44 protein-coding genes (1 of these 44 only partly in view) are annotated in these 57,671 nt (G+C 73.9%); 26 read left to right on the forward strand and 18 right to left on the reverse strand.

Annotated elements, in window-relative coordinates:
* Positions 1–14 precede the first annotated feature (14 nt).
* On the forward strand, positions 15–6,281 hold the full coding sequence (locus tag AB0Q96_RS26075) for a DNRLRE domain-containing protein (protein ID WP_365329477.1): 6,267 nt from the start codon (positions 15–17) through the stop codon (positions 6,279–6,281).
* Positions 6,282–6,552: 271 nt separating this feature from the next.
* Here the strand turns inward: AB0Q96_RS26075 and AB0Q96_RS26080 are convergent, their stop codons facing one another.
* The 3 genes from AB0Q96_RS26080 to AB0Q96_RS26090 are packed head-to-tail and all read right to left on the reverse strand — an operon-like array spanning position 6,553 to position 10,212.
* Positions 6,553–7,965 carry a cytochrome P450 gene (locus tag AB0Q96_RS26080; protein WP_365329479.1) on the reverse strand — a complete coding sequence of 471 codons (1,413 nt, stop codon included), beginning with the start codon at positions 7,963–7,965 and terminating at the stop codon, positions 6,553–6,555.
* On the reverse strand, positions 7,962–9,647 hold the full coding sequence (locus AB0Q96_RS26085) for a prenyltransferase/squalene oxidase repeat-containing protein (protein ID WP_365329481.1): 1,686 nt from the start codon (positions 9,645–9,647) through the stop codon (positions 7,962–7,964). Before AB0Q96_RS26085 ends, AB0Q96_RS26080 begins: the two co-directional genes overlap by 4 nt.
* Before the next feature lie 55 nt (positions 9,648–9,702).
* Positions 9,703–10,212 (reverse strand): NUDIX domain-containing protein, encoded by a 510-nt coding sequence (locus AB0Q96_RS26090; RefSeq protein WP_365329483.1) that lies wholly within the window; start codon positions 10,210–10,212, stop codon positions 9,703–9,705.
* Positions 10,213–10,355: 143 nt separating this feature from the next.
* On the opposite strand from AB0Q96_RS26090, the gene AB0Q96_RS26095 reads away from it, so the two are divergent.
* The 8 genes from AB0Q96_RS26095 (at position 10,356) to AB0Q96_RS26130 (ending at position 19,231) form a co-directional block, all read left to right on the forward strand.
* Positions 10,356–10,601, forward strand: a complete 246-nt coding sequence (locus tag AB0Q96_RS26095) for an acyl carrier protein (protein WP_365329485.1) — start codon at positions 10,356–10,358, stop codon at positions 10,599–10,601.
* Positions 10,598–11,800, forward strand: coding sequence for a beta-ketoacyl-[acyl-carrier-protein] synthase family protein (locus AB0Q96_RS26100; RefSeq protein ID WP_365329487.1), 1,203 nt, complete (start codon positions 10,598–10,600; stop codon positions 11,798–11,800). Before AB0Q96_RS26095 ends, AB0Q96_RS26100 begins: the two co-directional genes overlap by 4 nt.
* Complete coding sequence (locus AB0Q96_RS26105) at positions 11,797–13,029, forward strand: wax ester/triacylglycerol synthase domain-containing protein (protein WP_365329489.1); 1,233 nt, start codon at positions 11,797–11,799, stop codon at positions 13,027–13,029. The genes AB0Q96_RS26100 and AB0Q96_RS26105 overlap by 4 nt, the downstream gene beginning before the upstream one ends.
* Before the next feature lie 53 nt (positions 13,030–13,082).
* Positions 13,083–14,504, forward strand: coding sequence for a cytochrome P450 (locus AB0Q96_RS26110; protein ID WP_365329491.1), 1,422 nt, complete (start codon positions 13,083–13,085; stop codon positions 14,502–14,504).
* Between the two features lie 313 nt (positions 14,505–14,817).
* Entirely contained in the window at positions 14,818–16,587 is a 1,770-nt protein-coding gene (locus AB0Q96_RS26115; RefSeq protein WP_365329493.1) for an ABC transporter ATP-binding protein, read from the forward strand.
* 125 nt (positions 16,588–16,712) lie between these two features.
* Positions 16,713–17,756, forward strand: coding sequence for a Dyp-type peroxidase (locus AB0Q96_RS26120; protein ID WP_365329495.1), 1,044 nt, complete (start codon positions 16,713–16,715; stop codon positions 17,754–17,756).
* Positions 17,757–17,762: 6 nt separating this feature from the next.
* Positions 17,763–18,587, forward strand: coding sequence for a family 1 encapsulin nanocompartment shell protein (locus AB0Q96_RS26125; RefSeq protein WP_365329497.1), 825 nt, complete (start codon positions 17,763–17,765; stop codon positions 18,585–18,587).
* Between the two features lie 8 nt (positions 18,588–18,595).
* On the forward strand, positions 18,596–19,231 hold the full coding sequence (locus AB0Q96_RS26130; protein ID WP_365329499.1) for a DUF1345 domain-containing protein: 636 nt from the start codon (positions 18,596–18,598) through the stop codon (positions 19,229–19,231).
* A 9-nt stretch (positions 19,232–19,240) separates the two neighbouring features.
* Here AB0Q96_RS26130 and AB0Q96_RS26135 read toward each other — a convergent pair whose 3' ends face one another.
* The 6 genes from AB0Q96_RS26135 to AB0Q96_RS26160 form a co-directional block, all read right to left on the reverse strand.
* Positions 19,241–19,705 (reverse strand): GreA/GreB family elongation factor, encoded by a 465-nt coding sequence (locus tag AB0Q96_RS26135; protein ID WP_365329500.1) that lies wholly within the window; start codon positions 19,703–19,705, stop codon positions 19,241–19,243.
* Positions 19,706–19,951: 246 nt separating this feature from the next.
* Complete coding sequence (locus AB0Q96_RS26140; protein WP_365329502.1) at positions 19,952–20,947, reverse strand: LacI family DNA-binding transcriptional regulator; 996 nt, start codon at positions 20,945–20,947, stop codon at positions 19,952–19,954.
* Positions 20,944–22,734: a glycoside hydrolase family 36 protein gene (locus AB0Q96_RS26145; RefSeq protein ID WP_365329504.1), complete on the reverse strand. Its 1,791-nt coding sequence runs from the start codon at positions 22,732–22,734 to the stop codon at positions 20,944–20,946. The genes AB0Q96_RS26140 and AB0Q96_RS26145 overlap by 4 nt, the downstream gene beginning before the upstream one ends.
* A 14-nt stretch (positions 22,735–22,748) precedes the next feature.
* The gene (locus AB0Q96_RS26150) at positions 22,749–23,585 is read right to left on the reverse strand and encodes a carbohydrate ABC transporter permease (protein WP_365329506.1); all 837 of its coding nucleotides are present in this window, start codon (positions 23,583–23,585) and stop codon (positions 22,749–22,751) included.
* A complete protein-coding gene (locus AB0Q96_RS26155) occupies positions 23,582–24,511 on the reverse strand; it encodes a sugar ABC transporter permease (RefSeq protein WP_365329508.1) in 930 nt (309 codons plus the stop codon). Before AB0Q96_RS26155 ends, AB0Q96_RS26150 begins: the two co-directional genes overlap by 4 nt.
* Complete coding sequence (locus AB0Q96_RS26160) at positions 24,508–25,872, reverse strand: sugar ABC transporter substrate-binding protein (RefSeq protein ID WP_365329510.1); 1,365 nt, start codon at positions 25,870–25,872, stop codon at positions 24,508–24,510. The genes AB0Q96_RS26155 and AB0Q96_RS26160 overlap by 4 nt, the downstream gene beginning before the upstream one ends.
* A 158-nt stretch (positions 25,873–26,030) precedes the next feature.
* Here AB0Q96_RS26160 and AB0Q96_RS26165 point away from each other — a divergent pair, with 158 nt between their 5' ends.
* Both AB0Q96_RS26165 and AB0Q96_RS26170 read left to right on the forward strand, forming a co-directional pair.
* Positions 26,031–28,013, forward strand: a complete 1,983-nt coding sequence (locus tag AB0Q96_RS26165) for a hypothetical protein (protein ID WP_365329511.1) — start codon at positions 26,031–26,033, stop codon at positions 28,011–28,013.
* Positions 28,010–29,170, forward strand: coding sequence for an aminotransferase class V-fold PLP-dependent enzyme (locus AB0Q96_RS26170; RefSeq protein WP_365329513.1), 1,161 nt, complete (start codon positions 28,010–28,012; stop codon positions 29,168–29,170). Before AB0Q96_RS26165 ends, AB0Q96_RS26170 begins: the two co-directional genes overlap by 4 nt.
* Before the next feature lie 71 nt (positions 29,171–29,241).
* Here the strand turns inward: AB0Q96_RS26170 and AB0Q96_RS26175 are convergent, their stop codons facing one another.
* A complete protein-coding gene (locus AB0Q96_RS26175) occupies positions 29,242–30,057 on the reverse strand; it encodes an alpha/beta hydrolase (RefSeq protein ID WP_365329515.1) in 816 nt (271 codons plus the stop codon).
* 155 nt (positions 30,058–30,212) lie between these two features.
* Here AB0Q96_RS26175 and AB0Q96_RS26180 point away from each other — a divergent pair, with 155 nt between their 5' ends.
* Positions 30,213–30,830, forward strand: coding sequence for a LysE family translocator (locus tag AB0Q96_RS26180; RefSeq protein WP_365329517.1), 618 nt, complete (start codon positions 30,213–30,215; stop codon positions 30,828–30,830).
* A gap of 121 nt (positions 30,831–30,951) precedes the next feature.
* Here the strand turns inward: AB0Q96_RS26180 and AB0Q96_RS26185 are convergent, their stop codons facing one another.
* Both AB0Q96_RS26185 and AB0Q96_RS26190 read right to left on the reverse strand, forming a co-directional pair.
* On the reverse strand, positions 30,952–33,393 hold the full coding sequence (locus AB0Q96_RS26185) for a discoidin domain-containing protein (RefSeq protein ID WP_365329519.1): 2,442 nt from the start codon (positions 33,391–33,393) through the stop codon (positions 30,952–30,954).
* 128 nt (positions 33,394–33,521) lie between these two features.
* Complete coding sequence (locus tag AB0Q96_RS26190) at positions 33,522–34,577, reverse strand: LacI family DNA-binding transcriptional regulator (protein ID WP_365329520.1); 1,056 nt, start codon at positions 34,575–34,577, stop codon at positions 33,522–33,524.
* A 195-nt stretch (positions 34,578–34,772) separates the two neighbouring features.
* Between AB0Q96_RS26190 and AB0Q96_RS26195 the strand changes: the two genes are divergently transcribed.
* The 7 genes from AB0Q96_RS26195 (at position 34,773) to AB0Q96_RS26225 (ending at position 44,556) form a co-directional block, all read left to right on the forward strand.
* A complete protein-coding gene (locus tag AB0Q96_RS26195; protein WP_365329522.1) occupies positions 34,773–36,068 on the forward strand; it encodes a sugar ABC transporter substrate-binding protein in 1,296 nt (431 codons plus the stop codon).
* A gap of 8 nt (positions 36,069–36,076) precedes the next feature.
* Positions 36,077–36,955 carry a sugar ABC transporter permease gene (locus AB0Q96_RS26200; RefSeq protein WP_365329524.1) on the forward strand — a complete coding sequence of 293 codons (879 nt, stop codon included), beginning with the start codon at positions 36,077–36,079 and terminating at the stop codon, positions 36,953–36,955.
* Positions 36,956–36,958: 3 nt separating this feature from the next.
* On the forward strand, positions 36,959–37,798 hold the full coding sequence (locus tag AB0Q96_RS26205) for a carbohydrate ABC transporter permease (protein ID WP_365329526.1): 840 nt from the start codon (positions 36,959–36,961) through the stop codon (positions 37,796–37,798).
* A gap of 61 nt (positions 37,799–37,859) precedes the next feature.
* Positions 37,860–39,131, forward strand: a complete 1,272-nt coding sequence (locus AB0Q96_RS26210; RefSeq protein ID WP_365329528.1) for a glycosyl hydrolase — start codon at positions 37,860–37,862, stop codon at positions 39,129–39,131.
* Positions 39,132–39,221: 90 nt separating this feature from the next.
* On the forward strand, positions 39,222–42,275 hold the full coding sequence (locus tag AB0Q96_RS26215; RefSeq protein WP_365329530.1) for a glycoside hydrolase family 38 C-terminal domain-containing protein: 3,054 nt from the start codon (positions 39,222–39,224) through the stop codon (positions 42,273–42,275).
* A 98-nt stretch (positions 42,276–42,373) separates the two neighbouring features.
* Positions 42,374–43,168: a maleylpyruvate isomerase family mycothiol-dependent enzyme gene (locus AB0Q96_RS26220; protein WP_365329532.1), complete on the forward strand. Its 795-nt coding sequence runs from the start codon at positions 42,374–42,376 to the stop codon at positions 43,166–43,168.
* Between the two features lie 170 nt (positions 43,169–43,338).
* Positions 43,339–44,556, forward strand: coding sequence for an ROK family transcriptional regulator (locus tag AB0Q96_RS26225; protein ID WP_365329534.1), 1,218 nt, complete (start codon positions 43,339–43,341; stop codon positions 44,554–44,556).
* Between the two features lie 56 nt (positions 44,557–44,612).
* Here AB0Q96_RS26225 and AB0Q96_RS26230 read toward each other — a convergent pair whose 3' ends face one another.
* Both AB0Q96_RS26230 and AB0Q96_RS26235 read right to left on the reverse strand, forming a co-directional pair.
* A complete protein-coding gene (locus AB0Q96_RS26230) occupies positions 44,613–45,605 on the reverse strand; it encodes a M23 family metallopeptidase (protein WP_365329535.1) in 993 nt (330 codons plus the stop codon).
* Positions 45,602–46,771, reverse strand: a complete 1,170-nt coding sequence (locus AB0Q96_RS26235) for an SPFH domain-containing protein (RefSeq protein ID WP_365329823.1) — start codon at positions 46,769–46,771, stop codon at positions 45,602–45,604. The genes AB0Q96_RS26230 and AB0Q96_RS26235 overlap by 4 nt, the downstream gene beginning before the upstream one ends.
* Positions 46,772–46,897: 126 nt before the next feature.
* Between AB0Q96_RS26235 and AB0Q96_RS26240 the strand changes: the two genes are divergently transcribed.
* The 3 genes from AB0Q96_RS26240 to AB0Q96_RS26250 all read left to right on the forward strand — a co-directional run bounded on the left by AB0Q96_RS26240 (position 46,898) and on the right by AB0Q96_RS26250 (position 50,174).
* The gene (locus AB0Q96_RS26240; protein ID WP_365329537.1) at positions 46,898–48,334 is read left to right on the forward strand and encodes a WGR domain-containing protein; all 1,437 of its coding nucleotides are present in this window, start codon (positions 46,898–46,900) and stop codon (positions 48,332–48,334) included.
* On the forward strand, positions 48,331–48,798 hold the full coding sequence (locus AB0Q96_RS26245; protein ID WP_365329539.1) for a hypothetical protein: 468 nt from the start codon (positions 48,331–48,333) through the stop codon (positions 48,796–48,798). Before AB0Q96_RS26240 ends, AB0Q96_RS26245 begins: the two co-directional genes overlap by 4 nt.
* Before the next feature lie 152 nt (positions 48,799–48,950).
* Positions 48,951–50,174, forward strand: a complete 1,224-nt coding sequence (locus tag AB0Q96_RS26250; RefSeq protein WP_365329541.1) for a serine hydrolase domain-containing protein — start codon at positions 48,951–48,953, stop codon at positions 50,172–50,174.
* A gap of 34 nt (positions 50,175–50,208) precedes the next feature.
* Here the strand turns inward: AB0Q96_RS26250 and AB0Q96_RS26255 are convergent, their stop codons facing one another.
* The 3 genes from AB0Q96_RS26255 to AB0Q96_RS26265 form a co-directional block, all read right to left on the reverse strand.
* Entirely contained in the window at positions 50,209–50,631 is a 423-nt protein-coding gene (locus tag AB0Q96_RS26255; protein WP_365329543.1) for a DUF350 domain-containing protein, read from the reverse strand.
* Between the two features lie 246 nt (positions 50,632–50,877).
* A complete protein-coding gene (locus AB0Q96_RS26260) occupies positions 50,878–51,480 on the reverse strand; it encodes an HdeD family acid-resistance protein (RefSeq protein ID WP_365329545.1) in 603 nt (200 codons plus the stop codon).
* Positions 51,481–51,484: 4 nt separating this feature from the next.
* Positions 51,485–52,885, reverse strand: a complete 1,401-nt coding sequence (locus tag AB0Q96_RS26265; protein ID WP_365329547.1) for a dipeptidase — start codon at positions 52,883–52,885, stop codon at positions 51,485–51,487.
* A gap of 283 nt (positions 52,886–53,168) precedes the next feature.
* Between AB0Q96_RS26265 and AB0Q96_RS26270 the strand changes: the two genes are divergently transcribed.
* The 3 genes from AB0Q96_RS26270 to opcA all read left to right on the forward strand — a co-directional run bounded on the left by AB0Q96_RS26270 (position 53,169) and on the right by opcA (position 55,675).
* Positions 53,169–53,729, forward strand: a complete 561-nt coding sequence (locus AB0Q96_RS26270; RefSeq protein WP_365329549.1) for a DoxX family membrane protein — start codon at positions 53,169–53,171, stop codon at positions 53,727–53,729.
* 4 nt (positions 53,730–53,733) lie between these two features.
* Positions 53,734–54,663 carry an NADP-dependent oxidoreductase gene (locus tag AB0Q96_RS26275; protein WP_365329551.1) on the forward strand — a complete coding sequence of 310 codons (930 nt, stop codon included), beginning with the start codon at positions 53,734–53,736 and terminating at the stop codon, positions 54,661–54,663.
* A 100-nt stretch (positions 54,664–54,763) separates the two neighbouring features.
* Positions 54,764–55,675, forward strand: a complete 912-nt coding sequence (gene opcA / locus AB0Q96_RS26280) for a glucose-6-phosphate dehydrogenase assembly protein OpcA (RefSeq protein WP_365329553.1) — start codon at positions 54,764–54,766, stop codon at positions 55,673–55,675.
* A 51-nt stretch (positions 55,676–55,726) separates the two neighbouring features.
* Here the strand turns inward: opcA and AB0Q96_RS26285 are convergent, their stop codons facing one another.
* Positions 55,727–56,863 carry a winged helix DNA-binding domain-containing protein gene (locus AB0Q96_RS26285; protein WP_365329555.1) on the reverse strand — a complete coding sequence of 379 codons (1,137 nt, stop codon included), beginning with the start codon at positions 56,861–56,863 and terminating at the stop codon, positions 55,727–55,729.
* 321 nt (positions 56,864–57,184) lie between these two features.
* Here AB0Q96_RS26285 and AB0Q96_RS26290 point away from each other — a divergent pair, with 321 nt between their 5' ends.
* Positions 57,185–57,671 carry the 5' portion of a nucleotide disphospho-sugar-binding domain-containing protein gene (locus AB0Q96_RS26290; protein WP_365329557.1) on the forward strand. The gene runs 833 nt beyond the window's last position, so 487 of the gene's 1,320 nt are visible here — the first part of the coding sequence; its start codon is at positions 57,185–57,187; the stop codon falls past the right edge of the window.

Raw genomic sequence — 57,671 nt, forward strand, 5'->3', positions numbered from 1 at the left:
GGAGGGAACACGTAGTGAGTGATCGTGTGGATCTGCCGGACAGATGGGGCGGGGGATCGAGGTGGCTGCGCCGGGGCGCGCTGCCCCGGATAGCCCTGTCCGTGGCGGGCTTGATGGCCTTCGAGACCGCGGTCGTCGTCGGCACGACCGGACAGGCGGTGGCACTCGCCTCGCGGGAGACCGCGGCCGAGCGGCCCGCGTACGCGACGGAGGCGGCGGATCTTCCGTCCGCCCGGGTCGCGGCCCGGCTTTCGGGCAAGCGGGTGGAGGCGAAGTCGGAGCGCACGGAGTCGACGACGACCTGGGTGAACCCCGACGGCACGGTGACGACGGACACCGCGTCCGGCCCGGTCCGCTTCCGTGACGGGGCGAACGGCCCGTGGCGCGACATCGACGTCGAGCTGACGAAGCGGGACGGCGTGGTCGCGGCCAAGTCGCACCCGCTGGGCCTGCGGCTCGGCGGGAAGACGCCGGCCGCGCAGGCGGCGAAGGTGCGCGCGTCGGGCGCGGCCGGCGAGCCCGGCACGGCGGAGGTCCCGCTGGTGACGCTGGCCGCCGGCGAGGGCCGTGAGCTGGGCCTGTCGTGGCGGGGGGTGCTGCCGGAGCCGACCCTGTCGGGGACGACGGCACGCTACGCCGACGCGCTGACGGCGACGGACCTGATCATCGAGTCGACGCGGACCGGCTTCGAGCAGTTCCTGGAGCTGAAGAATCGTTCCGCCGTGGCGGCGAACGGCTCGGTGACGCTGACCCTGAACGCGAAGGGCGTCAAGGCGCGGGCGAACGCGGACCGTTCGGTCACGTTCCTCGACAAGAAGACGGGCAAGCAGGTCGGCCTGCTCCCGGCGCCGGTGATGTGGGACGCGACGGTCGACGCGAAGTCGGGCGAGCACACCCGCCGCGCGGACGTGGGCCTCAAGGTCACCCAGCGCGGCAACCGGGTGGACCTGACGCTGACGCCGGACGCGAAGTTCCTGGCCGACCCGGCGACGAAGTACCCGGTCACCGTCGACCCCGCCGTGAACATCGGCGCCAGCTTCGACACGTTCGTGCAGCAGGGCTACACGACCGACATGTCGACGTCGACGGAGCTCAAGCTGGGCAACAACGGCGCGGGCCAGATCGCCCGCTCCTTCCTGCACTTCCCGATGGCGGGCATCTCGGGCAAGCAGATCCTGGGTGCCAAGCTCAACCTGTTCAACTCCCACTCCTGGTCCTGCACGCCGTCCAGCTGGGAGGTGTGGGACACCCCGCACGCCACGACCGCGAGCCGCTGGACCAACCAGCCCGGCTTCACCACCAAGTGGGCCACCTCGACGGCGACGAAGGGCTTCTCGTCCGCCTGCGCCGACGGCTGGGTCAGCCAGGACATCAAGAACCTCGCCGTCGCCTGGGCCGCCAACGGCAACAGCACCAACTCCTTGGGCCTCAAGGCCACCGCCGAGTCCGACCCGTACTCGTGGAAGCGGTTCAACTCCGGCAACGCGGCGACGAACACGCCGTACATCTCGGTCACGTACAACGCCGTCCCGGTCGCCGGGAACCCGATGACCGCCAGTCCCGGACGAGCGAACGCGGGCAAGAACTGGGTCACCACGACCACGCCCGACCTCTCCTACGCGGCGAGCGACGCGGAGACGTACTTCCTGCGGCAGAAGTGGGAGGTGTGGGAGGGCACCACCAACCTGGAGGTGTACGACACCGGCACCGGCGACCCGGTCCTGGGCAAGACGGTCTCCCACCAGGTCCCGGCGGGCCTGTTGGTCAACGGCAAGACCTACTGGTACAAGGGCCGCATCAACGACGGCACCGCCTGGTCGAACTGGACGCCGTCGGTGTACTTCACCGTCGACACCACCAAGCCCGCGGTGAGCACGGTCGGTTCGACGGACTTCCCGGCCAACACCTGGTCCGGGTCCCCGGACGCCAACGGCAACTTCTCCGGCTCGTTCACCTTCACCCCGCCCGCCACGGATGTGGCGTCCGTGGAGTACCGGCTGGACTCGGGTGCCTGGACGGTGGCCACGACGACCGGCGCCGCGGTGTCCAAGACGCTGACCTTCCCCACCGGCAAGCACACGGTGACGGTCCGCACCAAGGACCCGGCGGGCAACGCCTCGGCCGAGGCGTCGCACACCTTCTACGCGGGCTCCGGCGCGGCGCTGCTGACACCCGGCCAGGGCGAGCGCCCTGCCCGGCGCGTCGGCCTGTCGGCCGAGGGCCTGACGACCTACACCGGCGTCACCTACCAGTACCGGCGCGGTGAGACCGACGCGTGGAAGGCCGTGCCGGTGGCCGACGTCCGCCAGGGCTCGAACACGGTCCCCGGCTGGCCGGTGGCCGTGACCAACGGCAAGCCCGCGGCACTGACCTGGAACATCACCGACACCCTCGCCCAGGACGGCCCGATCGAGGTCCGCGCCGCCTTCACGGCCGGTGCCACCCAGGTCTACTCCCCGGCGAACGAGATCACGGTCGACCGCAACGCGGGCACGGCGCCCTCCGAGGACGCCGGACCGGGCTCGGTCAACCTCCTGACCGGCGACTACACCCTCTCGGCGTCCGACGCCTCGGCATTCGGACTGTCCGTGTCGCGTACGGCCTCCTCGCGGCGCCCGGACGCCCGGGTCGAGCAGCCTGACCAGGCGCCGATCTTCGGTCCCCAATGGATGTCGGGAACGACCGCGGAAGCGGTGATGTCCGACTGGGACCACCTGAAGGCGACGTCCGACAGCTCGGTGGCCGTGGTCGACGCGAGCGGCACGGAGATGGGCTTCACGGCGACCAGCAAGGGAGACTGGGCGCCCGAGCCCGGTGCGGAGAAGTGGACGCTGACGGGCTCGCTGACGGGCACGTTCACCCTGCGGGACACGACGGGTGTGGTCACCGTCTTCACCAAGCCCGACCAGGCGGCCACCAGCTGGCAGGTCGCCACGGTGGGGAAGGAGGGCGGTGCGACGTCCGTCGCCACGGTCGTCTCGGAGACGGTCACGGTGAACGGCAAGCCGCTGGCGAGGCCCAAGCGCATCGTCGCGCCCAACTCCGCGGCGGCCGCGACCACCTGCACGGCCACGCCGTCGACGCCCGGCTGCCGCATGCTGGAGTTCGGCTACGCCACGACCTCCACGGCGACCGGTAGCGCACTCGGTGACATCGCCGGCCAGGTGAAGGAGATCCGTCTGTGGTCGACGGAGCCCGGAGCCACCGCCGCGACGTCCAAGGTGGTCGCTGCCTACCGCTACGACGCCCAGAGCCGACTGCGCGAGCAGTGGAACCCCGCCCTCCCGACGAGCATGACGACGCGGTACTCCTACGACACCGCCGGCCGGGTCTCCACCATCGAGCCGGGATCCGCACTGCCGTGGAGCTTCGTCTACGGCAAGGCCGGCAACACCGCCACCGCCGGTGAGGGGATGCTCCTCAAGGTGTCGCGGCAGGGCCTGAAGCCGGGCACGGCCGATGTCGTGGAGGGCACGGCGACCAGCACCGTGGTCTACGACGTGCCACTGACGGGAGCAGCCGCTCCTTACAAGATGGGGGCCGCGGACGTCGGCGCGTGGGGCCAGACCGACCTCCCGACCGATGCGACCGCGTTCTTCCCGGCCGACGCGACTCCTCCGGGGAACGCGGGGTCGGCCCTCACCGCCGCCGACTACCGGCGCGCCGCGATCACCTACACGGACGCCTCGGGCCGAGAGGTGAACAGCGCCGCTCCCGGTGGGCACATCACCGCCACGGAATACGACGTGTACGGCAACGCCGTACGAGAGCTGACGGCCGGCAACCGGTCCTTGGCACTGGGCCTGACCGAGGCCGACAAGGGCCGGCTCGCTGAGCTGGGCATCGCCGGGCTCACGAGCGCGGACCGCGCCGAACTGCTGGCCACCACCACGGTGTACCAGGCATCCGGGACCCGTGAGGCGGAGCTCTACGGCCCGCTTCACCGCGTCACGCTCGCCGCGGACCTCACGGCCGACGGTGCCTCGTTCGCCGCCGGCACCGAGGTCGCCGCCCGCACTCACACCGTCACCACCTACGACGAGGGCCGACCGGCCGACGCGAAGGTGAGCAACCTTCCGACCTCGACCGTCACGGGCGCCCGTGTGTCCGGACTCACGGTCGACGCGGAGACCCGCACGTCGAAGACGGGCTACGACTGGACGCGCGGCCTGCCGACCAGCACGACGGAGGACGCCACAGGCAAGAAGGCCACGAGGACGACGTCCTACGACACGCAGGGCCGGGCCACCAAGACGACGCTGCCGAAGTCGGACGGAGCCGACGCGGGTGCCACGGTGAGCACCTACTGGTCCGCCACGGGCACCGGTCCGTGCGACGGCCGCCCGGAGTGGGCCGATCTGCTGTGCTCCACGGGCCCCGCGGGTGCGGTGACCGGCGGTGGGGACAACCCCGGCCAGCTGCCCGTCAAGTCCTTCGAGTACGACTGGTGGGGAGAGGTCGGCGCGATCAAGGAGGTCGCCGGAGGCAAGGCCCGGACCACCAGGCTGACCCGTGACGAGGCCGGCCGGGTGACGAAGGTCTCGATGACCGGTGACACGGGTACCGCGGTTCCCGATGTCGTCACGACCTACGACGCGAACACCGGGCGGCCGGCCACGACCGCGAGCGGTGGCCGGACGATCTCCACGGCCTACGACAGGCTGGGCCGTGTGCTCACGTACGACGACGGCGCGGGCAACGTGACGACGACCTCGTACGACCTGCTCGACCGGCCGGTGCGGGTGGCGGACTCGGCACCGTCGACCACGGTGTTCGGCTACGACACGGACAAGGAGCCGCGTGGCCTCGCCACGTCCATGACCGACTCGGTGGCGGGCACCTTCACCGCCGCCTTCGGCCCCGAGGGCCAGTTCGTCCGCGGGGCCCTGCCCGGCGGCTACACCCTGACCGTGGACCGCGACGAGCTCGGACAGGAGACCTCCCGGGCCTACACCCGGGACAGCGACGGGCAGGTCGCCCTCTCGGACAGCGCGAACTACTCGATCCACGGCCAGATCCTCGACCGCACCAAGACCGCCGGCGAAACGACCACGCAGCGCTACGACTACGACGGACTGGGGCGACTGACGCGGGCCGACGACAGGGCGGGAGACGGTGCCTGCACCCGACGGGCGTACACCTTCGACGCCAACTCCAACCGCACGGGCCTCACGACCAGTGTGAGCGCGTCTGGCGATCCGTGCGCCGACACGGGCGCGAGCACCACGTCGTACGGCTACGACAGTGCCGACCGGCTCGTGGGCACCGGCGTCTCCTACGACGAGTTCGGCCGGACGACCCACCAGGCATCCGGCGCTTCGATCGAGTACCACGTCAACGACATGGTCCGCCGGCAGACCAGCGGGACCGAGCGCCAGACGTGGGACCTGGACGCGACGGGCCGCCTCGCGTCCTGGACCAAGGAGAGCCAGGGCACCGACGGGACCTGGAGCCAGTTCGAGCACAAGATCAACCACTACGGCACCGCGGGTGACAGTCCTTCCTGGATCGCCGACGGATCCGGCGGCGGCCTCGTCCGCTACGTCCGTGGCGCCACGGGCACCCTGCAGGCGTCGACCGGTGCCACCGACGGCACCGTCCTGCAGCTCAGCGACATCCACGGGGACGTGTCCGTCCAGCTGCCGCTGGATCCCGGCGAGAGCCCCACGGTGCTCCGGCAGGACGAGTACGGCAACACCGTCTCCGCCGCTACGGCTCGCTACGGCTGGCAGGGTGCCACGCAGCGCTCGTCGGAGTCGCTCACCGGCGCCGTGCTCATGGGCGTCCGGCTCTACGACCCCGCCCTCGGCCGGTTCCTCTCCGTCGACCCCGTGGCCGGCGGAAGCGCGAACGCGTACGACTACGCCTTCGCGGACCCGGTCAACCAGACCGACCCCGACGGACGGTGGAGCCGCTACCGCACCAAGTACTACTCCTGGGGGAAGGTGATCGGTCACTACTGGAAGTACTGGGACGGCTGGGGCTGGGACTTCGGCTGGCACGTGGGCGGATCGGCGAAGATCAAGTTCAACTGGTGGGCCACGAACAAGATCGCCAACGAGGGTCCGTACGTCCTGACCGTGTTCGGGTTCGTCGCAGGGGTGATCTCCGCCGTCGGTGGCACAGCGGGTGGGGTCATCACAGGGATCATCGGGGCGTACGCGGCCTGGATCGTCTGGTGGGCGTACCGGGCGAAGGAGCGCAGGAAGACGCTCAATCTCTACCTTCTGGTGGAGTGGCGCGGTACACACGGAGTGCAGAAGTTCTACCCGACCTACTGATCAGCCGATGAGATAGCACGAGGCATGTCCCTGGCCGTCCGCCCGTGGCGGACGGCCAGGGACGCGACGTCAGGAGTCACTCATACAGAAGGTCCCGCGCGCGGTTCCCGCGTCGTTCGTACTGGCGTTCCTGGGCATCATCATGGGCGCCGTCTATGTCGTGGAGCGCACGACGAGCGGAGGGCGGCCCGACGCCTTCCTCGAGTCCTCGGCGGCATTGCTGTTGGGCGCCTGGCTCGTGATGCTGTTCCCCTACGCCCGCACACGCCGTTCACGCCCCTGATACGGGACCGCCCTTCGGCGTCCGCGTGACGCCCACGCCACGCCCCTCCACCCGCATCCGCATCCGCCCACAGGCGAGCGAGAACGTCGGCGTCGGCGTGACGGCGGCGGCGGACAGCGGCCGGAGCCGCCATCGTCCGGCGAGGGTCGCCAGGGCGATGCTCATCTCCGTCCAGGCGAAGCCCTCGCCCAGGCAGCCGTGTTGGCCGAGACCGAAGGGGAGGTACGCGTCGGGGGTGACCTCCGAGGCGTGTTCCGGGAGCCAGCGGTCGGGGCGGAAGCGGTCCGGGGCCGGGAAGAGGCGGGGGTCGCGGTGGAGGGAGTACGGGGAGAACAGGACCGTGGTGCCGGCCGGGACCGGGTACGCGCCGAGCGCGGTGTCGCGGACGGACGCGCGGGAGAGCAGGTAGCCGGACGGGTAGAGGCGCAGGGTCTCCGTGAGGACGCGCCGGGTGTACGGGAGCTGCGGCAGGTCGTCGAAGCCGGCGGCCCGGCCGGCCAGCACCGCGTCCACCTCGGCGTGCAGGCGTTCCTCGGCCTCGGGATGGCGGGCCAGCAGGTACAGACACCAGGCGAGGGTGCGGGAGGTCGTCTCGGTGCCGGCGGTCAGGAGGGTCATCACCTCGTCGTGGACCTGCCGGTCGGACATCCGTTCGCCGGTCTCCGCGTCGGTCGTCCCCAGGAGCCAGGTCAGCACGTCGTCCGGGGCCTGTGCCCCCAGCCCGTGCCGGTGCGCGATGACGGCGTCCACCAGGGTGTGCAGGGTGTGCGAACCGCGCGCGAAGCGCCGGTTGACGCGGGTGGGCAGCTTCGCCAGGAACGGCAGCGGGTCCGAACCGCGCGCGCCGACCCACGCCATGACGTCCGCCGTGGCCTCGACCACCGACGCGGCGTCCTGCCCCGTGATCCCCTGGGTGAACAGGCTGCGGACGACGATGGCGGAGGCGAGGTTGCCGAACTCCTTCTCCAGCGAGACCACTTGGCCGTCACCCAGGCCCTCCGCCCAGGTGCGGGACAGGTCGGTCATGAGGTCCGCGTAGTGGCACACCCGGGCGTGCCGGAACGCCGGCCGGATGAGGCGGCGCTGGCGGCGGTGGAAGGCGCCCTCGGAGAGCAGCAGGCCCTGACCGGTGACCTGCTCCATCAGCCGGTACTGCGGGCTGGGGCCGAAGTCGTCCGCCCGCTGGACCAGGAGCTCGCGCACCAGGTGGTGGTCGGTCGCCATCAGCATCCGCTGCGGCCCCAGGCGCAGGGAGACCAGGCCGGCGTCCAGGCGCTGGACCTCCTCCAGCAGGTCCAGCCTGCGCCGCTGCATCGCCACGGCGTGGCCCAGCAGGGGGAGCCCGCCCGGCGCCTGGTGCGGGATCCGGGGGAGGGGAGGCGCCGCCGAGGGGGTGCTCACCGGTCACCTGCCCGCGGGCCCGGGAACCTGGTGGCGTGCGAGAGCGCCAGCAGGACGAAGACGTCCGCCAGGGCCGGCACGTCGTACAGCAGGGGCCGCGGTCCCGCCTGGTCGGGGCGGCTCCGGTAGCCGCCGTCGGGGCGCTGGCGGGCGATCAGGTAGGCGAGCGCCCGGGCGAGCGTCGTGCTGTGGTGGAGGGGGTCGGTGGCGTGTGCCCGGTCGGGTGTCGTGCCGGCGTGGAGGGGGTCGGTGGTGCGGGCCCGGGCCGGCGTCGTGCCGTTGCGGGAGGGGGCGGCGGAGGCCAGGGCGATGACGGCGTAGGCCGTGCTGATCGGGTCGCTCGGCTCCGTCTCGGCGTGGCCCCAGCCGCCGTCCGCGTGCTGGGTGGCCGCGAGGTGGCCGAGCGCCCGCTCCGCCGCGCGGGCCTGTGCCCCGCGCTCCCGCCCGTACGGGTCCTCCCCCCGCGCGTCGACGCCGTTGAGCGCGAGCACCGCGCGGAACACCGCGTTCGTCGCGTTGCGGCTCCAACTGCGCTCGAACGTCCCGTCGGGGCGCTGGTTGCGTACGACGTAGCGCACGGCCTGCGCCACCACGTCCCGCCGGTCGGGATTGGGGGCCAGCGCGCTCGCCGCGGCGGCGGTCATCGCGATCTCGGAGCTGGTGCCACGGGCGAAGGTGGGGAAACCGCCGTCGGGGTTGCGGACGTCGAGGAGATAGCGCTCCGCCTCGGCGATGGCCGCCCGGTGCCGCACGGGAGCGGCGCGGCGGAGGAACTCCAGGACGTAGCAGGTGTCGTCGACGTCGCTCTGCGCGACACCGGAGTGGAAGCCGTAACCGCCGTCCGGATTGCGGCGGAGCGCCAGGGCGTCGGCCATCGGCGTCACGCACGGCGGGGGCGCCGGAAGGAGCGACAGGGCCAGACCTGCGGCCGCGGTGGTGAAGACGGTCATCCCGTCGATGAACGGCACGCCGCCGTCCGGGCGCAGGCGGTCCGCGACGTGCTTGAGGACGTCGCCGAGCGCCGGGCGGTGGCGCGGGGAGTGCCGCAGCGCGAGCAGCGCGAGCAACTGGGCCAGGTTGTTGCGCTCCCAGGCGGGGCCGGGCGCGAGGGCGGGCAGCAGGGCGTCCCAGTCCTCGTCGCGCACGACCTCGGCGCGCCCGGTGCCGTGCGCGGCGAGCACCTTCAGCGCCTTCATCTCCATGTGCAGCCAGCTCTGTTGGGGCCGCGCCTCGTACGCCTCCCAGGGCACGTCCGGGAACGGGGCCGCGCCGAGCGCGGCGAGCACCGTCCCGAACATCAGCCGCTTGCGGCCCGCGGTGAAGTGGTCGAACCCGTCGAGTCCGGCGTCCAGCGCCGCGCCCGCGTCGCCGTCCCGGCCGAGCACCGCCCGCGCGACGGCGCGCTGGAAGGGGTCGGGCGGACTGGTCCGCAGCGTCGTGCGCAGGTACGCGGTGAGGCGGGCGGCCGCGTCCTCCTCGGCGCGCTCCGCCGTCAACAGGGCCAGGGCGAGGGCGGATTCCAGGACCCGGCTCTCGCACGGGGCGGGCAGCAGGCCCTCGGGGCCGACCCCGGCGGCGACCTTGCGGGCCAGCAGGGTCCGGCAGCGGAGGGCCGCGGGGATGACTTCCGCGGGCGCGGTGGCCTGGGGCGCGGTGGCCGTGGGCGTCGGTGTTGCGGTCACGGTGTCCTGCTCACGTCGGACGGGTGGTGGGGGTGGGGGAGTGGGGCGCCGGGGGTCACGGGGGTGGCAACGGAAGGCCCCGGGCCAGGAGTTGGGCCAGGACTCGGCGGCCTTCGGGGACGAACGGCGTCGGCGGACGGTCGGCGAGGTCGGCCGTTGGGACGAAGAAGTGGTCCGCGATCTCCCGCGGGTCGACGCGCGAGGGCGTCGGGACCTCCGCCACGTGCACGGCCAGCCAGCAGCGTCCGAGGGGCGACGGGCGCGGCTGGTGGAGCAGCAGTCGCGGGACCGCCACGACGCCCAGCTCCTCGTGCAGTTCACGGGCCGCCGCCTCCGCGTAACTCTCGCCGGCCCGGGGGCAGCCGCCGATCAGGATGTCGTGGTGGGCCGGATAGACCGCGGCCCAGTCCGGTCGCCGGTAGACCAGGAGGCGTCCGGCGGAGTCCGTGCAGACGGTGGCGGCCACCCGGTAGTACAGACCTCGGGCCGCGGCCCCGCCGCGTGGTCCGCGTGTCACGGGACGGTCGTCCGCGTCGACGTAGTCCACGGTTTCGTGCGCCGTCACGCCGCCCCTCCAGTGCCGGTGATCGTTCCGCGGGCGAACACTACCGTATGTGATCAAGTGCGTTCGCACGGTAATATCCGCCGGGTTCGAATCCGCGGTGCCGCGCGTGCGGCACCCGCCCGGCCGCACGATCCAGGAGCGCCATGACCTTCGACGAGCTCAAGAGCACCCTCATCGGCATGGGAATGCCACCGGAGCAGTTGAACCCGGACGCCCTGCGCGACGAGGCGGGCCTCGACTCGCTGTTCGCGGCCGAACTCGCCCTGATCCTGCGCCAGGAGAAGGGCATCAGGATCCCCGAGGAGGAGATCCTCGCCGCGGCGACGCTCGCCGACGTGGCCACGGCCGTGCGGCACCGCGCGGGCGCGGGAGCGGGGGCGGAGCGTTGACGGACGCCGCCATCACCGGTGTCGGACTGCTGACACCCGCGGGGGACGGCCGGGCGGAGAGCTGGCGCCGGGTGTGCGCGGGCGAGCCCGCGGCGGCCCTCCACCGCAGCGCCCACGGCACGTTCCTGGTGGGCCGGGTGCCGGAGTTCGACGCCGGGCGGCTGGGCGAGGCCCGCCGCTGGAAGCCCGACCGGGCCGGACAGTTCGCCCTGCTGGCGGCGCGGGAGGCACTGGACGACGCGGGCCTCGACCCGGCGGAGTGGGACGGCGACCGGGTCGCCGTCCTCGTCGGCTCCGGCACGGCCGGCGCGGAGACGTACGAGCACTATCGGCCGCTGCTGGACACCGCCCCCGAGGACATCCCCCCGCTGGCGCTGCCCAGCAGCCTCGCCAACTCGCCCGCCGCGCTGGTGTCGATGGCCTTCGGCGCGCGCGGCACCAGCGCCGTCGTCAACACGGCCTGCGCCTCCGGGGCGACCGCCCTGGCCGTCGCCTGCGACATGCTGGCCCTCGGCCGCTGCGACGTCGTCCTCGTCGGGGGCACCGAGGCCGGCCTCACCCCGTACCACCTGCGCGGTTTCGACCGGCTGGGCGCCCTGTCCCGCCGGTACGAGGACCCGTTGGGCGCCTCCCGCCCGTTCGACGCGCAGCGGGACGGCTTCCTCATCGCCGAGGGGGCCGGCTTCCTCGTCCTGGAGCGCCCGGAGCACGCCGCCGCCCGGGGGGCCCGGGTCCGGGCCCGGATCGTCGGGCACGGATCGGCCTCCGACGCGCACCACGCGGTCGCCCCGCACCCGCAGGGCACCGGCATCGCCGCCGCGGTCGACGACGCCCTGCGCGACGCCGGTCTCCAGCGGCGCGACATCCAGCACGTCAACGCGCACGGCACCAGTACACCCCGCGGTGATGCGATCGAAAGCGCCGCGCTGACCCGCGCGTTCACCCATCGGCCCTCCGTCACGTCCACCAAGGGCGTCACCGGGCATCTGATGGGGGCGGCCGGCGCGGTGGAGGCCGCGCTCACCACGCTCTCCCTCCAGAAAGGCGTCGTCCCCCCGACCGCCAACCTCACCACGCCCGGTCCGGGCATCGAGGTCGACGTGTCCGGCACGCGCCGCACCGCGCGCATCGACGCCGCGCTGTCGCTGTCCGTCGGATTCGGCGGCCACAACGTGGCCCTCGTCCTCGCCGCCGCGTGACCGCCCGCACGCGGGCGACGAGCGCCCGCATCCCCGCACCCCGCGGCGGTGTCCCCCCACTGCCCCCGGTCGCGCTGACCGACCGGGACCGCGTCACCCTCGAACTGGCCCGGCACGGCGGCGACATGATCCTCGGCGCCGTGCTGCGCCTGGACGGGCCGCCGCCCGGACCGGGCGAGCTGGCGGAGCACCTGCGCGCGCGGATCCGGGAGGTGCCGGAACTGACGTACCGCCCGTACGGGCTGACGGGCAAGCGCCCCTACTGGGCCCAGGACCCCGAGTTCGACATCGCCCGGCACGTGTACGAGGCGGCGCCGCCCGCGGGCCCCGCCGGGGCGGCCGACGCCGCCCTCGTGGCCGTCCTCGACCGGCCGCTCCCCGAGGACCGGCCGCTCTGGGGGGTGTGGCTGGTCCGGCCGCGCGAACCCGGGGCGGAGGGGTACGCGCTCTGCTACCGCGTCCATCACGCCTTCCAGGACGGCCTCGCCGCGATGGCCGCCGTCGAGGCGCTGTTCGGACCGGCCCCGGGAACCGCCCCCGCCCCGCTCACCACCGGCGGCCCCGAGGACGCCGCTCCCGGGGCGGCCCCCGTCCCGGGACGGGTCGTCACCACCCGCCTCGACAGCGGCGTCCTGTTCCACGCGGCCCGCGCCACCGGGGTCTCGCTGCACCAGCTGTGCCTCGCCCTGGCCACCGCCACGGCCCGGCAGTGGCCGGCGCTCGCCGGGACCGCACCGCTCCGGGCCAACCTCGGCATCAGCCTGCGACCGCCCGCGACACCGGTCCGCCCGATCGGCAACCAGGTCGGCGTACTGAGCGTCGAACTCCCCGTCGACGAGGCCGATCCGCTCGCACGTCTGCGGCGCCTGGTCCAGGGAGTGCCGGGGGAGCGGCTGGTCGGGCGCGCGCGCCGGGCGCACCGGCTCCGCGCGCGCTGGCCCGTCCTCGACCGGATCGCCCTGCGCCGCGCCATCGACCCGCGTACGGCGTCGCTGAGCGTCGCCGACGTCCGGCTGCGGCGCGCCCTGGAGTTCGCCGGAACGCCCGTGCGCCACGTGTACCCGATCCCGGTCCTCGTGCCGGGCCAGCGCCTCTTCATCGCCTGGACCTCGTACCGGGGGCAGTTGCACGTCACCTTCCGCACCGACCGGCCGACGCCGGAGCTCGACCTGCTGCCGCGGCTGTGGCGGTCCGCCGTCGACGACCTGCGGCGCGCCCTCGACAGCTGACCGCGCGGGGCGCCCGTGGGCCGCCGCCGCACCAGGAATCCCGTAAGGAAGTCATGTCCTCCTCCGTCCCCGCGTCCACGGACGCGCCCGCCGACGCGCCCGCCGACGCGCCCCCCGCAGCCGTATCCGTACCCGCAGCCGTCCCCGTCTCCGCCTCTGTCCCCGCCCCCGCCCCCGCCCCCGGTCCCGGTCCCACCTCACCCTCCACCCCACCCCCCTCCCCGGCCGGTGTCGTCGACCTTCTGCGGGAGGCCGCGCAGGCCGGGCCGCTCACCGCGCTCCGCGTCGGCGAGCGGCCCTTCGTCCTGGCGACGGGGCCCGACCAGACGCAGGAGATCCTGGCCAAGCGCCCGGAGGTCTACGTCAAGCACGGGCACCGGGCCCGCCCCCTTCTGGGTGACGGCCTCATCTCCGCCTCCGGTGACGCGTGGAAGCGCCAGCGCAAGCTGCTCCAGGCCCAGTTCACCGTGACCGGGACCCGGCGCTGGGCCCACCACATCACGGCGGCGGCCGAGCGGATCGCGGCCCGCTGGGAGACGGCCGCCGGTGCCGACGGGCAGGTCGACGTCGGGCGCGACATGCGCTTCTTCGCGCTCGACACCATCTGGCGCACCCTGACCGGCACCGCCCTCGACGAGGCGACGGAGCGCGAACTGGAGGCCGTGGACACCGTGGTGGCCTCGCTGCCCACGCTCGCCGGCGCCCGGCCCGACCCCGCGCTCGCCGTCGACGAGGCCCTGGCGCAGATCGACACCACCGCCCACCGGGTCATCGGCCTGGCCCGCGCCCGGCGCGCCGACGCGCGGCCCGACGGCCCGCCCCACCTCCTGGACCTCCTCCTGGACACCGCGGAGACCCGTCCCGAGTACACCGACGGGCTCATCCGCGACGAGCTCGTCACGCTGCTCGTCGCGGGGCACGAGACGACGGCCCAGACCCTGTGCTGGCTCTTCGTCCTCCTCGACCGGCACCCCGACGTCCACGACCGGTTCCTCGCCGCGTACGAGGCGGCCGACGGGCCCGCCGCGCGCGACGCCCTGCTGGGCGCCCTCGTCCAGGAGACGCTGCGGCTCTACCCGGCCGTCTGGCTCGTGCCCCGGCACGCGGCGCGCGACGACATCCTCGACGGCCTGCCGATCGCCGCCGGGACCAGCGTCCTGGCCTGCCCGTACCTCACCCACCGCATCCCGGAGCTGTGGCCCGACCCGGAGCGCTTCGACCCCGCCCGTTTCCTCCCGGGCGGGCACCGCCCCCACCACCCGGCCGCGTTCCAGCCCTTCGGCGTCGGGGCGCGCGCCTGCCTCGGGCAGCACTTCGCGCTCCAGGAGATGCTCACCCTGCTGCGCCTCCTGCTCCCCGCCCACCGGCCGCGGCTCACCACCCCGCCCCGGGGCGCCGTCTTCGGCGCCAACCTGCGGCCCGACGGGCCCGTACGGGGGACCCTCGGCGCGGCCCGGGCCCAGCTCCGGGCGTAGGCCCCTTACCGCTCCGGTGGCACCCTGCGTGTCCGCTACTCGCCACTCGGCCGGCGGGGACCCCTGCCCGCCGTGTTGACGGCGGTGGGGCCGCGGCGCCGACGTACGGCGGGAAAGACGCCCCGAGCATGGGTGATGCCCTGTCAAGTCCTTTTCCGTGCGAGGGAAAACCCTTGGACGGCGAGGGGGCCCGCGCGGAACACTCCCCCACCTGTCCAGTCAGGTCCGACAAAGCAGGGTTGGGATGGATACGTCTGCATCACCCGGAGGTGCGCCAGCGGAGGCGCCCGAGGGGCCGTCCGCCAGGGGCCCGGTGCTCCTCGCACTTCGCTACTACACGAAAGAGCTGGTCAGGCTCAGACGCCTGACCGTCCCCGCGCTGCTGCTCCCGGCGCTGGGCAACATCGGCATCTACTACGTCGCGCCGCTGCTGGTCGCGAAGCTGGTCGGCCGGCTCGCCGGGGGCTCCGGCGGCGGGCCGGGCCCCGCGCTGCCCTACGTCCTGGGCTTCGCCGGGGTGCTGCTGCTCGCCGAGACGCTGTGGCGGCTCGGCCTGCACTGTCTGAACCGCGTCGACGCCCTCGGCATCGAGCGGCTGTACGTCATCGCCATGGACGAGCTGTTCGCCAAGGACGCCGCCTTCTTCCACGACAACTTCGCCGGCTCGCTCACCAAGCGGGTGCTGAGCTTCGCCTCCCGCTTCGAGGAGTTCGTCGACACCCTCACGTTCTCCGTCTTCGGCAGCTTCGTGCCGCTGGTCTTCGCCTCGGTCGTGCTGTGGACGTACGAGCCGCTGCTCGTCGTCGGGCTGCTGGTGATGATCACCCTCACGGGTGTCTGCGTCCGGCCGCTGATCCGGCGCCGTCAGGCGCTGGTCCGGCACCGGGAGGAGGCGATCGCCCGGGTGTCGGGGCACGTCGCCGACAGCCTGATGAACATGGACACGGTACGGGCCTTCGGCGCCGAGCGGCGCGAGGCGGCCGAGCACCGGGCCCGCGTCGCCGCGTCGCGCCGGCTCACCCTGCGCTCCTGGGACTTCGGCAACCTGCGCATCGACACGCTCGTCGCCCCGCTGTCGGTGCTGACCAACGTGCTGGGCCTGGTGCTCGCCCTGTCGCTCGGGGCCGGCGACCACGGGGTGGAGGCGCTCGTCGTCGCCTTCACGTACTACTCCAACGCCACCCGGATCATGTTCGAGTTCAACCAGATCTACCGGCGCCTCGAAAGCTCGATGACGGAGGCCGCCCAGTTCACCGAGCTGCTCCTGGTCCCGTCGGCCGTGCGCGACCCGGAGGTCCCGGAGCCGCTCCGCTCCCGGGAGGCCGACGTGCGCTTCGAGCGGGTGACCTTCACCCACACGGGCGGCGACCCGCTCTTCCAGGAGCTCGACCTGGAGGTGCCCGGCGGGGCGAAGATCGGGCTCGTCGGGCGGTCCGGCGGCGGCAAGACCACCCTCACCCGGCTGCTGCTGCGGATGACCGACGTCGACGCCGGGCGGATCCTCGTCGGCGGCCAGGACATCAGCCGGATGCGCCAGTCCGACCTGCGCGGCCTGATGGCGTACGTGCCGCAGGACCCGGCGATGTTCCACCGCACCCTGCGGGACAACATCGCCTTCGCCCGGCCGGACGCCACCGAGGCCGAGATCCGGCGGGCCGCCGAGGCCGCGCACGTCACGGAGTTCGCCGACGCGCTGCCGGAGGGCTTCGACACCATGGTGGGCGAGCGCGGCGTGAAGCTCTCCGGCGGGCAGCGCCAGCGGGTCGCCCTCGCCCGCGCGATCCTGCGCGACGCGCCGATCCTGCTCCTCGACGAGGCGACCAGCGCGCTGGACTCGGAGAGCGAGGTCCTCGTCCAGGACGCCCTGTGGCGCCTGATGGAGGGGCGGACGGCCTTCGTGGTGGCCCACCGGCTCAGCACGGTCGCGCACATGGACCGGCTCCTCGTCCTGGACCGCGGTCGGATCGTCGAGCAGGGCTCGCACCACGAGCTCCTGGCGGCGGACGGCGCCTACGCCAAGCTGTGGCAGCACCAGTCGGGCGGCTTCCTCGACGAGCCGGCCGAGCGGGCGGGGGTGCGCTGAGGGCCGTCCCGGACTGCGCACGGGTCCGGGCCCGGCTACGCTGAGCCCGGATCTTGTGCCCGCTTTGCGTCCTTTGTCGCCTGCTCGTCCGTCCGTTTGCCGCTTCTCGTCCGTCCGGGAGTCACGTGGTCACCCCGCAGCCCGTCCTCGCCCCTCCCTCGAAGGCCGCCGTGTACCTGGTGGCCACCGTGAACCCCGGCGGCGAGGCCGTGGCGCGGGACGCGCTCGCCGGCCTCGCCGGGCTGGTCCGCACCGTGGGCTTCCGCGAGCCCGAGGGGGCGCTCAGCTGCGTGCTGGGGATCGGCGCCACGGTCTGGGGCCGCCTCTTCGACGGGCCCCTCCCGCGCGAGCTGCACCCCTTCGTCCCCCTGGAGGGGACCCGGCACCGGGCCCCCGCCACACCGGGGGACCTGCTCTTCCACGTACGCGCCCAGCGCATGGACCTCTGCTTCGAACTGGCCCGGCTGATCGCGCGGAGCCTCGCGGGCGCCGCGACCGTCGTCGACGAGGTGCACGGCTTCCGCTACTTCGACGACCGCGATCTCCTGGGTTTCGTCGACGGCAGCGAGAACCCCGAGGGCGGGGTGGCGGCCGAGGCCGTCCTCGTCGGCGACGAGGACCCCGGGTTCCGGGGCGGCAGTTACGTCGTCGTGCAGAAGTACCTGCACGACATGGCGGCCTGGCAGGGGCTCACCGTCGACGAGCAGGAACGCGTGATCGGCCGCCACAAGGCGGACAACGTGGAGCTCGCCGACGACGTCAAACCGCCGGACTCGCACGTCGCAGTCAACACGATCACCGACGAGGACGGCACCGAACGGCAGATCCTGCGCGCCAACCTGCCCTTCGGGAACGTCGGCGGCGGCGAGTTCGGCACGTACTTCATCGGCTACGCCCGCACCCCCGCCGTGACCGAGCTGATGCTCTCCCGCATGTTCCTCGGCGACCCGCCCGGCACCACCGACCGGATCCTCGACTTCTCCACGGCCGTGACCGGCTGTCTCTTCCACGTGCCGAGCGCCGACTTCCTCGACGACCTGCCGGACCCGCCCGCCACGAAGGCCACGACGGCCGTGAAGGCCGCCACGAGCGCGGCCGCCGCCACGGACGGCGCACCGGCCACCGCGACCGGCGCCGGCCTCGGCATCGGCAGCATGAAAGGAGCGTGACCCGGCATGACCCCTCCCGTCGACCCGGCCGGCACCACCAACCTGCACCGCGAACTCGCCCCCGTCACCCAGGCCGCCTGGGAGCAGATCGAGGAGGAGGCCCGCCGCACCTTCCGGCGTCATGTCGCCGGCCGTCGCGTCGTCGACGTGCCCGACCCCGCCGGCCCCTGCCTCGCCTCCGTCGGCACCGGACACCTCACCGAGATCGCCCCGCCCGCCCCCGGGGTGACGGCCCGGCTGCGCGAGGCCAAGCCGCTGGTCGAGCTGCGCGTGCCGTTCACCGTCAGCCGGGCCGCCGTGGACGACGTCGAGCGCGGCTCCAGCGACTCCGACTGGCAGCCGGTGAAGGACGCGGCCCGCGCCATGGCCTTCGCCGAGGACCGAGCCATCTTCGACGGCTACCCGGCGGCGGGCGTCGACGGCCTGCGCGACCGCAGCTCCAACCCGGTGCTCGCGCTGCCCGCCGAGCCGCGCGACTACCCGGACGCCGTCAGCCGCGCCCTGACCTCGCTGCGGCTCGCCGGAGTCGACGGCCCGTACGCGCTGCTGCTCGGCGCCGACGAGTACCGGGAGGTCAGCGAGACCTCCGACCACGGCTATCCGATCGCGGCGCACCTGGCCCGGATGCTGGACGGCCCGCCGCTGTGGGCGCCGGCGCTGAGCGGCGCGTTCGTCCTGTCCACCCGGGGCGGCGACTTCGAGCTGCGGCTCGGCCAGGACGTGGCCATCGGCTACACGTCCCACGACGCGCACGGCATCGAGCTGTACTTCCAGGAGACGCTCACGTTCCTGACCTACACGGACGAAGCCGTCGTCGTGCTCAGCCACTGAGCCGCGCCGTGCGTCAGCTGCTGCCGCTCGCCGCGGTGCCCCGCCTGGTCGGCTCGACCCTCATCGGCGTGGCGGCCGGCCTGACCGTCGCCCTGCTGACCGGGGTGGCGCTGGGCACGCTCTGCGGGATCGCCGCCGCCGAGACCGTCTTCGTCGTCAGCGGCTGGGCGGTGCTCTGGCCGATGGACGCCGCCGCCACCCGCTACAACGTGGGCCGCGAGGACTTCCGGCCGCTGCTTGCGGAGATCGCGGTCGTCGCGGCGGCGCTGAGCGGTCTCGTCGCCAACGTGCTGCTGCTCCTGGGCGCCGACCCCGGCACCGGACACGCCGCCGCGGCGGTCGCCCTCGGCGGCGTGTTCATGGCCTGGGCGGCATTGCACCTGATGTACGCGACCCGCTACGCGCATATGTACTACGGGGAGCCCGGCGGCGGGATCGACTTCCACTCCGAGGAGCCGCCGCGGTTCAGCGACTTCCTCTACTTCAGCTACAACCTGGGCATGACCTACCAGGTGTCCGACAACGACGTCGACAGCTCGGCGGTCCGCGCGGTCGTGCTGCGCCACTGCCTGCTGTCGTACGTGTTCGGCGCGAGCATCCTCGCGACGACGATCAACCTGGTGGCCACCCTCGTCGGCGGCTGAGGGGCGGGGCTAGGGCGTCCCGAGGGAGACGACCGTCGCCGTGGTGGTGCCGTCCGGCGTCCGGTACGTGACGGTGTCGCCCGCGCCGCGGCCCAGCAGGGCGCGGCCCAGCGGGCTGTCGGTGGTCACCAGGTTGAGATCGGGGGCCTCGGCCAGCTCGCCGACCGTGACGGTCGCCTCCGAACCGTCCGCGAAGCGCACGGTGACGGTGCTGCCCAGGGCGACGGCGTCCGACGGCGGCGGTCCGGCGACGGAGGCCGTGCGCAGCCGGGCCTGGATCTCCTCGACGCGCTGGTCGATCCGGGCGACGTCGGTGGCCCGGTCCAGCTCCTCGGCGGTGTCCGCCTGGTCGCCCACCATGTCGTCGTCCGGCAGTGTCGCCGCCACCTTCGCGCGCTCGGCGCGGAGCTCGGCGAGCTCCCGCTCCAGCTCGCGGACGTCGTCGGGGCTGAGGGGCTGGGGGGCGTCGGTCATGGCTGCTCCCGCGTCACTGGTGGGGCGGATGGGGATACGGCGTTCCCATTACCGCATCACCGGGTGAACCCGGCAAACCGGACCCGAGTGCCGGTGGCCGGGGGCCGAGCCCCCGCAACCGTGGACCCGCGCGCCGGCCACCGGGACCCGCGCACCGGCGGACCGGAAGCCCGCGCACCGGCGGACCGGGCCCGCAACCCGCAGCGGGGCCCGCACCAGCAGGTGCGGGCCCCGGTCCGTCCCCGGTCAGGCGGGGACGGGTCCTGTGGAGGCGCGGATCACGAGCTCCGGGTCGAAGAGGAGTTCGCCCGTGGGGACCTCGCGGTTGCTGACCAGGGCCAGCACGCTGCGCCCCACCTCCAGGGCGAGCCGGTCGGCGGGCTGGCGTACCGTGGTGAGGGCCGGGTCGGTGAACTCGGTGACCGTCGAGCCGTCGTAGCCCACCACCGACACGTCGCCCGGCACCGACAGGCCCTGCCGGCGGATCCCCCGGACGGCGCCGAGCGCCATGAAGTCGCTGGCCGCGACGATGCCGGTGGCGCCGAGGCCGACCAGCGAGGAGGCCGCCGACTGGCCGCCCTCCACGCTGTAGGACTGCCGGACCACCAGGCGCTCCGCGTCGTCGATGCCGCGCCGGGCCATGGCCGCCACGAAGCCCCGTACCCGCCGGTCCGCCGGACGGTTGCCCGCCGGGCCCGAGGCCATGCCGATCCGCCGGTGTCCGAGGCGGTGCAGGTGGTCCACGGCCAGTTCGGCGGCGAGGGCGTCGTCGGTGGAGAAGACCGGGGCGGGCACGCCGTCCGCGAACTCGCCGTTGATGCCGACGTACGGCACGCGCCGCTGGCGCAGCAGCTCGTAGCCGTCGGTCTCCGCGCCCTCCACGGTGTTGGACGCGGAAAGGAAGACGACGGCCGCGATGCCCTTGTCGACGAGCGAGCTGAGGAAGTCGAGCTCCTGCACGCCGCCAGGGAAGACCGGGCAGAGCACCGTCTTCAGGCCGTGCGGGGCGAGCGCCGACTCGATCCGCTCGGCGACGTCCGCGAAGAACGGGTTGGAGACGAACTCGGTGACCACAGCGACCAGTTGCCCTTGGGTCTGCCGCTCGTAGCCGAGCTCGGCCATGGCCTGTTCGACGGCTTCGCGGGTCTTCTTCGACACCCCTTGCCGCCGGTTGATCACCCGGCTGACGGTGGCCTCGCTGACCTGTGCCCGGGCTGCGACGTCGGTGATGCCGACCTTCATCGCGGTCCTTCCGTGAGTACGAGCGAAACCAGACCACCGCGCGGTACGGCCAGGGAGCGGGGCCCCTCCGGCGGGATCGGCAGCGGATCATTCATCATAAGGCCGTCCGGCCCGTGGACCAGGGCGGTCACCCCGCTCCCGCCGCCCCTAACCTCCACCATCAGCCGGTCCCGGTCCGAGCCGTTGACCAGGTGGAAGCCGCGGTACGCGGTGAAGTCGAGCTCCGTGACCCGGTCGCCGTGCACGCTCACCAGGCATTCGTCGCCCAGGGCGGCGGTGACCACCGGGTACAGCTCGTCCGGCCGGCCCGGTTCGACCCGCCCGTCCAGGAGCAGCTCGCGGTGGCGCAGCCAGCGCCCGAGCCAGAACCGTACGGCCGCCAGGTGGGCCTCGGGCAGTCCGTCCAGGCGTACGGAGATCTGCGGCACCGCGTGCAGGGCGCCGATCAGCTGGCGGGCGACGGTCTCGACCGGCGCGGTGCGCGCCCACATGACCATGTCGGAGTGGACCGCGCCGCCGACCGCGAGGAGCGCGGTGTCCAGCGTCCGCACCCGGTTGGCGGTGGCGTCCGCGGGGCAGTCGAAGGAGCGCAGCATGTTCCCGTACGGCGCCATGCCGGGACCGGCGTACGGCTGGCGCAGTTCGAGCAGGATCCCGGGCCGTACGGATTCCAGCGCGGCCCGCAGTTCGGCGAGGAGCGCGGTCATCGCCCGGCCCACGTCCTCGCCGCCGTCGCCCGCGTACACGGCGGCCTCGTCGAGGAAGTCCAGCTTGAGGCCGTCGAGTTCGTACTCCGTCACGAGGGAGACGCACAGGTCGACGACGTGCCGGCGCACCTCGGGCAGCCGGGGGTCGAGGACCCGGGCGCCCGGCACGGTGGCCGGGGCGGGCGCGGACTCGGCCCACCGCCCGAAGCAGTCCGCCTCGGGGCCGACCAGCAGCGGCGCGGCCCACAGCAGGTACCGCAGGCCCGCGGCGCGCACCCGGGCCACGTGCTCGCCCAGGTCGGGGAACTTCGCCGGGTCGGGGCGCCAGTCCCCGCAGCCGGCGTAGCCGCGCCCGTTGCCGTACGCCTGCCAGCCGTCGTCCAGGATCAGCACCCCGCAGCCGAGTTCGGCGGCGAGGGCGGCCTGGGTCTCGACGGCGGCGGCGGAGACGTCCTGGTTGAAGGCGTACCAGGTGGAGTAGACGGGCAGCCGCGCGGCGTCCGGTACGGGCATGGGCGGCCGGTCGGCGGCGAACCAGGCCCGCACCGGGCGCAGGGCGGCGGCGACCGAGGGGGCGCGGGGCACCAGGAGCAGCCGGTGCGGCGCGGCGGAGGCGGGCAGGACGAGGTGGACGACGTGGGTGTCGTTCTCCTCGGACACCCCGAAGCGGAGGGTGGCCTCGGGGACCGGGTCGGCGGCGGCGAAGGCGAGCAGGGTGGCGCCGGTGTGCTCGTACAGGCAGCCGACGGCGGCCCCGTCGACCAGGCTGACCCGGGACTGTCCCTCCCAGTCGGCGACCAGGGTGCGCCGCCAGGCGCCCTGGGGGTGCCAGTAGCCGGCGGCGTCGCCGAGCGGCACCGAGAGCCGGATCTCCACGGGACCGCCGTCGGCGGTCACTTCGAGGATCCGCAGGCCGTCGGTGAGCGGGCCGAGCGTCCAGCGGGGGCGCGGGCGGTCCCGGCCGGGGGCGAGGACGGCGATCGACACGGTGTCGAGCAGCGGCTCGGCGGGCGCGGGGGTCAGGTGGGCGGTGGTCACCGCCGGGGCGGGCGGGGGAGTGGTGGGGCTGAGCTGGCTCATGTCGCTTGTCCGGTTCATTCCTTCACGGCACCCGCGAGGAGGCCGGAGACGAAGTGCCGCTGGAGGGCGAGGAAGACCACCGCCATGGGGACGGCGGCGATGGAGGTGCCGGCCAGGATGGCGCCGTAGTCGGTCTCGTCCAGGCCCTGGAGCGAGGCGAGCGCGACCGGGATGGTGAAGGCGCTCTCGTCGCGGAGCACGATCAGCGGCCACACGAAGTCGTTCCACTGATAGAGGAAGAGGAACAGCGCCAGGGCGGCGAGTGCCGGGCGCATGGGCGGCAGGGCGACCCGCCAGAACAGGCGCAGTTCGCCGCAGCCGTCCATCCGGCCCGAGTCGAGGAGCTCCTGGGGCAGCGTGGCCATCGACTGGCGCATGAGGAAGATGCCGAAGGGCAGCGCCAGGTTGGGGGCGACGACGGCCTGGTAGGTGTTCAGCCAGTGGAGCTCGGCCATCATCTTGAACAGCGGCACGAGGGTGATCTGCGCGGGGACGACGAGCCCGAGCATCAGCAGCCCGAACAGGAGCTCGCGGCCGCGGAAGCGGTAGGCGGCGAAGCCGTATCCGGCGAGGGTGCAGACGGTGCCCGCGAGGAGCGTGTAGACCACGGCGATGCCGAGGGAGTTGAGCACCACCCGGCCGAAGTCGGCGGTGTCCTGGAGGGTGGCGAGGTTCTCCCCGAGGTGGCCGCCGGGCAGCAGCGGCGGCGGGCTGTCGAAGATCTCCGCCGAGCTGTGGGTGGCGCCGACGGCCAGCCAGTAGAAGGGGACCACGACGACGGCGAGCGCGAGGGCGAGCGCGGAGGTGAGCAGGATGCTCCGCCCGGGGTTGCGGGCGCGGCGGGCGGTCACGGCTTCTCCCCGAGGAGGCGGAACTGGATCAGGCCGAGCAGCCCGACGAGGACGGTGAGGGCGTACGCGATGGCGGAGGCGTAGCCGAAGTCGAAGTACTTGAAGGCGTTCTGGTACAGGTACACGCCGATGGTCAGGGTGGCGTTGTCCGGGCCGCCGCCGGTCAGCACGTACGGCTCGTCGAAGAGCTGGAGCGTGCCGATCGTGGACAGCACGGTGGTGAGCAGCAGGGCGGGGCGGATGCCCGGCAGGGTGACGTGCCGGAAGGCGGAGAACGCCCCGCCGCCGTCCACGGCGACCGCGTCGTAGAGCTCGCGCGGCACGGTCTGCAGCCTGGCCAGCAGGATGACGGCGTTGTAGCCGGTGTAGTGCCAGGTCAGCGCGAGGCCCAGGGAGATCCGCGCCCACAGCGGGTCGGTCAGCCACGGCACCGGGTCGGCGCCGAACTGCCCGAACACCCAGTTGACCAGGCCGTAGTCCTTGTTGAGCAGGACGGAGAAGACGATGCCGTACGCGACGAGGCCGGTGACCATCGGCAGGAAGAAGCCGAGCCGGAAGACGGGCCGGCCGCGCAGCAGCGTGGAGTCGAGGGCGACGGCGAGGCCGGTCGCGAGCGCCAGCATCAGCGGCACCTGGACGGCGAGGATCAGGAGGGTGTTGCGCAGCGCGGTCCACAGCAGCGGGTCCTCGGCCAGCCGCAGGTAGTTGTCGGCGCCGACGAAGGTCTCGACGCCGCCCACCGTGCGGTGCAGGCTGATCAGGAAGGACCAGGCGATGGGGTAGAGCTTGAACCCGGCGAACAGCAGCAGCGCCGGCAGCACGAAGAGGTACGGGGCGGCCCGGCCGCGCCGCCGGGGGCGGGGCGCGGCGGGCCGGGGTGCGGCGGCGGCCGGCGCGGTGCCGGCCGCCGTGGTGACCTGCGTCATCGGACGGCCTTCCGCCCCGTCTGACGGGCCAGTTCGGAGGCGGCCGAGGCGAGCACCTTCGCCGGGTCGGCGCCCTTGAGGAGCACCTGGGACTGGGCGTCGGTGACCAGCTTGAGGGCGCGGGCGTAGTCGCCGGTGTAGTTCACCGCGGGGCTGGGCGCCTTCAGGGCGGAGAGGAAGATCTCGCCCTTGCGCTGCCCGCTGAAGAACGCCGACGGCTCGTGGAAGACCGGGTCGTCGTACGCCTTGATCAGGGCGGGCGCGATGCCCTTGCCGCGGTAGATGCTCACCTGGGAGGCGGGCCGGGTCAGCGCGAACTCGATGAAGCTCCAGGCGGCGGCCTGCTGCTTGCTGCTGCCCGCGACGGCGAGGTGGGTGGAGTTCACCGTCGCCGCGGTGGGGCCGCCGCGGCGGACGGCCGGGGGCAGCCGCACCTTCCACTTGCCGGTCTCGGCGGGCACCTGCTCCTCGATGATCCCGCCGAACCAGGTGGGCCAGGGCAGCACGGCGGCGGTGCCCCGCTTCAGGGAGCTCATCAGGGCGTTCCAGCCGCCGGCGAGGTCGCTGACCAGACCGGCGTCGTTCATCGTCTTGATGAGCGTCATGGCCCGGACGGCCTCGGGGGACTCCAGGGTGATGCGGCCCTCCAGATCGAAGTAGAAGGCGCCCTGGAGCTGGAGGAGCATCTGGAAGAAGTTGGCGGCGTCCGGCTGCGAGGCGGGCTTGTCGATGCCGAGCAGATGGGCGCCGGTGCGGGCCTTGAGCCGCTTGCCGGCCTCGATGGTCTCGTCCCAGGTCTGCAGCGCGTCGACGTCGACGCCGGCCCGCTCGAAGAGGTCGGCCCGGTAGTAGAAGCCCGCCGAGTTGGCCTCCCAGGGGAGGGCGTCGACGCGCTTGGCGTCGGGGCTGACGGTCTGCCACAGCCCGGCGGCGAAGGCGTCCTTGTGGGCGGTGGCGCCCAGCGGGGCGAGGTCGGCGAGGCCGCCGGGGAAGCGCTCGACGTACCCGGGCAGGTAGTCCACGCCGATGTGCAGGACGTCGGCCAGGCCCTGGCCGCCGGCGGCCAGACCCGCCGTGATCTTGTCCCAGATCGCCGGGTTGCCGATGTCCTCGACGGTGACCTGGATGTCCGGGAACTCCTTGTTGAACTTCGGTATCAGGGCCTTGAGCTCGGCCGCCGGGCCCTGCCAGGACCAGACCGTGATCTTTCCCTTGCGCGGGTCGCCCTTGCCGCCCGAGCCGCCCGCGTCGGCTGCGCCGCTGCCGGTGCAGCCGGCGAGCGCGAGGGCCAGGGCCCCACCGCCGCCCATCTGCAGGAGGTGTCGCCGGGAGGGGAGTCTTGCCGAGTCTCTGTCTGTCATGGGGCGGGACGCTACAAGCCGACCTGCTTGAGTTGCAAGCCATCGATGAAAACTTTCAGTTTGATCCGGCAGTGAATGTTGCCTGATCCATTGCGATCCGTGCGGGCCGGTTGCTAGCGTGCCGCGCGCCGACCCGACCCGATCCGGGAGACCACCTCATGACGCGCACCCGCCTGACGCTGCTCTCAGCCGTCGCGCTGCTCACCACGCTCGCCCCGCTCAGCACCGCGCACGCCACCCCCGCCCGCCCCGCCCCGCCGACCGCCCCCGCCCTGCTCGCCGTCGCCGACCCCGGCTTCGAACAGGGCGGCAAGGGCTGGGAGTTCACCGCCGGAACCGGCGTCGCGAGCAACAACCCGCACGCCGGCGGACGCCTCGCCTACCTCGACGCCGGCAGCGGCATGAAGGTCTCCCAGACGGTGACCGCCACCGGCCACGGCGGCTACCTCGTCTCCGCCTGGGTCGCCACCGGCGGCCCCGGCGGCCGGTACGTGCTGCGCGTCAACGGCGCCACCGTCGCCGAACAGGCGCTGCCGGACGGCGCGAACTACCGCCGCCACACCCTCGGCAGGATCACCCTCGCCCCCGGCGACCGCCTGGAGATCGCCTTCGAATCCGGCCGGGGATGGATCAACGTCGACGACGTGATGGTCTCCCCGGCGGCCCCCGCCGACCCCCGGGTCGGCTCCAGCGACCCCCGGATCGTCGAGATGTTCGACTGGGCCAAGCACAAGGCCAACAGCTGGGTCCACCTCCCCGGCACCCAGGGCCCCCTCGACGCCGACGAGCGCCAGACCGGCGGCACCGGCAGCGGCGTCTACGCCCCCTCCTACTGGGCCGGCTACGCCAACCGCAGCGGCTACTACTCCCGCGACATGGCCCACCAGCTCGCCGGCGCCGGCGTCCTCGGCCTGCACGGCGAGAACAAGGAGATGCTCCGCGCCTTCGCCGCCACCGCCACCCCCGAGCACGCCTACTACCCGGTGTGGGCGCTCAACTTCGACAACCGCAGCCCCCTCTCCATCGACTACCGCGGCCCCAAGCTCTTCGTCCGCGAGGTGCCCGCCCCCTTCGAACTCGTCCAGAAGGCCGAGGAGGCCTACCGCTGGAGCGGCGACCCCGCCTACCTCGACGACCCCGCCCTGTGGGACTTCTACCGGCACACCACCGAGGAGTTCGTCACCCTCCACGACGGCACGAAGGACAACGGCCCGGTGCGCGTCGCCGAGGGCACCGGCCACGGCATCTTCCAGGGCACCGCCAGCTACAACGAGCAGAGCGACGAACCGCTCGCCGAGGCCGGCGACGCCATCGGCTCCCAGTACCAGGCCTACCGCGCGATGGCCTCCCTCGCCCGCGCCAAGGGCGACACCGCGACCGCCGTCCGCTTCGACCGGCGCGCCCGCGAGCTTCGGACCTACTTCAACACCACCTGGAGCGGCACCGGTTCGGGCGCCGACATGGTCCGCGGCTACACCACCGACGGACGCGCGCTGACCGGCTGGGGCAAGGAGAACAGCTGGTTCATGCCGATGAAGCGGATCATCGACCCCGGCGCCCGCCGCGAGGCCTACCTCGACTACATCGACGCCCAGGCCGAAGGCGAGGGACGCCCCGACAACATCGAGGCCCTCACCTACCTCCCCGACACCTTCCTCACCGACAACCGCGCCGACACCGCCTGGAAGTGGATGCGCCGCATCTACGCCGAGAAGGACGTCCAGCACGTCAACACCCGCCAGGGCACCAACGGCGACTACCCCGAGGTCTCCTTCACCCTCGTCGCCCAGACCGTCCAGGGCCTCATGGGCGTCACCCCCGACGCCCCCGCCCGCACCCTGACCACCCAGCCGCGCCTGCCCTCCGGCATGGACTGGCTGAGCGTCTCGGACCTGCGCGTCGGCGACTCCGCCTTCACCCTGCGGCACGACACGGCACCCGCGGCCCGCCGCTCCACCCTCACCCACACCTCCGGCACCCGCCCCTACACCTGGGTGGCACGCTTCCCCGGCGCCCACGCCTCCGTCCGGGTCGACGGCACGCCGCGCCCGGCCCGTACCGAGGTCGTCGACGGCGTGACGTACACGACGGTCCGCACCCGGGTGGCCCCCGGCCGCACGGTCACGGTGGAGGTCCGATGACCCGCGCGGGAGCGAAGCCCGACCCGGCCGGGGAATTCCCCGGCGGCGCCGACCTGTTCCGCCTCGACCCGGCGGTCGCCCACCTCAACCACGGCTCCTACGGGGCCGTCCCGCGCCCCGTCGCGCGCGTCCGCGCCGGCATCGAGGAGGAGGCCGCCGCCGACCCCGACCGCTTCTTCCGCGACGTCCCCGACCGGCTCGCCGAGGCGCGCGCCCGCATCGCCGGACACCTCGGCGCGGAACCCGAGGGCCTCGCCTTCGTCGCCAACGCCACCGAGGCGGCCAACCTCGCCCTCGACGCCCTGCGCCTGGACGGCGACGACGAGATCCTGGTCACCGACCACGGCTACGGCACGGTCGTCACGGCCGCCGCCCGGCGCGCCCCGCTCACCACCGTCGCCCTCGACCCCGCGCTGCCGGACGAGGACGCGCTCGTCGCGGCGGTGCTCGCCGGGATCACCCCGCGCACCCGGGTGGCGCTGCTCGACCAGATCAGCTCGCCCACCGCGCGACTCCTCGGCACGCCCCGGCTGCTCTCCGAGCTCCGCGCCCGCGGGATCACCACCGTCGTCGACGGCGCCCACGCGCCGGGCATGCTCGCCGACCCCCTCGCCGGGCGGCCCGACCTCTGGTTCGGCAACCTGCACAAGTGGGCCTACGCCCCCTCGGGCACCGCCGTCCTGGCGGTCGCCCCCGGCCTCCGGGAGCGGGTCCCCGCCCCGGTGCCCTCCTGGGAGTACGCCCGCGGCTTCCCCGGCGCGGTCGAGTTCCGGGCCACCGCCGACTACACCGGCTGGCTGGCCGCCCCCGAGGGCCTCGACCTGATCGAGCGCCTCGGCGCCGCGACCGTACGCGCCCACAACAGCGCCCTCGTCGCCCACGGCGCCGAACTGCTGGCCCGCCTCCCCGGCGTGACGCACCTCCCGTACGACGAGGGGCTCGCGATGCGGTCCCTGCGGCTGCCCCGGAGCCTGGCCCGGACCCAGCCCGAGGCCGCCGCCCTGCGCGAGGAGATCGCGTCCCGCCTCGGCTGCCGCACCCTCGTCTGGTCCTGGCCCGACGGCGGCGGCATCCGGATCAGCGGGCAGATCTACAACCGGCCCGAGGAGTACGAGCGGCTGGCCGCCGGACTGGGCGCGCTGCTGGACGGGCGCTAGGTCGTGTCCGGACACGCCCTAGGCGCGGGCCCGGCCACGACGGCCGGGCCCGGTCCGGACCCGGCGCCTGACTACCCGGCCGAGGCGAAGAAGGCCGTCAGCTCCGCCACGTACCGCTCGGGGTGGGTGACGTGCGGGACGTGCCCGGCGCCCTCGAAGACCTGGGTACGGGCCCCGGGGAGCGTCCCGGCGATCCGCTCGGACACCGCGCCGAACCAGCGCGGGCTCGTGGCGCCCCGGGTGAGCAGGGCGGGGGCCGCGCAGCCGCGCAGCCCTTCGAGGTCGAGGGCGGCCCAGTGCGGGTCGCCCTGCTCGTCGAGGAAGGTGGGGGCGTTGGCGACGAAGGTGTCCTTCAGCTCCCGCGGGAACCGCTCCCACGCGCCGGGCCCGAGGGCGACCGTGTCGACGAAGGTCCGGGCGCCGGCGAGGGCGTCGCCCGTCCGCAGCAGGTCGCTGACGCCGTCGATCCGGCCGCGCGTCGCGGCCACCTCCTCCCGGTACTCGGGCACGTCGGCCACCACGTCGAGCAGCGGCGGCTCGTGCACGGCGAGCGCCCGGAACAGTTCGGGGCGGCGGGCGGCGAGCCCGAGGGCGGTGGACGCGCCGAAGGAGTTGCCGACGACGAAGGCGGGCGCGAAGCCCAGCGCCTCCAGGAGGGCGGCCAGGTCCTCCTCGTCCTCGAAGCGCGAACCCGGCCCGGCCGGCCGGTCGCTCTCGCTGTGCCCGCGCCGGTCGTAGACGAGCACCCGGTGCCGCAGGGCGAAGGCGTGGACGACGGCGTCCCAGTCGTGGTGGTCGCCCCAGGAGCCGTGCACCAGGACCAGGGGGTCGCCGTCACCGCCGGTCTCGTAGAACAGTCCGACGCCGTCGACCTCGACCTTTGCCATGCGCGCTCCCTGCGACGATCCGGCACAGGGGCCCATTGTCCGGCCGCCGTGCGGCCCGGGGGCGGGAGAACACGCGGGCCGTGCGGGTGTCGGGGGCGCCGCTCACACCGATGGCCGCGGCTCGGGCCCGGCCGGACGGATGGCAGACTCGGCCCATGGTGTTCGAACTTCTCGCGGCGACGGGCGTGCTCGCGCTGCTGACGATGGTGCCGGGGCCGGACATGGCGGTCGTCACCCGCAGGGCCGTGGCCGCCGGGCGCCGGGACGGGCTGCTGACCGTCGGCGGGATCACCAGCGGGCTGCTGGTGTGGGGCGTGCTGTCGGTGGCCGGGCTCGCCGCCGTCCTGGCGGCGTCGGCCGTCGCGTACACCGTGGTGAAACTGGCCGGCGCCGCCTACCTGGTGTTCCTCGGGGCGCAGGCGCTGTGGCGGAACCGGCGCGGCGGGGCGGCGGCGCCCGTGGACGCGCCGCCGCCCGCCGGGAACCCGTGGCGGACCGGTCTGGTGGGCAACGTGCTCAACCCGAAGATCGCCGTCTTCTACACCGGCCTGCTGCCCACCCTCGCGCCGTCCGGGCTCTCCCCGCACACCGGGATGGCCCTGCTGGTGCTGATCCACGCGGCGCTCACGGTCGTGTGGCTCTCCGGCTACGTGCTGCTGCTCGCCGGGGCCCGCTCCTTCTTCGCCCGGCCCGCGGTGCGGGGGGCCATGGAGCGGGTCACCGGTGTGGTGCTCATCGGCTTCGGGGTGAAGGTCGCGACGGCGACCTCCTAGGCCGGGCCCGATCCGTCGGCCGCGTCCGATCCGTCGGCCGCGTCCGATCCGTCGGCAGGGCCCGATCCGTCGCCCGGGTCCGGCCCGGCGGCCCGGTCCGGCCCGTCCCGCCGTCCGGCGGTCAGGGGCCCCATGCCTCGAACTCGTAGATCCGGGCCGCCGGATCGGTCGTCTGGGTCGGCGCGGTGACCACCAGGCGGACGTACCGGGCGGTCAGCGCGACCGGGTGGGTCGTGGTCGCCGCCGTGTTGCCGGTGACGGTGACGGCGGTGGTCCAGGCAGCGGTGGTGCTGTCGCGGACCTCCACCCGGAAGTCCCGGGTGTTCCAGGTCGCGCTCTCGCCGCCCGCCGCCGCGTGCTTCACCACGAAGCGGCTCAGGGGGCGGGCCGAACCGAGGTCCACCTCCAGCCACTTGGCGGAGGTCGTCGCGCACCACTTGTCGGTGGTGCCGCCGGCGACGCTGCCGTTGACCGCCTTGGCGGGGGTCTCCGCGGTGTTGCACTGCCCGGAGGCGGTCGCGGGCCGGTTCAGCGCCAGGTTGCTCTCGGCCGTCCCGGACCAGGTGACCGTGGTGCTCGCGGCGGGGGAGCGGCCGAACTCGGTGGAGACGGCCTCGACGTCGAGCGTGGTCGAGGTCTCGGTGCCGGCCCGGTCCAGCTTCGGCACGAAGTAGGCGTCGTTGGGCGTGGCGCCCAGGAAGGTGCGGCTGCCGTCGGCGTTGCGGCGGTACACCTCGTAGTGGTGCACCTCGCCGGTGGCCGAAGCGGTCCAGCCGAGCCGGAGGGACTTGCTCGTCCCGGTGTCCGTCGTGCCGAGGACGGTCGGCGCGGTGGGCGCGGCCGGTGCGTCCACCGCGCCGTCGTACACGCCGAGTTGGCCCACCTTGATGTCGTACGAGGCGGCCGTCCCGGTGGTCTCCAGGCCGAGCTGCGCGATCGTCCGCCCGGCGTACGCGGAGAGGTCGAGCACCTTGCGCTCCCAGCCGGTGCCCGTGGTGGAGCCGAGGTCGAGGGTGGTGAAGGCGGTCGGGGCGTCGGTGAAGGAGACCGCGGCCTTCAGCCGGGTGGGCCCGGCCGCCGGCGTCCGCACCGCGACCGCCAGTTTGGTGTCGGCCGCCACCGGCAGCCGCGTCTGGTACAGACGTACGGAGTTGACGGCGTCCAGCGGGCCGGTCAGGCGCAGGGCGGAGCCGCCCTCGTAGGCGTCGGTGAAGTCGATCGACGGCTTGAGCCGCGTGCCGGTGGACCGCACCAGCCAGCGGTACGTGGGCGGCACGTCCTGGAGGGACAGGTTGTTCCAGCCCGCGCCGGACACCCGGGTCCCGCCGGAGTGGTAGAAGTCGCCCTGTCCGGCGTCGAAGTTCGTGACGAAGGGCTTCGTGGTGACGGGGGAGGACTCGGCGACGTACTGCGCGAGGCCCTTCCACGAGGAGCCGGTCGTGGTGTCGGACGGGTCGCCGTTGGCGCCGTCCCAGTAGCGCGCCTCCCGGGCGACGGAGTCGGCCCGGTCGGCGGCGGACTTCCAGGTCCACTCGGGGCGGTAGAGCCCGAGCGAGGTGGTGTGCGGCTGTCCGGCCGGGAAGAGCGCGTTCCAGTCGACGCCCGTGTCGTAGCCGTTGGACTCGGTGTCCACGCCGCTGAACAGGTCGTACTCGCCGCGCCCGAGGCCGCGGGCCAGTGAGCGGGACGAACTCAGGCCGCCCGAACTCCAGTTGAAGTTGAGGAACATGGAGTCACTGGTGCGCTGCGTGCCCTCCTGGAGGAAGGCGTCGTTGGCGGAGGTCAACGCGTTCTGCCAGCTCACCGAGCCGGACTCGGTCATCGCGTCGTACCACATGAACTCGACCGGGCCGAGCGAGCGGGCGTAGCGCATCGTGTTGCGCACCTCGCCCGCCAGCGCCGAGTCGCCGCCGGCGGTCTCCTGGTTGACGAACCAGCCGTCGAATCCGTAGTGCTGCGCGACCTGCGCCAGCTTGTCGGCGACCGGGTAGCGGCCGCCGGACTTCTGGGTGAAGTCGCGCACCCACTGGAGCTGCCCGCCGTAGGCGGTGGGCGGGAAGAACACCGTGCCATAGACCTTGACCCCGTTGCGGTGGGCCGCGTCGATCACCGTCGGGTTCGGTGCCAGGATCAGGCCCTCGCCGGCCGAACCGCCCCAGAACACCAGCTTGTCGAGGTACTGCCAGTGCCCGAACGCGTAGTAGTTCGGGTCGGCCGAGCCCTGGGAGGGGTTGTTCGAGGTGGGGGCGAAGGAGACCAGCGAAACGACCTTGCCCTCGCCCGCGCGGGCGTTGGCGTTGGCCTTGAGCGCCGGATCGGAGACGCGCGGCCGGAGCGGGACGCGGGAGCGGTTGAAGCGCGCGTCCGGGTCGGTGGCCGGGTCCCAGTTCAGGATCGAGTTCGGGTACCAGTACGAGGCGTACGGCTGGTCGCCCGAGGCGGTGGAGGCGGCGGGGGCGGTGGGCCGCTCGGCGGCGGCCGACGCGCTCGGCGCGGCGGCGCCGAGGCCGAGCGCGCCCGCGGAGAGCGCCGCGGCCAGGAGGAGGTGCAGGGGTCGTCTCATCGGAGCTCCGGTCCAGCGGAAGGGGTGGGGGGCTGGTGGTGCCGGTGGCGCGATGGTGCGGATGACAACGATGCCGGTCCGGCGTCGCCGAGGACGCCGGGCCGTTCGGTCCGGGAGGCTAAACGGCTTTAGTGACCGGGGTCAAGAGGGCCGTTCCGGTCGGCGCCGGGCGGGGCCGTGCTCTCGCGGACCGTCAGCCGGGGGGTCGGATTCCTGACGTCCTGGGCCGAACCGGGGGCGTCGACCTGCGCGAGCAGCGCCGTCGCGACCTGCTCGCCGAGCGCGAAGGTGTCCCGGGAGAGGGCGGTCAGGGAGGGGTGGACGATCCGGGTGAGCGCCGAGTCGTCGAAGGACACGACGGACAGCTCGCCCGGGACCGCGACCCCCATCTCGGTGGCGACCCCGAGGCCCGCGACGGCCATCACGTCGCTGTCGTAGACGATCGCCGTCGGGCGCTGCCGCCCCGGCCGGGCGAGCAGGGCCCGGGTGGCCGCCGCGCCCTCCGCGTCGCTGAAGTCGGTCGGCACCGAGACGGCGTCGGCGAGGCCGAGCCGCCGCGCCGCGTCCCGGACCGCCCGGATCCGGCGCTGGGTGTGCTGGAAGGAGGGCAGGCCGGCGAGATGGGCGATCCGGCGGTGCCCGAGGGCGGCCAGGTACTCGACGATCGAGGTCATCGCCTCGCGGTCGTCGGCCCAGACGGCGGGCAGCCGCCCGTGCCGGCCGGGGCCCCCGAGCACCACGGTGGGGACGCCGAGCTCCTCCAGGACCGGGATGCGAGGGTCGCGCACCTGGAGGTCGACGAGGACGAAGCCGTCCACCCGGTGCTCGGAGGTCCAGCGCCGGTAGACCTCGATCTCGGCGGCGGTGTCCTCGACGACGAGCAGCTGGAGGGCGGTGCCCCGGCCGGACAGCGCCGCCTGGAGCCCGGACAGCAGATGGCTGAAGAAGGGTTCGAGCCCGATCGTGCGCGCGGGGCGGGCGAGCACCAGGCCGACGGCGCCCGCGCGGGCCCCGCCGAGCGCGCGGGCGGCGCTGTGCGGGCGCCAGTTCATCCGCTCGGCCACCCCCAGGATCCGGTCCCGGGTCGCCTCGCTCACCCCCGGGCGCCCGTTGAGCGCGAAGGAGACGGCGCCCTTGGAGACGCCCGCCTCCCTGGCGATGTCGGCGATGGTCGGTCTGGCCACCGGACGCCCCCTCTGATCCGCCGTTCCCGCCGCGCCGCCACCCCCGCGAGGACGGCCGGTTTCCGCGGGCTCTCTTGACACCGGAGTTTAGCCGGGAGGATAGTCCCGCATCGCTAGAGCGGTTTAGTAAACAGGTGGCCGTGTCCCGACGCCCGCCGCACTCCCTGCACCAACGAGCAGCAAGGAGACACCCTCGTGCGAGTCATTCGAAGGAGCCGCTGGGCGCGGTGGACGGCGGTCGCGGTGGCGGCGGTGACCCTCGCCGGCTGCGGCCTCGGCGGCGCGGAGGACTCCGGCGCCCCCGGCCCGGTGGTCACCGGCGGCGAGGTGAAGGGCAAGGTCTCGCTCCAGACCTGGGCCCTGAAGCCCAAGTTCACCGCGTACATGGAGGGCGTGATCGCCGGCTTCGAGAAGAAGCACCCCGGCGTCGAGGTCGACTGGCTCGACCAGCCCGGCGAGGGCTACTCGGAGAAGGTGCTCAGCCAGTCGGCCGGCGGCACCCTGCCCGACGTCGTCAACCTGCCCCCGGACTTCGCCCTGCCGCTGGTGAAGCGGAACCTGCTGCTCGACATCGCCGGCTCCGACCCCTCCGCCTCGGCCGACTACGTCAAGGGCGGCCTGGACGCGTACCGCTTCCCCGGCCACGACGGCACCTACGGCTATCCCTGGTACCTCAACACCGACGTCAACTACTGGAACGCCGAACTGCTCACCCGGTACGGCCTCGACCCGAAGAAGCCGCCGGCCTCGCTCGACCAGCTGGTGGCGGCGGCCCGTACCGTCAAGGCGAAGTCCGGCGGCCGGACGTACCTCATGAGCCGCAAGCCCAACCTCATGGACCTGGCCAACGCCGGCGTGCCGGTCATGTCGGCGGACGGGCGCAGCTTCACCTTCAACACCCCCGAGGCCGCCGCCGTCCTCGACACCTACCGCGCGGCGTTCAAGGAGGGGCTGCTGCCCAAGGACGTCCTGACCGAGACCTACGCGGGCAACACCAAGCTGTTCGCCTCCGGGACCGCCGCCTGGACCACCGCGGGCGCCAACTACATCACCAGCCTCGCGGTCGACAACCCGACGCTGGCCCCCAAGGTGGTCTCCTCGCCCGCGATGGGCACCCCGCCGCTGTACGTCCAGGGCCTGTCCATCCCCCGGTCCACCAAGAACCCGACCGCGGCCCTGGCGCTCGCCCGCTGGGTGACCGACGCCGCCAACCAGGCCGCCTTCGCCCACGAGACCAGCATCTTCCCCTCCACCACCGCGTCCGCCGCGGACCCCTTCTTCAGCAGGAGCGACGGCACCAACGCGGCCGACGCCAAGGTGACCGCCTTCCGCTCGCTCGCCACCGCCCGCCTCCTCGAACCCGTCCAGGCCAACGACGCCGTCAAGACCGTCGTCAACCAGCAGATCTCCCTCGCCGTCAGCGGCCAGGCGAGCTCGAAGGAAGCCCTGGACACGGCCGTCGCCCGCGCCAACCTGCTGATCAAGGACTAAGCCCCGCGATGACGCTGACGCACCGGCGCCGGTTCACGCCCTGGCTGCTCGCCGGTCCCGCCCTGGTCTGGCTCGCCGTCTTCAACCTGTGGCCCGCGGTCAACACCGTGATCCTGTCCTTCACCAGCGCCCGGCCGCTCGGCGGCGGCCGCTTCACCGGACTGGAGAACTACGAACGGGCCCTGGACGACGCCCAGTTGACGGACGCCCTCGTCAACAGCGTCATCTACCTGCTGGTCTGCCTGCCCCTGCTCACCCTGCTGCCGCTGCTGCTCGCCCTCCTGGTCGAGCGGAAGGCACCCGGCATCACCTTCTTCCGCACCGCCTTCTACACCCCGGTCGTCGCCTCCGCCGTCGTCGTCGGCCTGGTCTGGGGCTGGCTGCTGGACGAGCGGGGCCTGCTCAACGGCCTGCTGCACCAACTGGGCCTCGCCGACCGCCCCGTCTCCTTCCTCACCGACCGCTGGCTGCTGCTGTTCAGCGCCATCGCCCTCACCGTGTGGAAGGGGCTCGGCTACTACATGGTCATCTACCTGTCCGCGCTCGGGAACGTCGGACGCGAGCTGCACGAGGCCGCCGCCGTCGACGGAGCGGGCGCCACCCGCAGGTTCTGGCACGTCACCCTGCCCGGCGTGCGCCCCGCGATGCTGCTGATCTCCGTACTCGTCTCGGTCTCCGCGCTACGGGTCTTCTCCGAGCTGTACGTGCTGTCCAACGGCACCGGCGGACCCGGCGGGCGCGACATGTCGGTGGTCATGCTCATCCAGATGTACAGCCGCGGTTTCACCGGGCACATCGGCTACGCCTCCGCCCTCAGCGTGCTGCTCTTCGTCTTCACCGTCGGCCCGATGCTGGTCCTGGCCCGGCTCAACCGGAAGGCGGCCTGACGGATGCCCCCGAGCCGTACGCACTCCACCGCCGGGAAGGCGGGCCGCTACCTCCTGCTCGTCCTCGTCCTGCTCCTCACCGTCGGCCCCTTCCTGTGGCAGCTGTCCACCTCGCTCAAGGGCCCCGCCGAGGACGTCTTCTCCCGCACGCCCCGCTTCCTGCCCGAGGACCTCACCCTCGACAACTACGCCAAGGTCGCCGACACCGTCCCGGTGTGGAACTACGCGGCGAACTCGCTGATCGTCGCGGGGATCGCCGTCCTCGGCAACGTCGTCGGCGCCACCCTCGCCGGCTACGCCCTGGCCCGGCTGCGGTTCCGGGGCGCCCGGTTCGCCCTCGGCCTGTTCGTCGCGACCCTCGTGCTGCCCGGCGAGGTCACCCTCGTCTCCCAGTACGTGACCGTCCGCAGCCTCGGCCTCACCGACACCCTGCTCGGCGTGGCGCTGCCCGGGGCGATCGGCATGCTCAACGTGCTGCTGATGTACACCGCCTTCCGCGCGGTCCCGCCCGAGCTCGACGCCGCCGCGCTCGTGGACGGCGCCGGCGTGTGGCAGCGGCTGTGGCACATCGGGCTGCCCAGCGTCCGCGGCATGCTCAGCGTCGTCGTGATCTTCACCTTCATCCAGGCCTGGGACGACTTCCTGTGGCCGCTGATCGTGCTCAGCGACCCCGGGCGCTACACCCTCACGGTCGGCCTCCAGTACCTCGACGGCACGTTCACCGCCAACCCCCGGCAGATCGCCGCCGGCACCATGATCGCCTTCCTGCCGGTCGTCGCCGTGTTCGCGGTGTTCCAGCGCTTCTTCTTCAAGGGGGTCGAGGAGGGCGCGATCAAGGGATGACCCGCAGGCCCCGCCACCCGACCCGTCGGCACCCCTCCTTCACGAAGGAACCGCACCCCGCATGACGAACCGTCACCACCGCACCGGTCCGCGCTTCGGCGTCAACTACACCCCCAGCCAGGGCTGGTTCCACCACTGGCTCGACTTCGACCTCGACGCCGTACGCGCCGACCTGGACTCCGTCGCCGCCCTCGGCCTCGACCACATCCGCGCCTTCCCGCTGTGGCCGCTGTTCCAGCCCAACCGCACCCTGATCCGCCCCCGCGCCGTCGAACAACTCGGCCTGCTCGTCGACGCGGCCGCGGAACGCGGCCTGGACGTCGCCGTCGACGGGCTCCAGGGCCACCTCTCCAGCTTCGACTTCCTGCCCGCCTGGACCCGCACCTGGCACCGGCGCGGCCTCTTCACCGACCCCGAGGTCGTCGACGGGCAGAGCACCTACCTGCGCACCCTCGCCGCCGCCCTCGCCGACCGGCCCAACTTCCTCGGCATGACCGTCGGCAACGAGATCAACCAGTTCTCCGGCGACCCCCACCCCGACCCCGACCGTGTCACCCCCGACGAGGCCGGGACCTGGCTGCGCCGGATGCTCGCCGCCTGCGAGGACGGCGCCCCCGGCCGGCTCCACCTGCACGCCGAGTACGACGCCGCCTGGTACCAGGACGACCACCCCTTCACCCCCGCCCAGGCCGCCCGGCTCGGCGCCGTCACGGCCGTCCACTCCTGGGTCTTCAACGGCACCGCCCAGCGCTACGGCCCCGACTCCGTGGCCGTCGCCCAGCACGCCGCCTACCTCGTCGAACTCTCCAAGGCCTGGGCCACCGACCCCCGGCGGCCCGTCTGGCTCCAGGAGGTCGGCGCCCCCGCCCCGCACATCGCCGCCGACCGCGCCGCCGAATTCACCCGGACGACCGTCGCCGCCGCGCTCGACTGCCCCGACCTGTGGGGTATCACGTGGTGGTGCTCCCACGACGTCGACCGCTCGCTCGCCGACTTCCCCGAACTGGAATACTCCCTCGGCCTGTTGACCACCGACCGCCGGGTCAAACCGGCGGGCCGGGCGCTCGCCGACGCCGTCGCCGAGGCCCGCGCCGCCGCCCCGGCCCCGGCACCCCGCCGCACCGCGCTCGTCCTCGACCTGCCCGAGGAGGGGCCGAAGCGCTCCTCCTGCGCCCCCGGCGGGTCCTTCTTCGAGGCGTTCATGCGGCTCGCCGAGGCCGGGGCCCGCCCCGCCGTGGTCCTCGCCGCGCGCGCCGACGACCCCGCCTACCTCGCCGCGCGCGGGATCACGGAACTCGTCACGCCCGACCGCCCCGGTCTCGGCGACGGGTGACCCCGAGCCCCGTACCGGAGCTCTCGCGCCCCTCCGCCCGTCCCGCCCAGCCGCTCCCTCCGCCCCTTCGCGATCCGGAGAGTCCCGCCCATGCATGACGACCGCAGCCTCGTCGAGAACCGCCTCAAGCGCGTCCTCGACGAACGCGTCCGCCCCGCCGTGTACCCCGTCTCCGTCCCCCTCCAGGTCGGCATCTGGACGGCCCCCGGCGAACCCGTGCCCGTCGCCGAGGGGCTCGCCGCGCCCCGGACCCCCATCGCCGTCGGCGACGCCTGGGGCGCGCCCTGGGACACCAGCTGGCTCACCGTCTCCGGCACCGTGCCCGAGGAGTGGGCCGGCCGCACCGTCGAGGCGCTGATCGACCTCGGCTTCGACGCCAACATGCCCGGCTTCCAGTGCGAGGGCCTGGTGTACCGCCCCGACGGCAGCCCGGTGAAGGGGCTCAACCCGCGCAACCAGTGGGTGCGGATCGCGGCACCGGCGCGCGGCGGCGAGGAGGTGCTGCTGCACGTCGAAGCCGCGTCCAACCCGGTGATCCTCGACTACCACCCCTTCCTGCCCACCGGGCTCGGCGACCGGGACACCGCCGGCGACACCCCGCAGTACAGGCTGGCCCGGATGGACCTCGCCGTGTTCGACGAGACGGTCTGGCAGCTCGTCGTCGACCTGGAGGTGCTGGGCGAGCTGATGGCCGAGCTCCCCGTCGAGGGCGCCCGCCGCTGGGACGTCCTGCGCGCCGTCGACCGCGCCCTGGACGCGCTCGACCTCCAGGACGTGGGCGGCACGGCCGCCGCCGCCCGGGCCGAGCTGGCCGAGGTCCTCGCCTCGCCCGCCGAGCCCTCCGCCCACCGGATCAGCGCCGTCGGCCACGCCCACATCGACTCGGCCTGGCTGTGGCCGCTGCGCGAGACCGTCCGCAAGGTGGCCCGCACCACCGCCAACATGACCGCCCTCCTGGAGGACGAGCCCGACTTCGTCTACACGATGTCCCAGGCCCAGCAGTACGCCTGGATCAAGGAGCACCGGCCCGAGGTGTACGCCCGGGTCAAGAAGGCCGTAGCCGAGGGACGCTTCGTCCCGGCCGGCGGCATGTGGGTCGAGTCCGACACCAACATGCCGTCCTCGGAGGCGATGGCCCGTCAGTTCGTGCACGGCAAGCGCTTCTTCCTGGAGGAGTTCGGCGTCGAGAACCAGGAGGCGTGGCTGCCGGACACCTTCGGCTTCGCCGGCGGGCTTCCGCAGATCATCAAGGAGGCCGGCTCGAAGTGGCTCCTGACCCAGAAGATCTCCTGGAGCCAGGTCAATTCCTTCCCGCACCACACCTTCTGGTGGGAGGGCGTCGACGGCACCCGGATCTTCACCCACTTCCCGCCCATCGACACGTACAACTGCTCCATGCAGGGCAAGGAGATCGCCCACGCCGTCCGCAACTTCAAGGACAAGGGCCGCGCCCGGCACTCCATCGCCCCCACCGGCTGGGGCGACGGCGGCGGCGGCACCACCCGCGAGATGATCGCCAAGGCGGCCCGACTGCGTGACCTGGAGGGCTCCGCCCGGGTGCGCTGGGAGCGGCCCGCCGAGTTCTTCGCCAAGGCGCAGGCCGAGTACCCCGACCCGCCGGTCTGGGTGGGGGAGCTGTACCTGGAGCTGCACCGCGCCACCCTCACCAGCCAGGCCCGGACCAAGCAGGGCAACCGGGCGAGCGAGAACCTGCTGCGCGAGGCCGAACTCTGGTGCGCCACCGCCGCCGTACGGACCGGACTGCCCTACCCGTACGCGGAGTTGGACCGGATCTGGAAGACGGTGCTGCTCCACCAGTTCCACGACATCCTGCCCGGCTCGTCCATCGCCTGGGTCCACCGGGAGGCCGAGCGCACCTACGCGGCCGTGGCCGAGGAACTGACCGCGCTCGTCGACCGGGCCCAGCGGGCCCTCGCCGGCGCACCCGGCGACCCGGCGGACCCGGACGCCGCCGACGTGGTCTTCAACGCCGCCCCGCACCCGCGCGGCGGCGTCCCCGCCGGCGCCGCCCGCCGCGTCGCCGCCCTGCCCGCGGCCCCCGGGCGCTGCACGGTCACGGCACGCCCCGAAGGCGGATTCGTCCTCGGCAACGGCCTGCTGCGGGTCACCGTCGACGCGCGCGGGCTCGTCGTCTCCGCCGTCGACCTCGACACCGGACGCGAGACGGTCGCCCCCGGCGCCGCCGCCAACCTGCTCCAACTCCACCCGGACTTCCCGAACATGTGGGACGCCTGGGACGTCGACCGCTTCTACCGCAACACCGTCACCGACCTCACCGGCGTCGACGAGCTGACCGTCGAAACCGACACGGCCACCGAGGTCACCGTCCGCGTCACCCGCTCCTTCGGCTCCTCCCGGGCCGCCCAGACCCTCACCCTCACCGCCGGATCCAAGCGGCTCGACCTCGGCACCGAGGTGGACTGGCACGAGACGGAGAAGTTCCTCAAAGCCGCCTTCCCCCTCGACCTGCACACCGACCGCTACGCCTCCGAGACCCAGTTCGGGCACCTGTACCGGCCGACCCACGCCAACACCAGCTGGGAGGCGGCCAAGTTCGAGGCGTGCAACCACAGGTTCGTCCACTTCGAGGAGCCCGGCTGGGGCGTCGCGCTCGTCACCGCCTCCACGTACGGCCACGACGTCACCCGGACCGTCCGGCCCGCCGACCAGGGCACCACGACCACCGTCCGGGCCTCCCTGCTGCGCGCCCCGCGCTTCCCCGACCCGCACACCGACCAGGGCACGCACCGCTTCCGGCACGCCCTCGTGCCCGGCGCGGGCATCGGCGACGCCGTCCGCGAGGGGTACCTGATCAACCTGCCCGAACGCCGGGTGCCCGGCACCGCCGACGTGGCGCCGCTGGTGGCCGTGGCCGACCCGGCCGTGGTGGTCAGCGCCGTGAAGCTGGCCGACGACGGGAGCGGGGACGTGGTGGTCCGGCTCTACGAGGCGGCGGGCGGCCGTGCCCGCACCCGCCTCTCCGCCGGCTTCGCCCTCGCCGGCGCGCGGTCCTGCGACCTGCTGGAGCGCCCCCGGGAGGAGGAGGTGACGGTCGAGGGCGACGAGGTCCCGGTCGTCCTGCGCCCGTTCCAACTGCTCACCCTGCGCCTGAGCCGCGCCTGAGCCGCACCCCGGCCTCCAGGGGTTACCCCTGGTCACGGACGGCACCGACGCCCTACTCTTGCGCCCTGATCCGTCGGGGCGCGAGGAGTGGGCGAGACATGGGTGTGCTGCCGGAAGGGCTCGGGGACGCGATACGCGGCACCGCGCGGGACATCGCCGACGTCCTGCGCGCGGCCCCCGACACGGGGCTGCCGGTACCCCGGCTGACCTGGACCGTCGGCGAGACCGCGGCCCACCTGGGCCAGGCCAACCAGCTGATGGCCGAGCTTGCCGCCGGTCACGCCCGCCCGTACGCCGACGGCACCGCGGAGGGCATCGCCGCCGCCAACGAGGTGGCCCTGGCGGCCTTCCCCGAGCGGTCCGCCGGACCGCTCGCCGACCTGATCGTCGACCAGGCCCTCGCCTTCCTCGACGCCGTCGAGGAACGGGCTCCCGAGGAGGTCGTGGCGACCCCGATGGGCCCGCTCGACCCCGCCGGTCTGGGCGCGTACCTGCTCACCCACATGCTCGGCCACGGCTACGACCTGGCCCGCGCGCTCGGCCGCCCGCACATGCTGGACCGCGCCCGGGTCGAGCTGACCCTGCCGTTCATGGTCGCCGCGATGCCCCGGGTGGCCGACCCCGCGGCGGTCGCCGGGGTCACCGCCCGCTACCGGGTACGGCTGTGGGGCGGCGCCCAGTTCGGCGTGACCGTCGCCGACGGGACGGTCACCACCTCGCACGGCCCCCTCGACCGGCCCGACTGCACCGTCCTGACCGAGCCCGTCGCCTTCCTGCTGATGGCCCTCGGCCGGATCGACCCGGTCCCGGTGATGGCCACCGGCCGCGCCCTCGCCTGGGGCCGCAAGCCGTGGCTGGGCCCGCGCTTCCCCCGGATGTTCGTCGCGCCTTAGGAAGCGGCGGACCCTAGGAAGCGGCGGACCCTAGGGACCGGCAGGCCCTAGGGACCGGCGGACCCTAAGGACCGGCAGGCTCTGGGGTCCGGCAGGCCCTGGGGTCCGGCAGGCCCCGGGGCCCGGCCCCGGCCCCCGTTCCCGTGCCCTCCGGCTAGGCTCTGCGCACGATGAACAGCCCCCACCACCCCTCGGAGCCCAAAGCCGACAAGGCGGGCGTACGCCGGCACAACCTGAGCCTCGTCCTGCGCACCGTGCACGAGGCCGGGGAGACGACCCGGGCGGCCGTCGCGGCCCGGGTGGGCCTCACCCGCGCGGCCGTGTCCTCGCTCGCCGAACAGCTCCTGGAGCTCGGGCTGCTCGTCGAGTCGGGGAAGACCTTCAGCGGCCAGGCGGGCCGCCCCGGCACCGTCCTCAAGCCGGCCGGTACCGGACCGGCCGGCCTCGGCGTCGAGATCAACGTCGACTACGTGAGCGTGTGCGTCGCCGACCTCACCGGCGCCGACCGGGTACGGCGCACCGAGCCCCTGGACCACCGCGCCCGCCCCGCGGCCGAGGTGCTGCGCCGGGCCGCGGACATCGCCGCCGAGGTCCTGGCGGAGGCCGCCCGGCAGGAGCTGCGCCCCACCGGCGTACGGCTCGCGCTGCCCGGCCTGGTCTCCGGCGGCACCGTCCGGCAGGCCCCCAACCTGGGCTGGAACCAGGTCGACGCCGACGCCCTGTTCACCGAGGCCCTCGCCGCCGCCACCGGCCGCCCGCCCGGCACCCCCGGCCTGCCCGTCGCCTCCGACAACGAGGCCAACGTCGCCGCGCTCGCCGAGCTCTGGTTCGGCGAGCTCGGCCGGATCCGCAGCTTCCTGCACGTCACCGGCGAGATCGGGGTCGGCGGCGCGATCGTCCTGGACGGCGAACTCCTGCGCGGCGCGCACGGGTTCGCCGGTGAGATCGGGCACCTCCCGGTCACCCCGGACGGCCCCCGCTGCCGCTGCGGCTCGCACGGCTGCCTGGAGCAGTACGCGGGCCAGCCCGCCCTGCTGCGCGCCGCCGGGGCCCCCTCGCTCGACGCCCTCGTCGCACGCGCCGCCGCCGCCGAGCCCCGTACCCTCGCGGCCCTGGACGAGGCCGGCCGGATGCTCGGCGTCGCCCTCTCCGGAGCGGTGAACCTCCTCGACCCGCAGGCCGTGGTCCTCGGCGGTATCTACCCCCGGCTCATGCCCTGGCTGGCCCCCGCCGTCGAGACCGAGCTCGCCCACCGGGTCGTCTCCGCCCTCTGGCCGCCCGACGCCGCCCGCCTGCGCGCCGCCTCGACCACCGCCACCACGGCCCGCGGGGCGGCGGCGCTCGTCCTGCGCGACATCCTCGCGGACCCCCTCACGTACGGCGCCTGACGGAACGGGATCCGCGGCCGGGAGCGGGCCGGCGCCGTCGCCGGGGTCGCCCGCGGCTACACGCGGACCCCGTGCCCGCGCAGGTAGGCCAGCGGGTTGACGTCCGAGCCGAAGTACGGCGTGGTCCGCACCTCGAAGTGCAGGTGCGGACCCGTGACCCGGCCGGTGGCCCCGGAGCGCGCGATGCGCTGACCGGCCGACACGCTCTGGCCGGGGGACACGTCGATACGGGAGAGGTGGGCGTACTGGGTGTAGCGCCCGTCGGCGTGCCGGACCACCACCTCGTAGCCGTAGCTCCGGTTGTACCCGGCGTGCACCACCCGGCCCGGGCCGACCGAGCGGACCGTGGTGCCGGTCGGCACGGCGAAGTCCTGGCCCGTGTGGTAGCCCTTCGACCAGGAACCGCGCTCCCCGTAGAAGCCGGTGAAGACGTACGAGGAGACGGGCGCCGTCCAGCTCCGCGAGCTGCCCGTCGACGAGCCGCCCGAAGCGTCGCCCGTCGAGCCGCCGCCCCGGGCGCCGGTGCGCTGCTCGTACTTCTCCTTGTGGCTGGTCCAGTACCAGTGGCCGCCGCTGCGGAACCAGTACACCCGGTCCGTCGCGTCCCAGCCCTGCCGCCCCCGGAAGACCGGCTCCCCGCCGACGCGCCGCGGCTGCTGCCGGGCCTTCGCCGCCGTCTCGCCCGTCCGCTGGGCGTACGTGGCGTGGTGGCTCGTCCAGCGCCACTGGCCGGCCTCGTTCTTGAACCAGTAGCGCGAGCCGTCCCAGCCCGCGTGCGACGGGGCGGGCTCGGCCGCCGCCGGGGCCGCCCCGGTGCCCGCGAGGGCCACCGCGCCGACCGTCGCGACGACCGCGCAGCGCACCCCGCGCAGGGTCGCGGCGCCGCCGCCGCGCTCGGTGCGGGCGGCCGCGCGGGCCGCGGCGCAGCCCGCGCAGTCGCAGCCCGTCCCGGCTGTCTCGTCCGTGAAGTCGGGGGTCCGCAGTTCCATGGTGTCCTCGCTCTCTCGGGGGCGGTGGTCGGCTTCGGTGAGCACCGGCTCGGCGCTCACTCCCGGCCCTGTTCGGCCGGTCCGCCGCGCCGGGTGTAGAAGGCCACGGTCAAGTCCTTGACCAGGGCCTGGCGTTCGAAGTCGTCGAGCTCGACGAGGCCGCGTGAGGTCAGCCGGGTCACCGTGTCGTCCACCGCGTCGATCACGCTGGTGAGCACCGAGTCGCGGTGCTTGGCGTCGAGCGCGGCGATCTGGCGCCGCTGCATCGCCGCCGCCACCTCCGGCGCGTACTCGATCCGGGTCGGCTGCGCCGAGAAGACCGCGATGCCGACCGGCCGGCACTCGGCCGCGAGGAGCCGGGTCAGCGTCCCGCCGACCGCCTCCGCGTCCCGCAGGGTGGGTCCGTCGCCCCGGAACGCGTCCGCGGGCAGCTGGGACAGGACACGCGCGGCGGCGGCCTCCACCTGCGCGCGCAGGTAGTCGAGATGGTCGTCCACGGCGAGCAGCGCCCGCGCGGTGTCCTTCACCGACCAGACGACGAGGACGACCACCCGCAGCGCCGCGCCCTCCGCGTCGACCACGGCGATCGGCTCGCTGCGCCAGTGCCGCAGCCGGACGTCGATCCGGCGGCGCAGCACGAACGGGCTGATCCACACGAGCCCGGTGCGGCGCACGCTGCCCCGGTAGCGGCCGAAGAGCGAGAGCACCCAGGCGGAGCCGGTCCGGCCCCTGGTCAGCCCGCCGAAGGCGAGCACCGCGAGGGCGGCGCAGCCCCCGAACGCGGCCCACTCCCAGGGCAGCAGATGGACCGTCCGCAACGGCCGGGCCCGCCACAGCAGTGTCCCGGCGCCGCCCAGCGCGGCGAGGCCGAGGAGGACGGCCAGCCAGCCGGGGAGCGCCGCGCCGCCGCGCTCGACGAGTTCGGGCTCCTCCGGCGGCGGGCGCCGGGACGGCGCCGGCGGCTCGTCGGCCTCGTGTCGGGCCCCCAGCTCCGGCGCCCGGGGGCGCGTGGTCCTCGAAGGGGGCGACGGGCGTGTCTCCTGGGTGAGCGGCGCGAGCGTCGCGGTGGGTGACGTGGGGTCGGCCCGGAACAGGTCGTCCATCGGTATGCCGTCGGTGTGCCATCGCGTACGTACGGGCAGGGGCCGCTTCTGGCGCTCGGTCATATGGCCCTTCCGGCTGTCCCCCGTCGAGGTGACGACGTGTCTGATGATCTTCAGAACCATCGTCACAGGGGTTAATGTCCGAAATGCCATGACTAAAGTCCCGAATCGGACGGACTTTGGTCCCTGGAGTCCCCTCCGCGGGGCGGCCGTGCGCGATTGTCAGTGGCTCCCCCTACCGTTCTCGACATGACGACGAAGACCTATCTGGAGCTGTCCCAGGACGGCGGCGGCGCGCACAAGTTCTACGAAGTGACGGTCACCGGCACGGTGGTGTCGGTCCGTTACGGACGCATCGGCGCGACCGGTCAGACGCAGACCTCGACCTTCGCCACCGTCGAGAAGGCGCAGGCCGCGGCGGCCAAGAAGATAGGCGAGAAGGTCCGCAAGGGGTACGCGCCGGCGGTCCAGGGACAGCGCGCCGCCCGCGCGGTCAGCCGCCGCGAGGTCAGCTCCGCGCCCTCCACCGCCCGCGCCGTCGCCCCCGTCCTGTGGCGCTTCCGCACCGGCTCCGCGGCCTTCGGCATCCACGTGGACGACGAGCGCTGCTGGGTGGGCAACCAGGCGGGCGAGGTCTTCACCCTCGGCCACACCGGCGAGGTCCAGGCCCGCTTCAGCCTCCCGGACGGCGTCAAGTGCCTGGTCGCCGACGACTTCTGGATCTACGCGGGCTGCGACGACGGCCGGGTCTACGACCTGTCGTCCAAGCTGCCCTTCGCCGCCTACGACATCGCGGCCGACGTCGACATCTTCTGGCTCGACATCCACGAGGGCGTCCTCGACGTCGCCGACCGCTCCGGCCGGCTCACCGTCATCGACCACGAGGACGAGCACCAGTGGTCCCGCTCCGGACGCGGCGAGCACGCCTGGATGGTGCGCGCGGACGCCGACGGCGTCTACTACGGCGACAGCCGCGGCGTGACGGCCTACGCCCCCGACGGCGGCGGCGAGCTGTGGCACACCCCCGCCGAGGGCGGGGTGCTCTTCGGCTGGCAGGAGTCCGCCTCCGTCTACGCGGGCACCGCCCGCCGCAAGGTGCACCGGCTCGCCAAGCGGGACGGGCGCACCGAGGCGGTCTACGGCTGCGACAGCCCGGTGTACTCGTGCGCCACCTCCCCGGGCGGCCGGTTCGTCTTCGCCGGGGACAACGCCTCCTCCGTCTACTGCTTCGCCGAGGACGGCACCCGGCTGTGGAAGCTGGGCACCGGCGGCGGCTCCGCCCTCTCGATGCAGTACCGCGACGAGCGCCTCTACCTGGTGACCACGGACGGCTCGCTGCTCTGCGTGGACGCGAGCGAGGCGGCCATCGCCGCCGCCCAGCAGGGCACCGTCCCCGTCGCCCAGGACATCAAGCTGGCCGCCGCCCTGCCCACGTACGCCCCGGCGACCACCGTCGCCGCCGTCGACGCGGTCCGCGCCGCGCCCGCCGGCACGGTCGTCGTGGAGTGCATCCAGGAGGGCGGCAGGACCCGGGTCCACGTCGTCACCGAGGGATACGAGACCGGGTGGAACGTGCAGTTCCCGCGCGCCATCCGGGAGCCCGGCGCCCGCTACGTCGTCGACGCCCTGCACCCGGCCTCGGGCGGCTTCTACCGGGTCCGCGGCGACATCCGGCGGCTGCTGTGAGCACCTTCCACGCGGCCACGGGGGACGGGCCCGCGCCGCCCGAGGGGGACGTGGAGCAGCGCTCGCGCGAGGTGCGGGCCGCGTGGGAAGGGCTGCTCCAGATCAGACGGCTGACCAACAGCCAGGGCGGCGACCCGGCGGCGAGCCCCGCCGCCTGGGAGCTCGGACAGCCGGTGCGGGCGATCGCCCTCGCCCTGGAGGCGGCCCGGCAGCCGCCCTCCGCGCTCGACGCCGCAGGCGCCCGCACCGCCACCGGCTACCGGGTCACGGCCGGCGAGCGGCCCGGCACGGCGGTGGTCGAGTGGCTCGGCCCGCCGGGCTCCGGCGCCGCCCACCAGGAGGAGGCCGCCCTCACGGCCTGCGCCGCCGTCCTCGCCCGGCTCGGCTGGGACGCCCTGCTCTACCGGGGCCCGCGCCGACGCCACTTCCTGGAGGTGGAGGCGGCCCGGCCGGCGCGGGCGTAGGCGTAGGCGCCGGGCGGCCGGGCCGCACCGGCGATCCCGGGCGGCTCCGATCGAGTGGACTCCCCGGAACACGCCCGGGAGCGGTGCGCCCCTTCTCCGGCGCCGGTGGTCACCTGGCCGTCCTAGACCGTGACCCGGAAGAAGCCCCCGACATGCGACGACCTGGACGAAGTGCCCCCTCCCGCCGGCTGCTGGCCGCGACGCTGCTGGTGGCGTCCGTGCTGGCCCCGGTGGCCGCGACCCCCGCCACCCCCGTCCACGCGGCGAGCGCGGGCCGCCACGACACCGGCCGGAACGGCGACGACTGCCCGCCGGACGGCCTCGGCCCCGAGCTGACCGCCCGCCTGGACAAGACGATCGAGGACGTCCGCCGGCAGGCGGGCATCCCCGGCGTCGTCGTCGGCCTGTGGATGCCGGGCCGGGGCAGCTATGTGCGCGCCACCGGAGTCGCCGACAAGGCCACCGGCGCGCCGATGTTCACCGACACGTACGTCCGGATTGGCAGCGAGACCAAGACCTTCACGGTCACCGCGCTCCTGGAGCTCGTGGACGACGGGCGGATCGGGCTCGACGACCCGATCTCCCGGTACGTCCACGGCGTGCCGGACGGGCGGCGGATCACGCTGCGCCAGCTCGCCGAGATGCGCAGCGGCCTCTTCCCGTACACCGCGGACAAGGACTTCGTCCACGCCCTGCTCAGCGAGCCGCAGCGCCAGTGGACCCCGCACGAGGTGCTCGGATACGGCTTCAAGCACAAGAACACGTTCAAGCCCGGCGCGAAGTTCGAGTACTCCAACACCAACCTGGTCCTGCTCGGGCTGGTGGTGGAGAAGGTCACCGGGCACCCGCTCTCCGACGTCATCCGGAACCGGGTCCTGCGGCCCTCGCACCTGAAGGACACGGCGCTCCCGTACGCCGCCGAGTTCCCGCAGCCGCACGCCCACGGCTACACCGACCAGACGCTGAGCGGCGAGGTCGAGGACGCCACGGACTGGAACCCCAGCTGGGCCTGGGCGGCCGGGGCGATGACCTCGACCCTGCACGACCTGCGCGGCTGGGCCGAGATCCTCGCCACCGGCCGCCTGCTCAGCCCGGAAACCCAGGCGCAGCGCCTCAAGACGCTGCCGACCGGCTTCCCGGGCACCTCGTACGGCCTCGGGATCCTCGACACCAACGGCTGGATCGGGCACAACGGCTCGCTGCCGGGCTACGAGACCGTGACGGTCTACCTGCCCGAGCGAAAGGCCACCCTGGTCCTCCTCATCAACACCGACTCGCTCGTCGGCGGCCAGGAGCCGTCCACGCTGCTCGCCCGGGCGATCACCGAGGTCGTCACCCCGGACCACGTCTACGCGGGGGCGATCCCCCCGAGCTGACGCCGGACCGGCCGGGCCGGCTGGTGCGGCCGGCTCAGGCGATGGAGGCGGACAGGACCGCCGAGACGGCGAGGTTGCACGAGGCGGTCACCCAGACCGCCGGGTGCGGCTCGGGGTCGACCAGGGTGGCACCCAGCTTGCCGGGGGTCACCAGGTCCACCACGAGGAACGCGATCGCCATCATCACCAGACCGAGCAGACCGAACGCGGCCGTGGACACCAGGCCCTTGGCGAAGTCCTCGTAGGTCGTCCAGATCGAGGTGAAGACGATCCCGCCGACGCCGAGCAGCGCGGAGGACAGGAGTATCGCGGCGTTGCGGTTGCGGTCCTCCCAGATCTGCCGCCCCAGCTTCCCGGGGGTCAGCAGGTCGACCAGGAAGATGCCGAGGATCAGCAGGACGACGCCGAGGGCGCCGTACGCGGAGGCCCGGCCGAGGCCGTTGACGATGTCGCTCATGGGAATGCCGGCTCCGGGGGGAGGGGACCGCGTGCGCCGAGTGCGCGCGATCGATCGTGGTCAAGGACCGGCAAAATGTAGCGCAGCGCGCCGAGGCCCCGGCCGGGTGGGCCGGGGCCTCGGAACAGGGGGCCGGGACGGGACGCCGCCCCGGAGCGGGGCCGGGCTCGGGACGGGGGCCCGGAGCGGGGCCGGGCTCGGGACGGGAACCCCGAGCAGGGCCGGGCTCGGGATGGGGCCGCGTCTTCAGACGCCCGGCGGGATCTGCTTGGCGCGGGAGCGGACCATGAAGGCCGTCACGATCTCGGCCACGCCGACCACCAGCAGCCAGATGCCGGCGAGGACCGTCAGCACCGCCACCGACTCCAGCGGCGAGACGATCAGCACCACACCGGCCAGCGCGCTGATGACGCCCAGGGCGATCTGCCAGCCCCTGGCCGGCATCGCCGGGTCCGAGGCCGCCGCGACGGTCTGCATGATGCCGCGGAACAGCCAGCCGATGCCGATCCACAGCGCCAGCAGCAGGATCGACTGCGTCGCGCCCCGGAAGCAGAACAGGCCCAGCAGGATGCCCAGCGTGCCGCTGATGAAGGCCATCACCCGCAGCGAGGTCCTCGCGTGCGTGCCGAAGGCCGCGACCAGTTGCAGCACACCGCTGACCAGCAGGTAGATGCCGAACAGCACACCGACCACGGTCAGGGTGGCCTTAGGCCAGGCCAGCACCATCACGCCCAGGGCCAGCGCGAGGACACCCGCGATCAGCAGGGCCTGCCACGCGACCCCCGCCAGCGCGGCGAGCGGTCCGGGGGGCAGATCGCCCCGCGAGGGACGGTCGTCGGTCTGTGTCATGACGTCACTCCACTCCTCTTCGCGCGCCCTCGGAGCGGGTCGCGTACGTCCGCAGGAACAGCGCCTCGGCCAGCGCCATCGTCTCGATCTCGGAGGGGTCCACGCTCTCGTTGGGCGCGTGGATGAGGCAGCCGGGCTCCTCGACCCCGATCAGGGCGATCTCCGCGTCCGGGAACTGCCCGGCGAGCACGTTGCACAGCGGGATCGAACCGCCCTGCCCCGACTGGACCATGTCCTTCCCGTACGCCCGGCTCAGCGCCGAGCCGAGCGCCCGGTAGGCGGGGCCCTCCGTGCGGGCCCGGAACGGCTGGCCCACGCTCTCCGGCTCCACCTCGACCCGCGCGCCCCAGGGCGCGGCGCCGAGCAGATGGGCCGAGAGCGCGTCCCGCGCCTCCTCCGCGTCCATCCCCGGCGGCACCCGGAGGCTGACCCGGGCCCGTACCTTCGCCTGCACGGCGGCCGAGGAACCGACCACCGGCGGGCAGTCGATGCCGAGCACCGTCACCGCGGGCCGGGCCCACAGCTCGTCGGCGACCGTGCCCGTACCGAGCAGCGACACCCCGTCGAGGGCGCCGACGTCGGCACGGAACCGGTCCACGGGATACGGGACCCCGTCCCAGGTCCCGTCGTCCGGGAGGCCCTTGACCGTGGTGTTGCCGGCCTCGTCGCGCAGGCTGTCCAGGATCCGCACCAGCGCGGCGAGCGCGTCCGGGGCGGGGCCGCCGAACATGCCGGAGTGCATCTCGCCCTTGAGCGTCGAGACGGTCACCACCACGTTGGTCAGGCCGCGCAGCGAGGTGGTCGCGGTGGGCAGCCCGAGCGCGAAGTTGCCGGTGTCGCAGACCAGGAGGGCGTCCGCGGCGAACAGCTCCGGCCGCTGCGGCACCAGCTGCTCCAGGCCGCCGGTGCCCTGCTCCTCCGAACCCTCCGCGACGAACTTGAGGTGGACCGGGAAGCCCGTGCCGTCGGGGCCGCCGAGCGCGCGCAGGGCGGTCAGGTGCATGGCGATGTTGCCCTTGCAGTCGGCGGTGCCCCGCCCGTACCAGCGCCCGTCGCGCTCGGTCAGTTCGAACGGCGGGGTCCGCCAGGCGGCGTCGTCGAGCGGCGGCTGCACGTCGTAGTGGCAGTACAGGAGCACCGTCGGCGCGCCCTCCGGGCCCGGCGCGTGCCCCACCACCGCGTCCGTGCCGTCCGGGGTGGTCACCCGCCGCATGTCCCGCAGCCCGGCCTCCGTGAACGCCGCCACGAGGAAGTCGGCCGTCCTGGCGCACTCCTCCGGCGGGAACTGCCGCGGGTCGGCGACCGAACGCATCGCGACCAGCGCGGTCAGGTCCTCCTTGGCGCGTGGCATCAGCTCGCGGATCCTCGCGCGCAGGGCGGCGGTCTCCGGGGAATCGGCGGTCATGCGTCCCACTTCCGTCGGGCGGGCAATGCGCTTTCACTAAAGCAACACCGGACGAACGCCGCAAAACATGCCAGAAATGACCTGGATGGCCGAACATCGCAGAGGGTCGCGGCGCCACCCGGAGCAGAGTGGGGAGCACCTGTGGAGTCCACACCGCTGGAGTCCGCACCCGTGTCCGTCCACACCGCTGTCCGTCCACGCCGCTGTCCATCCACACCACTGTCCGTCCACGCCCGTGGAGCCCGCGCACTCGCCGCGGCCCCGTCACGCACCGGGAGACCCCATGACCCCGCTCAACCGCCGCGACCTGGGACTCCTCGTCCTACGGGTCGGCACCGGCGCCGTCCTGGCCGCGCACGGAACGCAGAAGCTGTTCGGCTGGTTCGGCGGCGGTGGCATCGAGGGAACCGCCAAGGGAATGGAGGCGATGGGCTTCTCGCCCGCCCGGGAGAGCGCCATCGCCGCCGGACTCGGCGAAGCGGGCGGCGGCGCCCTGCTCGCCCTCGGCCTCGCCACCCCGGCGGCCGGCGCCGCCGCGGCGGGCGCCATGGCGGGCGCGGTCGCCGTGCACGCCCCGGCCGGCTTCTTCGCCCAGGGCGGCGGATACGAGTACCCCGCCTTCCTCGGCTTCACCGCCGCCGCCATCGGCGTCGCCGGAGCGGGCCGCTACTCCGTCGACCACGCCACCGGACACGTCCTCGACCGCCCCTGGGTGGTCGCCGTCGCCTTCGTCGGCACGGCTCTGGCCGCCGCGGCCGTCGTCGGGCGCCGCGCCCAGGCCCAGGCCGAGGCGCGACCCGAGCCCGAACCCGAGCACGGGACCGCCCCGGACCCGGAGGGGTGACGCGATGCGCGCCATGACGATGCCGCGGTACGGCGGCCCCGAGGAACTCGCGCTGGTGGAGCTCCCGGACCCGAAGGTCGCCCCCGGCGAGGTCCTGGTCCGGGTGGTGGCCGCCGGCATCAACCCGGTCGACTGGAAGCTGGCCGCCGGCGGACTGGACCCCCTGATGGTCGCCCACTTCCCCCTGATCCCCGGCTGGGACGTCGCCGGGGTCGTCGAACGCAACGGCCTGGACTCCACCGAGTTCGCCCCGGGCGACGAGGTGTTCGGCTACATCCGCAAGGACAGCGCCGAGCACGGCTCCTACGCGGAGAAGGTCTCCGTCCCGGTCCGGATGCTCGCCCGCAAGCCCCGCGCGCTCAGCTGGGCCCAGACCGCGGGCCTGCCGCTCGCCGGACTCACCGCCCTCCAGGCCGCCGACCGGGTCGGCGTCGGCGCGGGTGACACCGTGCTGGTGCACGCCGCCGCCGGGGGCGTCGGCTCCCTCGGCACCCAGCTCGCGCTGGCCCGCGGCGCGCGGGTCATCGGCACCGCGAGCCCCGCCAACCACGCGTTCCTGCGCGAACTCGGCGCCGAACCCGTCGCGTACGGCCCCGGTCTCGCCGACCGCGTACGGGAACTGGCCCCGGGCGGCGTGGACGCGGCGCTCGACTTCGTCGGCGGCGAGGCCGTCGACGTCTCCGTCGAACTCCTCGCCTCGCCCACCCGCCTGGCCTCCATCGCCGACCACCGGGCGGCGGCCCTCGGCGGCCACTACGTCTGGGTGAGACCCGACGGCGCCGGGCTGACGGCCCTGGCGGCCCTGGCCGACGAGGGCCGCCTCACCGTCCCCGTCGAGAAGGTCCTGCCGCTGAGCGAGGCCGCCGAGGCATGGCGGCTCAACAGCGGGGGACACACCCGGGGCAAGCTGGTCCTCTCGGTCGGGGAGCCCTGAACACCTCGATAGTGTTCGGGAAGATCCGGAGCCCGACCGGTGCTACGGGGAGAGCGGGGCAGCACATGCGGACACGCGAGGGAAGGACCGGGCGCCGACCATGAGGATCGATCTCACGGACACCAACTCCAGCAAGATCAACAAGGCCATCCTGGAGGGCCGCCGTGCCGTCGGCACGCCGGCCGTCGGCATGGTGCTCACGCTGGTCATCGTCACCGACGAGGAACACGCCTACGACGCGGTGAAGGCCGCCAACGAAGCCTCCCGGGAGCATCCCGCGCGGACCCTGGTCGTCATCCAGCGGCACGCCCGCTCCCCGCGGGGCCGCAGCGAGACCCGCCTCGACGCCGAGGTCCGGGTCGGCACCGACGCGGGCCCGGGCGAGACCGTCCTCCTCCGCCTGCACGGCGAGCTCGGCCGGCGCGCCGACTCCGTCGTCCTCCCGCTGCTCCTCCCGGACGCGCCCGTCGTCCTCTGGTGGCCCGTCGACGCCCCCGAGGTGCCCTCCCAGGACCCCCTGGGCGCGCTCGCCCAGCGCCGCATCACCGACACCTACGCCGTGGAGGACCCGCTCGCCGCGCTCGCCACCCGCGCCGCCTCCTACGCCCCTGGCGACACCGACCTCGCCTGGACCCGGCTCACCCCCTGGCGCTCCCTGCTCGCCGCCGCCCTCGACCAGGCCGGCACGACGGTGGTCTCGGCCGCCGTCGAGAGCGAGGCCGACAACCCCAGCGCCGAACTCCTCGCCCGCTGGTTCGGCAACCGCCTCGACGTCCCGGTCGAACGCGTCGTCACCGAGGGCCCTGTCGTCACGGCCGTCCGCATGGGCACCCCGGACGGCGAGATCCGCATCGACCGCCCGGAAGGCCCGGTCGCCCACCTCGCCATCCCCGGCCAGCCGAGCCGCGTGATGGCCCTCAAGGTACGCACCACCGCGGAACTCATCGCGGAGGAACTGCGCCGCCTGGACCCGGACGAGGCGTACGCGGCGGCGCTGAGGTACGGGCGGTAGGGGACCGCCCCGACCGACGCGGTCCCCGCCCTGTCCGCGCTCCCCGCCGCCCTACCCCGGCAGCAGCCGGACCCGTCCCTCGGGCAGTTTGGTCCACCAGTTGTCGAAGCGGCGGTACAGCCACGGGTCGCGGGTGGCGAGGAGTGCGGACAGGGCGTGGGCCTCCTCGGCCAGGGCCTGCCATGTCGGGTCCGGGAGGTCGTGGAAGGCCGTCGCCTCGATGCCGCCCTCGACCGGGCGCCACACGCCCGCCACGTATCCGTCGACGAGCAGCGTCGGGAGCACGTCCCCGTTGACGCGGATCACCACGCGGCGGTACTCGGGCGGTATCACGCGGCTCCGGTCGGCGTACGCGAGCAGGACGCTGTCCCACATGGGCAGCAGGCGGGGCGGGGCGGGAGCGTCGCCGGGCGGTCGCAGGGCGCCGGGGAGGTCGAAGAGCGGGGTGCCGTCGGGGCCTTCGAGGTGGTCCAGCTCGGCGTCGAGGTCCTTCAGGACGTGGCGGAGCGGGGCGCGCCGGACCATCGCGAACTGGGCCATGTCCGCCACCGACGCGGGGCCGAAGCCCTCCAGGTAGCGCAGCACCAGGCCCCGCAGCGCCTCGGGCGGGACCTCGCGGCCCGTGACGGGCGCGCCGCCGGAGGTCACGTACGACGGGCGCGGGCCGAACGACCAGGGCCCGCCCGTCGGATGGTGGTGCAGCGGCGCGTACGCCCGCAGCCCCCACCACGCGCCCTCCGCCCGCTCCGCGCCGACCCGCTCCGCCAGCCACCCGCGCAGTTCGGCCACCGTGCGCGGCTCCTCGGCGAAGGCCAGCAGGCCCGGCACCAACTCCTCGCCGTCGGCGGGGGTCAGGCCCGTCTCCGCGAACCGGAACCCGAGCCGCGAACCGTACAGCGTCTGCTGCAACGCCTCCCGGAACATCCGGTAGTCCCCGGCGTGCACCGCGTGCAGGGTGATCCGCATCAGCGACGCCTTCACCACCTCACGGCGCGCGAAGACGCCGTCCACCTCGTCGGGATCCAGCCCGACGAGCCGGTTCCACAACGCCAGATACGGCGAGCCGGGGTGCTGCGCCTGAAGCGCCACGACCCGCCGGACGCCCTCGGCCACACCCAACGGGGCACGTTCGAGGAGGAGTTGACGGCCGAGAGTGGCGCGGTTGAGCTCACGTGCGGTGATCTTCACGGGGGTATTGTCCCCGGGACCCGACGGGCCGGGTCCGTCCCCCCGGCAGTCCGGGTCCACCCCTCAGCGCGCCGGTCCGTCCCCCTCGCAGTCCGGATCCGCCCCTCCGCGCCGGGTCCGCCCCTCCGCGCCGGGTCCGCCGCTCTCCCCGCGGTCCTGGTCCCTCCCTCCGGGCCGGGCCCGCCCCCTCCCAGCAGCCCGACGCGCCGTCCGCAGGCAACGCTTCGGAGGCGTGTCGCCGCAGGTCGTACGCTCGCTACGCGCGTCACCCGTGCGGTGCGCGCCGACCGCAACACATCCGTACCCAGGGGGAATTTCACCGTGTCCAGGATCCTCGTCGCCGCCACGCCCGTGTCCGGCCATCACGCGCCGCTGCTCCAGATCGCCCGCCACCTCTCCGGCCTCGGGCACGAGGTCGTCTTCCTCGGGGGCTCCCGGTTCGGCGCGCAGGTCGAGGCGGCCGGTCCCGTGTTCCGGGCGCTGCCCGCCGCCGCCGACTACGACGACCGTGACCTGACCGCCCGTTTTCCCGGACGGGAGGCCATCCCGGCCGGACCCGAGCAGGTCATGTGGGACGTCATGCACGTCTTCGGCGACCCGATCCCCGCCCAGCTCGGCGCGCTCCGCGAGGTGCTGGCCGGCTTCCCGGCCGACGTGGTCCTCCACGACAACCTGTTCCTCGGCGGCGTGGCGCTCGCCCTCGGCGAGGAACGGGACCGCCGCCCGGCCGTGTTCAGCGTCGGCATCTCGCCGCTCGGCGTCGAAAGCCGGGACACCGCGCCGCACCTGCTGGGCCTGCTGCCGCCCG

The organism is Streptomyces sp. NPDC093111, from assembly GCF_040683955.1.
Lineage (GTDB): Bacteria > Actinomycetota > Actinomycetes > Streptomycetales > Streptomycetaceae > Streptomyces.

Coding starts and splice junctions, on each gene's coding strand:
- AB0Q96_RS26095 (WP_365329485.1), top strand. CDS start 10,356: ATGACCTTCGACGAGCTCAAGAGCACCCTCATCGGCATGGGAATGCCA.
- AB0Q96_RS26110 (WP_365329491.1), top strand. CDS start 13,083: ATGTCCTCCTCCGTCCCCGCGTCCACGGACGCGCCCGCCGACGCGCCC.
- AB0Q96_RS26125 (WP_365329497.1), top strand. CDS start 17,763: ATGACCCCTCCCGTCGACCCGGCCGGCACCACCAACCTGCACCGCGAA.
- AB0Q96_RS26135 (WP_365329500.1), bottom strand. CDS start 19,705: ATGACCGACGCCCCCCAGCCCCTCAGCCCCGACGACGTCCGCGAGCTG.
- AB0Q96_RS26140 (WP_365329502.1), bottom strand. CDS start 20,947: ATGAAGGTCGGCATCACCGACGTCGCAGCCCGGGCACAGGTCAGCGAG.
- AB0Q96_RS26145 (WP_365329504.1), bottom strand. CDS start 22,734: ATGAGCCAGCTCAGCCCCACCACTCCCCCGCCCGCCCCGGCGGTGACC.
- AB0Q96_RS26155 (WP_365329508.1), bottom strand. CDS start 24,511: ATGACGCAGGTCACCACGGCGGCCGGCACCGCGCCGGCCGCCGCCGCA.
- AB0Q96_RS26160 (WP_365329510.1), bottom strand. CDS start 25,872: ATGACAGACAGAGACTCGGCAAGACTCCCCTCCCGGCGACACCTCCTG.
- AB0Q96_RS26165 (WP_365329511.1), top strand. CDS start 26,031: ATGACGCGCACCCGCCTGACGCTGCTCTCAGCCGTCGCGCTGCTCACC.
- AB0Q96_RS26170 (WP_365329513.1), top strand. CDS start 28,010: ATGACCCGCGCGGGAGCGAAGCCCGACCCGGCCGGGGAATTCCCCGGC.
- AB0Q96_RS26175 (WP_365329515.1), bottom strand. CDS start 30,057: ATGGCAAAGGTCGAGGTCGACGGCGTCGGACTGTTCTACGAGACCGGC.
- AB0Q96_RS26180 (WP_365329517.1), top strand. CDS start 30,213: ATGGTGTTCGAACTTCTCGCGGCGACGGGCGTGCTCGCGCTGCTGACG.
- AB0Q96_RS26185 (WP_365329519.1), bottom strand. CDS start 33,393: ATGAGACGACCCCTGCACCTCCTCCTGGCCGCGGCGCTCTCCGCGGGC.
- AB0Q96_RS26200 (WP_365329524.1), top strand. CDS start 36,077: ATGACGCTGACGCACCGGCGCCGGTTCACGCCCTGGCTGCTCGCCGGT.
- AB0Q96_RS26205 (WP_365329526.1), top strand. CDS start 36,959: ATGCCCCCGAGCCGTACGCACTCCACCGCCGGGAAGGCGGGCCGCTAC.
- AB0Q96_RS26210 (WP_365329528.1), top strand. CDS start 37,860: ATGACGAACCGTCACCACCGCACCGGTCCGCGCTTCGGCGTCAACTAC.
- AB0Q96_RS26215 (WP_365329530.1), top strand. CDS start 39,222: ATGCATGACGACCGCAGCCTCGTCGAGAACCGCCTCAAGCGCGTCCTC.
- AB0Q96_RS26220 (WP_365329532.1), top strand. CDS start 42,374: ATGGGTGTGCTGCCGGAAGGGCTCGGGGACGCGATACGCGGCACCGCG.
- AB0Q96_RS26225 (WP_365329534.1), top strand. CDS start 43,339: ATGAACAGCCCCCACCACCCCTCGGAGCCCAAAGCCGACAAGGCGGGC.
- AB0Q96_RS26235 (WP_365329823.1), bottom strand. CDS start 46,771: ATGGTTCTGAAGATCATCAGACACGTCGTCACCTCGACGGGGGACAGC.
- AB0Q96_RS26240 (WP_365329537.1), top strand. CDS start 46,898: ATGACGACGAAGACCTATCTGGAGCTGTCCCAGGACGGCGGCGGCGCG.
- AB0Q96_RS26250 (WP_365329541.1), top strand. CDS start 48,951: ATGCGACGACCTGGACGAAGTGCCCCCTCCCGCCGGCTGCTGGCCGCG.
- AB0Q96_RS26255 (WP_365329543.1), bottom strand. CDS start 50,631: ATGAGCGACATCGTCAACGGCCTCGGCCGGGCCTCCGCGTACGGCGCC.
- AB0Q96_RS26260 (WP_365329545.1), bottom strand. CDS start 51,480: ATGACACAGACCGACGACCGTCCCTCGCGGGGCGATCTGCCCCCCGGA.
- AB0Q96_RS26265 (WP_365329547.1), bottom strand. CDS start 52,885: ATGACCGCCGATTCCCCGGAGACCGCCGCCCTGCGCGCGAGGATCCGC.
- AB0Q96_RS26270 (WP_365329549.1), top strand. CDS start 53,169: ATGACCCCGCTCAACCGCCGCGACCTGGGACTCCTCGTCCTACGGGTC.
- AB0Q96_RS26275 (WP_365329551.1), top strand. CDS start 53,734: ATGCGCGCCATGACGATGCCGCGGTACGGCGGCCCCGAGGAACTCGCG.
- opcA (WP_365329553.1), top strand. CDS start 54,764: ATGAGGATCGATCTCACGGACACCAACTCCAGCAAGATCAACAAGGCC.